General features: G+C 65.6%; 49 protein-coding genes and 1 pseudogene (1 of these 50 running past the window's edge). 28 read left to right on the forward strand and 22 right to left on the reverse strand.

Annotated elements, in window-relative coordinates; translation table 11 throughout:
* Positions 1-714: 714 nt before the first annotated feature.
* Complete coding sequence (gene tyrS / locus J7396_RS10425; protein ID WP_209261424.1) at positions 715-1926, reverse strand: tyrosine--tRNA ligase; 1212 nt, start codon at positions 1924-1926, stop codon at positions 715-717.
* Between the two features lie 170 nt (positions 1927-2096).
* Between tyrS and J7396_RS10430 the strand changes: the two genes are divergently transcribed.
* Together J7396_RS10430 and J7396_RS10435 are read left to right on the forward strand one after the other, a co-directional pair.
* The gene (locus J7396_RS10430; RefSeq protein ID WP_209261425.1) at positions 2097-3515 is read left to right on the forward strand and encodes a M23 family metallopeptidase; all 1419 of its coding nucleotides are present in this window, start codon (positions 2097-2099) and stop codon (positions 3513-3515) included.
* Between the two features lie 379 nt (positions 3516-3894).
* Entirely contained in the window at positions 3895-5028 is a 1134-nt protein-coding gene (locus tag J7396_RS10435; protein WP_029820812.1) for an anhydro-N-acetylmuramic acid kinase, read from the forward strand.
* Positions 5029-5069: 41 nt separating this feature from the next.
* Here J7396_RS10435 and J7396_RS10440 read toward each other — a convergent pair whose 3' ends face one another.
* The 3 genes from J7396_RS10440 to J7396_RS10450 form a co-directional block, all read right to left on the reverse strand.
* The gene (locus tag J7396_RS10440; protein WP_003489057.1) at positions 5070-5297 is read right to left on the reverse strand and encodes a hypothetical protein; all 228 of its coding nucleotides are present in this window, start codon (positions 5295-5297) and stop codon (positions 5070-5072) included.
* A gap of 58 nt (positions 5298-5355) precedes the next feature.
* A complete protein-coding gene (locus tag J7396_RS10445; protein ID WP_011348849.1) occupies positions 5356-6651 on the reverse strand; it encodes an MFS transporter in 1296 nt (431 codons plus the stop codon).
* Positions 6652-6970: 319 nt separating this feature from the next.
* A complete protein-coding gene (locus J7396_RS10450; RefSeq protein ID WP_014091280.1) occupies positions 6971-7771 on the reverse strand; it encodes an exodeoxyribonuclease III in 801 nt (266 codons plus the stop codon).
* A gap of 118 nt (positions 7772-7889) precedes the next feature.
* Between J7396_RS10450 and pyrE the strand changes: the two genes are divergently transcribed.
* From pyrE to J7396_RS10495, 9 genes are all read left to right on the forward strand, one after another.
* Positions 7890-8549: an orotate phosphoribosyltransferase gene (pyrE, locus tag J7396_RS10455; RefSeq protein ID WP_011348851.1), complete on the forward strand. Its 660-nt coding sequence runs from the start codon at positions 7890-7892 to the stop codon at positions 8547-8549.
* 49 nt (positions 8550-8598) lie between these two features.
* A complete protein-coding gene (locus tag J7396_RS10460; RefSeq protein ID WP_209261463.1) occupies positions 8599-9249 on the forward strand; it encodes a hypothetical protein in 651 nt (216 codons plus the stop codon).
* 113 nt (positions 9250-9362) lie between these two features.
* A complete protein-coding gene (locus J7396_RS10465) occupies positions 9363-10160 on the forward strand; it encodes an AAA family ATPase (RefSeq protein ID WP_008571190.1) in 798 nt (265 codons plus the stop codon).
* Positions 10160-11089 (forward strand): ParB/RepB/Spo0J family partition protein, encoded by a 930-nt coding sequence (locus tag J7396_RS10470; protein WP_029820814.1) that lies wholly within the window; start codon positions 10160-10162, stop codon positions 11087-11089. The genes J7396_RS10465 and J7396_RS10470 overlap by 1 nt, the downstream gene beginning before the upstream one ends.
* A 33-nt stretch (positions 11090-11122) precedes the next feature.
* Positions 11123-11431 carry a helix-hairpin-helix domain-containing protein gene (locus tag J7396_RS10475; RefSeq protein WP_008571192.1) on the forward strand — a complete coding sequence of 103 codons (309 nt, stop codon included), beginning with the start codon at positions 11123-11125 and terminating at the stop codon, positions 11429-11431.
* A 204-nt stretch (positions 11432-11635) separates the two neighbouring features.
* The gene (locus tag J7396_RS10480) at positions 11636-12601 is read left to right on the forward strand and encodes an SDR family NAD(P)-dependent oxidoreductase (protein WP_008571193.1); all 966 of its coding nucleotides are present in this window, start codon (positions 11636-11638) and stop codon (positions 12599-12601) included.
* Positions 12602-12953: 352 nt separating this feature from the next.
* Positions 12954-13676, forward strand: a complete 723-nt coding sequence (locus tag J7396_RS10485) for a glycosyltransferase family 2 protein (RefSeq protein WP_008571194.1) — start codon at positions 12954-12956, stop codon at positions 13674-13676.
* A complete protein-coding gene (locus J7396_RS10490) occupies positions 13676-14017 on the forward strand; it encodes a lipid-A-disaccharide synthase N-terminal domain-containing protein (protein ID WP_008571195.1) in 342 nt (113 codons plus the stop codon). The genes J7396_RS10485 and J7396_RS10490 overlap by 1 nt, the downstream gene beginning before the upstream one ends.
* A 379-nt stretch (positions 14018-14396) precedes the next feature.
* Positions 14397-14969 carry a hypothetical protein gene (locus J7396_RS10495; RefSeq protein WP_014091283.1) on the forward strand — a complete coding sequence of 191 codons (573 nt, stop codon included), beginning with the start codon at positions 14397-14399 and terminating at the stop codon, positions 14967-14969.
* A 106-nt stretch (positions 14970-15075) separates the two neighbouring features.
* Here J7396_RS10495 and J7396_RS10500 read toward each other — a convergent pair whose 3' ends face one another.
* From J7396_RS10500 to coaBC, 3 genes are read right to left on the reverse strand one after another with little or no spacing between them, the layout of a single operon-like run.
* Entirely contained in the window at positions 15076-17421 is a 2346-nt protein-coding gene (locus tag J7396_RS10500; RefSeq protein ID WP_029820817.1) for a phosphomannomutase/phosphoglucomutase, read from the reverse strand.
* Positions 17422-17434: 13 nt separating this feature from the next.
* Positions 17435-17902, reverse strand: coding sequence for a dUTP diphosphatase (gene dut / locus J7396_RS10505; protein ID WP_007964142.1), 468 nt, complete (start codon positions 17900-17902; stop codon positions 17435-17437).
* Positions 17899-19173 carry a bifunctional phosphopantothenoylcysteine decarboxylase/phosphopantothenate--cysteine ligase CoaBC gene (gene coaBC / locus J7396_RS10510; RefSeq protein ID WP_209261426.1) on the reverse strand — a complete coding sequence of 425 codons (1275 nt, stop codon included), beginning with the start codon at positions 19171-19173 and terminating at the stop codon, positions 17899-17901. The genes dut and coaBC overlap by 4 nt, the downstream gene beginning before the upstream one ends.
* A 60-nt stretch (positions 19174-19233) precedes the next feature.
* Between coaBC and radC the strand changes: the two genes are divergently transcribed.
* The 5 genes from radC to J7396_RS10535 all read left to right on the forward strand — a co-directional run bounded on the left by radC (position 19234) and on the right by J7396_RS10535 (position 24120).
* Complete coding sequence (gene radC, locus J7396_RS10515) at positions 19234-19947, forward strand: DNA repair protein RadC (protein WP_029820819.1); 714 nt, start codon at positions 19234-19236, stop codon at positions 19945-19947.
* 87 nt (positions 19948-20034) lie between these two features.
* A complete protein-coding gene (argS, locus tag J7396_RS10520; RefSeq protein ID WP_008576503.1) occupies positions 20035-21723 on the forward strand; it encodes an arginine--tRNA ligase in 1689 nt (562 codons plus the stop codon).
* Positions 21724-21902: 179 nt separating this feature from the next.
* Positions 21903-22787, forward strand: coding sequence for an SPOR domain-containing protein (locus J7396_RS10525; protein ID WP_011348859.1), 885 nt, complete (start codon positions 21903-21905; stop codon positions 22785-22787).
* Positions 22788-22793: 6 nt separating this feature from the next.
* A complete protein-coding gene (locus J7396_RS10530) occupies positions 22794-23327 on the forward strand; it encodes a hypothetical protein (protein ID WP_014091288.1) in 534 nt (177 codons plus the stop codon).
* A gap of 37 nt (positions 23328-23364) precedes the next feature.
* The gene (locus tag J7396_RS10535; RefSeq protein ID WP_209261427.1) at positions 23365-24120 is read left to right on the forward strand and encodes an SDR family NAD(P)-dependent oxidoreductase; all 756 of its coding nucleotides are present in this window, start codon (positions 23365-23367) and stop codon (positions 24118-24120) included.
* Between the two features lie 247 nt (positions 24121-24367).
* On the opposite strand, the gene J7396_RS10540 is transcribed toward J7396_RS10535, so the two are convergent.
* From J7396_RS10540 to speA, 5 genes and pseudogenes are all read right to left on the reverse strand, one after another.
* Positions 24368-25495 carry an acyltransferase gene (locus J7396_RS10540; protein ID WP_033478901.1) on the reverse strand — a complete coding sequence of 376 codons (1128 nt, stop codon included), beginning with the start codon at positions 25493-25495 and terminating at the stop codon, positions 24368-24370.
* 136 nt (positions 25496-25631) lie between these two features.
* Positions 25632-26963, reverse strand: coding sequence for a glycosyltransferase (locus tag J7396_RS10545; protein ID WP_071118586.1), 1332 nt, complete (start codon positions 26961-26963; stop codon positions 25632-25634).
* Positions 26956-30954, reverse strand: a pseudogene (locus J7396_RS10550) (amino acid adenylation domain-containing protein). The gene J7396_RS10545 and the pseudogene J7396_RS10550 overlap by 8 nt, the downstream one beginning before the upstream one ends.
* A gap of 563 nt (positions 30955-31517) precedes the next feature.
* A complete protein-coding gene (locus J7396_RS10555) occupies positions 31518-31688 on the reverse strand; it encodes a hypothetical protein (protein WP_008574856.1) in 171 nt (56 codons plus the stop codon).
* A gap of 137 nt (positions 31689-31825) precedes the next feature.
* Positions 31826-33712, reverse strand: coding sequence for an arginine decarboxylase (speA, locus tag J7396_RS10560; RefSeq protein WP_046936582.1), 1887 nt, complete (start codon positions 33710-33712; stop codon positions 31826-31828).
* Between the two features lie 237 nt (positions 33713-33949).
* Here speA and speE point away from each other — a divergent pair, with 237 nt between their 5' ends.
* On the forward strand, positions 33950-34807 hold the full coding sequence (gene speE, locus J7396_RS10565) for a polyamine aminopropyltransferase (RefSeq protein ID WP_029820829.1): 858 nt from the start codon (positions 33950-33952) through the stop codon (positions 34805-34807).
* A 367-nt stretch (positions 34808-35174) separates the two neighbouring features.
* Here the strand turns inward: speE and J7396_RS10570 are convergent, their stop codons facing one another.
* A complete protein-coding gene (locus J7396_RS10570; RefSeq protein ID WP_209261428.1) occupies positions 35175-35786 on the reverse strand; it encodes a PH domain-containing protein in 612 nt (203 codons plus the stop codon).
* A gap of 185 nt (positions 35787-35971) precedes the next feature.
* Positions 35972-36790 carry a hypothetical protein gene (locus tag J7396_RS10575; protein WP_209261429.1) on the reverse strand — a complete coding sequence of 273 codons (819 nt, stop codon included), beginning with the start codon at positions 36788-36790 and terminating at the stop codon, positions 35972-35974.
* Positions 36791-37334: 544 nt separating this feature from the next.
* Here J7396_RS10575 and J7396_RS10580 point away from each other — a divergent pair.
* Positions 37335-37991, forward strand: a complete 657-nt coding sequence (locus J7396_RS10580) for an RIO1 family regulatory kinase/ATPase (RefSeq protein ID WP_008574844.1) — start codon at positions 37335-37337, stop codon at positions 37989-37991.
* A 203-nt stretch (positions 37992-38194) separates the two neighbouring features.
* On the opposite strand, the gene J7396_RS10585 is transcribed toward J7396_RS10580, so the two are convergent.
* Both J7396_RS10585 and J7396_RS10590 read right to left on the reverse strand, forming a co-directional pair.
* Positions 38195-40180, reverse strand: coding sequence for a beta-N-acetylglucosaminidase domain-containing protein (locus J7396_RS10585; RefSeq protein WP_209261430.1), 1986 nt, complete (start codon positions 40178-40180; stop codon positions 38195-38197).
* A 477-nt stretch (positions 40181-40657) separates the two neighbouring features.
* Positions 40658-41032 (reverse strand): P-II family nitrogen regulator, encoded by a 375-nt coding sequence (locus J7396_RS10590; protein ID WP_008574841.1) that lies wholly within the window; start codon positions 41030-41032, stop codon positions 40658-40660.
* A 153-nt stretch (positions 41033-41185) separates the two neighbouring features.
* Here J7396_RS10590 and J7396_RS10595 point away from each other — a divergent pair, with 153 nt between their 5' ends.
* From J7396_RS10595 to J7396_RS10605, 3 genes are all read left to right on the forward strand, one after another.
* Positions 41186-41464, forward strand: coding sequence for an accessory factor UbiK family protein (locus J7396_RS10595; RefSeq protein ID WP_008574840.1), 279 nt, complete (start codon positions 41186-41188; stop codon positions 41462-41464).
* A gap of 15 nt (positions 41465-41479) precedes the next feature.
* Positions 41480-43000, forward strand: a complete 1521-nt coding sequence (locus J7396_RS10600) for a YifB family Mg chelatase-like AAA ATPase (RefSeq protein WP_209261431.1) — start codon at positions 41480-41482, stop codon at positions 42998-43000.
* 344 nt (positions 43001-43344) lie between these two features.
* Positions 43345-43854 (forward strand): lipocalin family protein, encoded by a 510-nt coding sequence (locus J7396_RS10605; protein WP_008574836.1) that lies wholly within the window; start codon positions 43345-43347, stop codon positions 43852-43854.
* Positions 43855-44077: 223 nt separating this feature from the next.
* Here J7396_RS10605 and J7396_RS10610 read toward each other — a convergent pair whose 3' ends face one another.
* Positions 44078-44254, reverse strand: coding sequence for a hypothetical protein (locus J7396_RS10610; protein WP_008574834.1), 177 nt, complete (start codon positions 44252-44254; stop codon positions 44078-44080).
* 379 nt (positions 44255-44633) lie between these two features.
* Here J7396_RS10610 and J7396_RS10615 point away from each other — a divergent pair, with 379 nt between their 5' ends.
* Entirely contained in the window at positions 44634-46196 is a 1563-nt protein-coding gene (locus tag J7396_RS10615; RefSeq protein ID WP_209261432.1) for an EAL domain-containing protein, read from the forward strand.
* A 64-nt stretch (positions 46197-46260) separates the two neighbouring features.
* On the opposite strand, the gene J7396_RS10620 is transcribed toward J7396_RS10615, so the two are convergent.
* Both J7396_RS10620 and J7396_RS10625 read right to left on the reverse strand, forming a co-directional pair.
* Complete coding sequence (locus J7396_RS10620; RefSeq protein WP_057681260.1) at positions 46261-47382, reverse strand: acyl-CoA desaturase; 1122 nt, start codon at positions 47380-47382, stop codon at positions 46261-46263.
* 9 nt (positions 47383-47391) lie between these two features.
* Positions 47392-48468, reverse strand: coding sequence for a ferredoxin reductase (locus J7396_RS10625; RefSeq protein WP_014091301.1), 1077 nt, complete (start codon positions 48466-48468; stop codon positions 47392-47394).
* 92 nt (positions 48469-48560) lie between these two features.
* Between J7396_RS10625 and fabR the strand changes: the two genes are divergently transcribed.
* The 4 genes from fabR to J7396_RS10645 all read left to right on the forward strand — a co-directional run bounded on the left by fabR (position 48561) and on the right by J7396_RS10645 (position 54280).
* Positions 48561-49208 carry an HTH-type transcriptional repressor FabR gene (gene fabR, locus J7396_RS10630; protein ID WP_008574825.1) on the forward strand — a complete coding sequence of 216 codons (648 nt, stop codon included), beginning with the start codon at positions 48561-48563 and terminating at the stop codon, positions 49206-49208.
* A 1663-nt stretch (positions 49209-50871) separates the two neighbouring features.
* Positions 50872-51996: a slipin family protein gene (locus J7396_RS10635; RefSeq protein ID WP_071118213.1), complete on the forward strand. Its 1125-nt coding sequence runs from the start codon at positions 50872-50874 to the stop codon at positions 51994-51996.
* Positions 51997-52050: 54 nt separating this feature from the next.
* Positions 52051-53274, forward strand: a complete 1224-nt coding sequence (locus J7396_RS10640; RefSeq protein ID WP_209261433.1) for an RtcB family protein — start codon at positions 52051-52053, stop codon at positions 53272-53274.
* 205 nt (positions 53275-53479) lie between these two features.
* Positions 53480-54280, forward strand: a complete 801-nt coding sequence (locus J7396_RS10645; RefSeq protein ID WP_008574817.1) for a hypothetical protein — start codon at positions 53480-53482, stop codon at positions 54278-54280.
* A 267-nt stretch (positions 54281-54547) separates the two neighbouring features.
* Here the strand turns inward: J7396_RS10645 and J7396_RS10650 are convergent, their stop codons facing one another.
* From J7396_RS10650 to J7396_RS10660, 3 genes are all read right to left on the reverse strand, one after another.
* Positions 54548-55417, reverse strand: coding sequence for an alpha/beta fold hydrolase (locus J7396_RS10650; RefSeq protein WP_011348881.1), 870 nt, complete (start codon positions 55415-55417; stop codon positions 54548-54550).
* On the reverse strand, positions 55417-56511 hold the full coding sequence (locus tag J7396_RS10655) for a DUF3182 family protein (RefSeq protein WP_011348882.1): 1095 nt from the start codon (positions 56509-56511) through the stop codon (positions 55417-55419). Before J7396_RS10655 ends, J7396_RS10650 begins: the two co-directional genes overlap by 1 nt.
* An 88-nt stretch (positions 56512-56599) precedes the next feature.
* Positions 56600-56764 (reverse strand): hypothetical protein, encoded by a 165-nt coding sequence (locus J7396_RS10660; protein WP_014091307.1) that lies wholly within the window; start codon positions 56762-56764, stop codon positions 56600-56602.
* 404 nt (positions 56765-57168) lie between these two features.
* Between J7396_RS10660 and J7396_RS10665 the strand changes: the two genes are divergently transcribed.
* On the forward strand, positions 57169-57450 hold the full coding sequence (locus J7396_RS10665; protein WP_003486531.1) for a hypothetical protein: 282 nt from the start codon (positions 57169-57171) through the stop codon (positions 57448-57450).
* A 43-nt stretch (positions 57451-57493) separates the two neighbouring features.
* Positions 57494-57671, forward strand: the 5' portion of a protein-coding gene (locus J7396_RS10670; RefSeq protein WP_008574808.1) for a hypothetical protein. 98 nt of this gene lie beyond the right edge of the window; the window shows 178 of its 276 coding nt (coding positions 1-178); the start codon lies at positions 57494-57496; its stop codon lies off the right edge, out of view.

The following is a 57671-nucleotide window of genomic DNA, read 5'->3' on the forward strand; positions in this document are numbered from 1 at the left end:
TACATGCCCGAAGGCAAATACTTTAGCTGCAGAAGTCCAACCACTGGCAACTTATCGCTTGCAAAGCAATTAATATGTTGCTTGATTAAACGTCTGCAAGATGGACAATCATCCTTCCTGCAGGCGTCCGCACAAATTACCTGCGCACACTGTCAAAGAACATGGGAAGTGGCCTCAGCGCCGTTCCCGTCAGCTTCGTCGTTTCCGTCGAAGCGAGCCGCCCATTATAGCGGACTTTTTCTTGCCGTCAACACCTCATTTCGAGGCGGTTGACGCTGCTTCGCTTGAACCCGAAGGTTTTCTGCGAAGCGAGCCGGCCATATTAGCAGGCTTTTCATCCTCGTCAACCCCTCGTGAAGAGGAAGTTGCCGCCGCTGCACCTCAATCTGCCGTAGCGTCTTTTCCGTGTAGCGAGCCGCCCATCATAGCCGGCTTTTTCGTTTCGTCAACACCTTATTTCAAGGCGTTTTCGAGCCCTTTCGCTCTGGTTCCGCGTTTGCGGAGGCCGTTGCGTCGGGGGAGGCGAACTATATGCCCACCGATCCGATTTGGGAAGCGTTTTGTGAAAAATTTTTCACGAAGTTGCCAAAACTTGCGCTATGCCCAGTCACGCCAGCAGAAAAGCTTTGAGGGCATTGGGACTGTCACTTCTATCCAACGTGTAAGACGCGTGAGATCACCGAGATTGCCGCCCTGCGGCAACCTTGGTGCGCTTTAGGCAGTGACGAGCAATACGCGGGCAAAATTACGCTTGCCTACCTGGATGACCCCTTCGAAGCCGTGCGTAAAGACGCGGCTGGGATCCTCCACTACTTCGCCGTCGATCCTGACCGCGCGTTCCTTGAGCTTGCGGGTGGCTTCGGAGTTGCTGGGCGTCAGGCCGGCGGCAGTCAGGAGCCCGGCAAGGCGCAGGCCCTCATCGGGAACCACCACTTCCTGCAGCGATAGCAGGCTGGTGTCGCCCTGCCCCGTTACCACCGCGTGCCAGCCGGCAATGGCCTGCTCTGCGGTTGCGGCATCGTGAAACCGGGTGGCCAGCTCGCGTGCCAGGCGCAATTTGACCTCGCGCGGATGCAGCTCTCCCGCAGCGACCTGCTCTTTCAGGCGCGCCGCTTCGGCCAGGCTGATATCGAAGGACAGCAAGTCGATCCAGCGCCAGGTCAGCTCGTCGCCGATCTTCATCGTCTTGGTGACGATGTCGATGGCCGGCTCGTTGATGCCGATGTAGTTGCCCAACGACTTGGACATCTTGGCTACGCCGTCCAGGCCTTCCAGCAGCGGCATGGTCAGCACGATTTGCGGCGCCTGACCGTAATGCTCCTGCAAGCCGCGCCCCATCAACAGGTTGAACTTCTGATCGGTGCCGCCCAGCTCGACGTCCGCCTTCAGGGCGACCGAATCGTAGCCTTGCACCAACGGGTAGAGGAATTCGTGGATGGCGATCGGCTGCTGGCTGCCGAAGCGCTTGGCGAAATCGTCGCGTTCGAGCATGCGCGCGACGGTGTGCTGGGCAGAGAGCTTGATCATGTCGGCCGCGCTCATCTGGCCGAACCATTCGGAGTTGAAGCGCACCTCGGTGCGTTCGCGGTCCAGGATCTTGAAGACCTGCTCTTCGTAGGTCCGTGCGTTGGCCAGCACATCCTCGCGGCTGAGCGGCTTGCGGGTGGCGTTCTTGCCGCTCGGGTCGCCGATCATTCCGGTGAAGTCGCCAATCAGGAAGATCACCTGATGGCCAAGCTGCTGGAACTGCCGCATCTTGTTGAGCAGCACGGTATGGCCCAGATGCAGATCCGGCGCGGTGGGATCGAAGCCGGCCTTCACCCGCAGCGGCTTACCGGTGGCGAGCCGCGCCTGCAGCTGATCGAGCTTGAGGACCTCTTCGGCACCACGGCCGATGAGTGCGAGGGATTCTTCGATAGTGGCCAACCACAGACTCCAGCGGCGCTTGCCGTCAAAAACGTGAATGATGTTAAACGCGGGTTAATTCCGCGCCAAGTGAAAATAATGAACAGGCTCAATGGTTTGACGCGCTGTTACAGGCTGTCTATGGTACCGGCGATTGGGCTCGCACTTCGAGCCAGCGAGGAATTTGAACGATGCAGAACTCAGAGCAGGGCCGTGCACGCAAGCGGCGCTTTCACGAACGCCTCCACGTCCTCCACGACACTGCACTGCATCGCAAGCTCAAGGCGCATCTGCCGGCGGCATTCAATGACCGCTGGACACGCCGTCACTGGATTCACGCCAGCCTGTTCGCCACCATCGGTGCGCTGGTCGCCACGATCGTGCCGGGTTTTTCCAACGCCATCGACGCACCGCTTTCCAGCCATTCCACGCTGGCATTGCCATTGCCGCCGCTGATTCCCAGCCGCAAGCAGCTGGCACCGAGCACCGATTGGGAAATTCTGCAGGTCAAGCCGGGCCAGACCCTGAGTACCTTGTTCAGCGAGCTGGGGATCCCGACCACGGTCATGTACCAGGTATTGGCGCACCCGGGGACCAAGGACGCGCTGACCAAGCTGCGTCCGGGTACCGAGATCGCCTTCGACATGCCGACGCCGGGGCAGCTGCGCGCACTGCGTTTTGATCGCGACGACAGTCATCGGGTGGAACTGCGCCTGCTGGGCGACGCCGTGCGCGAGAACGTGACCGAGCGGGCGACGACCACGCGCACGGTAGTGGCCAGCGGAGAGATCAGCAGTTCGTTGTATGCCTCGGCCGGCAAATCCGGACTGTCGCCGGCGGCGGTGGCGATCATGACCGACGAGATCTTCAAGTACGACATCGACTTCGACAAGGATCTGCAGCCCGGCGACCGGTTCAGCGTGGTCATGGATGAAACCTGGCGCGAAGGCGAGCGGATCAGCACCGGCGACATCCTGGCGGCGACGTTCACCACCGGCGGCAAGACCTATACGGGGTTCCGCTTCGAGCGCGCCGGCAAACCGGCCGAGTACTTCGACATCACTGGCCGCCCGCTCAAGAAGAGCTTCATCCGCATGCCGGTGGCCTATAGCCGGATCAGCTCCACCTTCGGTGCGCGCAAGCATCCGGTGCTGGGCACCATGCGCATGCACAAGGGTGTGGACTATGCGGCCGCCTCGGGCACGCCGATCATGGCAGCCGGCGATGCACGGGTGGTGTTTGTCGGGACCCAGCGCGGTTACGGCAACGTGGTGATCCTGGATCACGGCAAGAACTACAGCACGCTGTACGGGCACATGTCGCGCTTTGGCAAGATCAAGGCCGGGCAACGCATCAACCAGGGCACGGTGATCGGCTATGTCGGCATGACCGGCCTGGCGACCGGCCCGCATCTGCATTACGAATTCCGCGTGGGCGGGCAGCAGCGCAACCCGATGTCGGTGACGATGCCGCCGCCGGAGCCGCTGCAGGGCGCCGAACTGGCGGCGTTCCGCGCGCAGACGGCGCCGGCCATGGCCCGTATCGAGGGCATGGAGAAGCTGATCTACGCCGACGCCGGCAAGCCGGCCAAGGGCAAGTCGCGCAGTTAAGGCCTGCGGCTGGTCACTGCGTCAGCTGCGTTGCGGCTGCGCAGGTGGTGGCGGGCAGGTTCGGCGCTGCCTCCAGCCGTGTCGCCTGGTAGTTGCCGTACAGCTACGGGTTGCGGCGCACTGCAGGTGTTGAACGCTGCGATGTCCCCATGCGGCACCTGGTCTTGGCTGTCGACCGACAGCTTCTGAGGCGACTGCAGACCTTGACGATGCCTGAAGTGGGCGGGGAATCTCGAGGCGTGGGTCATTCTCGCGGCAGCGATTGCAGCACGTGGCCCGACGATGACGCGCCCACTGCACGGCTGCCACCGGGGTAAGACCGGTTGACGGACCCGGCCCGGCTGCACAAGCTGGCCGGCCGTGTCTTTCTGGCTTCGGCATGTCTGTCTTGGAACACGTTGACTCCCCCTTGTATCTGGGCCTGATGTCGGGAACCAGCGCCGATGGCATCGATGCCGCGCTGGTGCGCTTTGCTGATGCCACCCACCGCCGCTGCGAATTGGTGGCCGGGACGACGGTGGCGTGGGAGCCGCAACTGCGCGAGACCTTGGTGGCGCTCGGCCAGGGCGCCGAGACGGTGGCCATCGATGCGCTGGGCCAGCTGGACGCGCAGGTGGGGCTGGCATTCGCGGCGGCGGCCAATCGATTGATCGGCGACAGTGGCGTGGAGCGCCGGCAGATTCGTGCGATCGGCTCGCATGGGCAGACCATCCGCCACCGGCCCAACGCCAATCCAGCGTTCACCTGGCAGATCGGCGATGCCAGCCGGATTGCAGAGCACACCGGCATTACCACGGTGGCCGATTTCCGCCGCCGCGATGTGGCCGCCGGTGGCCAGGGCGCGCCACTGATGCCGGCCTTCCATCTGGCCATGCTGGGCGCAGGCGATGAAGACCGCGCGGTGCTCAATCTGGGCGGCATCGGCAACCTGACCTTGATTCCGCGCGATGGCGCGGTGCTGGGATTCGATACCGGCCCGGCCAACGCGTTGCTGGACAGCTGGTGCCAACGCCATCACGGCACGCCGTTCGATGCCGAGGGTGCGTTTGCCGCCAGTGGGCGCGTGGATGCGGTTTTGCTGCAGGCGCTGTTGGCCGATCCGTGGTTTGCATTGCCGCCGCCCAAGAGTACCGGCCGCGAGCAATTCCATCTGGACTGGGCCGTGCAGGCGATGGGCAGCGCGCGGTTGGATGCTGCCGATGTGCAGGCGACCTTGCTCGAACTCACCGCTGCCAGCGTGGCCGATGCCTTGTTGCGGCTGCAGCCAACCACGCGACGGGTCCTGGTCTGCGGCGGCGGCGTGCGCAACCCGGTGCTGTTGGCGCGACTGGCGGCGCGGCTGCCGGGCATGGTGGTGGAATCCAGCGCGCGATACGGACTGGACCCGGATTACCTGGAAGCGATGGGCTTTGCCTGGCTGGCAGCCGAGCTGCTGGCCGGACGCGCGGCCAACCTGCCCGCGGTGACCGGGGCGGCCGGGCCTCGGCTGTTGGGGGCGATCTATCCGGCGTGAGCCCGTGGGCCTGTGCTGGCCGGGATGAAGCTGCGGCAGCGCTAGGGATTATTTCCCGCCGGCAGCGCCTTGAGCGCGGCAATCGCCTCGGCCAGGGCATCGACCTCCGGGTGCTGCAGGCCGCCGGTGACTTCGTATTCGCTGGCGAACAGGCCTTGTTCGAGCAGATGCATGACGGTCTGGTGCTGGGTCCAGCCCCGTGCGACGGAAATGCGGCGAATACGGTCCACCAGCACCGGGTCGATGTCACGCAATACCAGATCGGTCATGCCCTGCCTCGTGCAATGCGCTGCTCCGCGCGCATCATCGGCAACCTTGGCGGACGTTTCAATCCGGCCGCCTGTCGTGCGCCAATAGCCGCGGCCATAGCCAGGCCAGCAGCATTAACGTGGGAATGACGGTCAGGGCGCTGAGGATGAAGAAGGTGCTGTAGGAGGTCGCCTGGACGACGAACCCGGACACGCCACCGGCAAACTTGCCCGGCAGGTTGGCCAGCGAGACCAGCAACGCATACTGGGTTGCGGTGAAGTTGCGGTCGGTCAGCGAGGACATGAAAGCCACCAGCACCGTGGCGGCGAACCCCTGGAAGAGATTATCGGCACTGAGCGCGGCATAGAACGCCCACAGCTTGCCGGGGTTGTGCGCCATCAGCAGGAACGCCAGGTTGGACAAGGCCACCCCCAGCGCGGCCACCAGCAACATGCGCCGGAACCCGAACGCGGCAATTGCCGCGCCGCCAGCGAAGGCGCCGACAATGCCCATCCAGACGCCGAACAGTTTGGAGACGGTGGCGATATCGGCCTTGGTGAAGCCCGAATCCAGATAGAACGGACCGGCCATGACGCCGATCACCTGGTCGGGAAACTTGTACAGGCCCACGAACAGCAGCAGCACGATGCCCAGCGCCAGCCCATTGCTGGAAAAGAAGCTGGAAATCGGTTGCCAGAACGCACCGGCGACGTCCACGCGGCGCACGACCGTCGCCTCGGGCCGGTCGGGCTCGCGGCATAGCAAGGTGGTGACGATCGGCACCAGCATCAGTGCGGCCATGCCGACGTACGCCCACGTCCAGCCGAGGTATTGGGCCATGTACAACGCACCGGCACCGCCCAGGATCAGGCCGATGCGGTAGCCCAGCGTGTAGGTCGCCGCCAACGCGGCCTGCGCGGCATCCGGAGCGATTTCGATGCGGTAGGCATCCACCACCGAGTCCTGGGTCGCGCCCCAGAACGAGGCGAACAACACCCAGCCGACCAACCCCGTAACGCTCAGGTCCGGGCGCGAAAATGCCAGCGCGAACAGGCCGATGGTGACGCCGATCTGCGCCACCAGCAGCCAGGAGCGACGGCGCCCCAGAAACGCGGTGAGCGGAAACGCATAGCGGTCGATCAGCGGCGCCCACAGGAACTTGAGCAGATAGAAGAAGCTGGCCAGGCTGATCAAGCCGATGCTGCCCAGGTCCAGCCCCACATCGCGCAAGCGGGTCGACAAGGTCTGCGAGGCGATCAGCAGGAACGGCAAGCCGCTGCCGAAGCCCAGCAGTGCCATGGTCGCCGCCGATGGCGTGGCGAAGGCGCGCTGGATACCACGCCAGCCCTTATAGCCCGGTGCAGACGTGGTCATGCGTCACTCCGGCGAGCACGAACGCCAGTGGTCGTGGCCGGCGCGGCCCACGGCACCGCTGCATGCAGCCCGCCGCGGAGGGCCGTCATGGCGTCACGCGTCCTGTCTTGAGCGGTCTGTGCAGGACCGTAACGACGCACTCCCGTGCCGAAGCAGAAGGTTGCGAAAGGCATCGGCCGACTGCGTAAGGGCCAATGAGAGCCGCCGCGCGTGCTGCAGTGGCCGAGCTGCCGCCGGATGGCGATGTTGCCGGCGAAGTCTTGGCCCCGTTCTGCAACATGCCGGCGCGCTATGACCGAAACCATAGCCTTGGCCTGCCTCACTGCGCGTAATCCACGATGTACGGCGCGTGGTCGGAGAAGCGCTCTTCGCGGTAGATCGAGCAGGCCTTCAAGGTGTCGCGCAGGCCGGGGGTGACCAGTTGGTAGTCGATGCGCCAACCGACATTGTTGGCGCGCGCCGCGCCACGGTTGCTCCACCAGGTGTAGTCCTGGCCCTGCGGATGCAGTACGCGGTAGCTGTCGACCCAGCCGCGGCCTTCGGCGGGGTTGGCGTCTTCTGGCGCGTCGGCGCACAGGCCGTTGAGCCAATCGCGCTCGGGCGGCAGGCAGCCGGAGTTCTTCTGGTTGGATTTCCAGTTCTTGATGTCCAGCGCCGTGCGCACGATGTTCCAGTCGCCGCACAGCACGTACTGGCGGCCACTGGCCAGCCACTGCTCCAGGATCGGCCGTAGCCATTGCATCACCTGGAACTTGTAGTCCTGGCGCAACTCGCCCGAGGAACCGGAGGGGATGTAGAAGGACACCACGCTGAGGTTGCCGAAGCGCGCTTCGATATAGCGCCCCTCTTCGTCGAACTCCGGCCAGCCCAGCGCGGTGCGCACCTCGTCGGGCTCGTGCCGGCTGTAGATCGCCACGCCGCTATAGCCCTTCTTGGTGCTGGCGTCGCGAAACCAGGCCTTGTAGCCGGTGGGCAGGAAGTCTGGCCCGGCCAGTTGATGCTCCTGGGCCTTGGTTTCCTGCACGCACAGCACGTCGGCGTCCTGGGCGGCGAACCACGCGAAGAAACCCTTGCTGGCGGCCGAGCGCAGGCCGTTGGCGTTGAAACTGATGATGCGCATAGGCCGGGAATGGGAAACGGGAATAGGGAATCGTAAAGCCTACCCCAGGCGCATGCGGAAGGCTGCCGGCGCATGATGCGTTTACCATTCCCGACTCCCCATTCCCCATTCCCGTCCAATGACCGACCACCGCACCCGTTTCCTGCAGCTAGCCCTGGACGCCGATGCCCTGCGCTTTGGCGAGTTCACGCTCAAGTCCGGGCGGCTCAGCCCGTACTTCTTCAATGCCGGGCGCTTCGATTCGGGAGCCAAGACCGCGCAGTTGGCGCAGTGCTATGCCGATGCGATCGATGCGGCCGGGCTGGACTTCGACCTGTTGTTCGGGCCGGCCTACAAGGGCATTCCGTTGGCAACCGCGCTGGCCTGCGCCTACGCGGGGCGCGGACGCGACCTGCCGCTGGCGTTCAACCGCAAGGAAGCCAAGGACCATGGCGAAGGCGGCACCCTGATCGGCGCGCCGCTGGCCGGCCGTAAGGTATTGATCGTCGATGACGTGATCACCGCCGGCACCGCGATCCGCGAGGCGCTGGCCATCATCCGTGCCGCCGGCGGCATGCCGTCGGGGATCGTGGTGGCGCTGGACCGGCAGGAGATCGCGTCCGATCAGGACCGCCGTTCCGCCGCCCAGGCGGTGGCGGCCGAGGCCGGCATCCCGGTGATCGCGGTGGCCAACCTGGGCGACCTGCTTGCTTTTGCGGCAGGAAACGCCGACCTTGTGGGCTTCCAGGAACCGCTGCTGGCCTATCGTGGCCGCTACGGGACCGACACCACAGGCTGACGGCAGGCGACAGGGGGCTGCGATGATGCCAATACACACACGTTCGGCATTGTTCGCCGTTGCGGCGGCTGTCGCTGCGACCTTGATCATGGCGGCGCCAGCCGGCGCGCAAGACAAGCCGGCCGGCAAGAAGCTGTATTGCTGGAACCAGAACGGCGCCCGCGTGTGCAGCGATACGCTGCCCCCGGAGGCGGTGAACCAGGCGCGCGACGAATTCAACGTCAAGAGCGGGATGCGCAGCGCCGAGGTGCAGCGCGCCATGAGCAGCGACGAGCGCGCTGCCGCTGCGGCCAGCGAGCAGCAACGCCAGGCCGATCTGGCCGCCGAGCAGATGCGCCAGCGCACCGACCAGGCGATGCTGATGTCCTATCAGAGCGAGGACGACCTGCGCCGGGTGTTCAAGGAGCGCATCGCCATCGTGGACAACAACATCCATACCGCGCGCTTCAACGTGACCAGCCTGCGCGAGGGGTTGGCCAGCCTGCTGCGCAGCGCCGGCGACCGCGAGCTGGCCGGCCAGGCAGTGGCTGACAAGCTGGCCGGCGACATCCAGCAGCGCCATCGCGATCTGATGGCGCAGTTGCGTCTGCAGATCAGCTTCGAGCAGCAACGGGTGGCGCTGGATGGCGAGATCGCCGACATCCTGCAGCGCTACCGGGCCATGAAGGAGCCACCCGCCGGCGCCCCGCCCGCCGGCTGACCGGCGCTGCGTCATCCCGGCCGTGCGGCGCACCGCCGCGGGCGGCATTTCCCGATCCGACGCCCTGCCCGCATAATGGCCGGTCTTACTCTTTGCCCACGAGGCTCTCCCGCATGGCCCGGATCATCGCCATTGCCAACCAGAAAGGCGGCGTCGGCAAGACCACGACCGCGGTCAATCTGGCGGCCGGCCTGGCGCGCGCGCCCAAGCGTGTGTTGCTGGTGGATCTGGACTCGCAGGGCAACGCCACCATGGGCAGCGGCATCGACAAGCGCGATGTGGCCGCCTCCACCTGCGACCTGTTGCTGGGCGAAAACACCGCCGCGCAGATCCGGGTGGCCGCGCCGGAAGGCTTCGACCTGCTGCCAGGCAACATCGACCTGACCGCTGCCGAGATCCAGCTGATGGACCAGGGCGAACGCGAACAGCGGCTCAAGCGCGCCCTGGCGCCGATCCGCGACGAGTACGACTTCATCCTGATCGATTGCCCGCCGGCATTGTCGCTGCTCACGCTCAATGCGCTGACCGCGGCCGATTCGATCATCGTGCCGATGCAGTGCGAGTACTACGCGCTGGAAGGGCTGACCGCGCTGCTGGAAACCATCGAAGCGTTGCGCGCCAACCTCAACCCGACGCTGGAAATCGAAGGCGTGCTGCGCACCATGTTCGACATCCGCAACAACCTGGCCAATGCGGTATCGGCCGAGCTGACCGAGCATTTCGGCGACAAGGTGTTTCGCACCATCGTGCCGCGCAACGTGCGCCTGGCCGAGGCGCCCAGCCATGGCCAGAGCATCGTCGGTTACGACCGCACCTCGCGCGGCGGGGTGGCCTACCTGGGCCTGGCCGGTGAGATCGTGCGCCGCCAGAACGACCGCAACAAGGCCGTCCGGCCCGTGGAGACCGTCTGATGAGCAAGCCGCCGCTGGCAAAGAAGCGTGGCCTGGGCCGTGGCCTGGAAGCGCTGCTGGGGCCCAAGGGCGCGGCCGCCGCCGCCGCACCGGCCGGTGCCGACGAACAGGCCTTGCAGCCCGGCGATACCCTGCGCACCTTGGCGGTGACCCAGCTGCAGCCGGGCAAGTATCAGCCGCGCCGGGAGATGGACGAGGTCAAGCTGGCCGAGCTGGCCGAGTCGATCAAGGCGCAAGGCGTGATCCAGCCCATCGTGGCGCGCGAGCTGGCGCCGGGGCAGTTCGAGATCGTGGCCGGCGAACGCCGCTGGCGCGCTTCGCAGCTGGCTGGGCTGACCGAAGTGCCGGTGGTGGTGCGCGAGCTGGACGACCGCACCGTCATCGCGATGGCGCTGATCGAAAACATCCAGCGCGAAGACCTCAACCCGCTGGAAGAAGCGCAGGCGTTGCAGCGGCTGATCGACGAATTTTCGCTGACCCATGCCGAGGCCGCCGGCGCGGTGGGACGCTCGCGTGCGTCGGTCTCCAATCTGCTGCGGTTGCTGGAATTGCCGGTGGCCATTCGCGTGTTGCTGGAAACCCGCCGGCTGGAAATGGGCCACGCGCGCGCGCTGCTCACCCTGGCGCCGGAGCTGGCCAGCAAGCTGGCGCAGGAAGCGGCCGACCAGGGCTGGTCGGTGCGCGAGGTCGAACACCGCGCGCAGCAGTTTGCCGCCGGCAAGGTGCCCGGCTCGCTGCGCAAGGGCAAGCCGGCGCCGGTGGCCCCACAGGCCGATATCGCCTCGCTGGAAACCGAACTGTCCGAGTCGCTGGGCACCAAGGTGGTGTTCAATCATGGCCGCGGCGGCAAGGGCAAGCTGGTGATCCATTACACCGATCTGGACACGCTGGACGGCGTGCTCGAACGCCTGCGCATGCAGCGCAGCTGATCGCTTGCACATCCAACAGGATCTTCGTCGGCCATGAATCCCGCCAAGGTGGACCGCCAGCACCTGCTGCAGCTGACCGACCTGCCCAACGTCGGGCCGGCCTGCGAAAAGGACCTGCGCCTGATCGGCATCCGCGTGCCTGCGCAGCTGCGCGGTCGCGATGCCTACGACATGCACGCACAGCTGTGCCTGCGCACCGGCGTGCTGCACGACCCCTGCGTAATCGATGTGTTCCTGTCGATCGTGCGCTTCATGGACGGCGAGGCGGCGCAGCCGTGGTGGAAGTTCAGCGCCGAGCGCAAGGCCAAGCTTGCCAGCGAAGCGCCGCTCGCGCTGCGGTGAACGAAGACGCGTGGCGCGCTGCAGCCTTTGTTTCGAGCGCCGCATGCGCTGCGACCGCGGCAAATCGCGCCTGGCACGCCGCGCACGGCAGGCGCGTTGGCAGCATAGAGATGCCGAACCCGCTCGCAGCGGCGCCTGCAATGCGCCGCGCATGCGCATCCGGAGCGCCAGCCTTTTGTTTCCGCATTTCCCAGGATCACAGCCATGACCATTCTCGTCACCGGCGCTGCCGGTTTCATCGGTGCCTATACCTGCCGCGCGCTGGCGGCCCGCGGCGAGACGGTGGTGGGGCTGGACAACTACAACAGCTACTACGACCCGCAGCTCAAGCACGACCGGGTGGCGGCGCTGTGCCCCGGCATCGATATCCGCACGCTGGACCTGACCGATCGCGAGGGTCTGGCCGCATTGTTCGATGAGATCCAGCCGACCCGCGTGGTGCATCTGGCTGCGCAGGCGGGCGTGCGGTATTCGCTGGAAAACCCCCACGCCTACGTGGACAGCAACCTGGTTGGCTTCGTCAACATGCTCGAGCTGTGCCGGCACCGCGGCGTGCAGCACCTGGTGTATGCCTCGAGCAGTTCGGTCTACGGCGATTCGGCCACCCCGCCGTTTTCCGAAGACCAGCGCGTGGACCAACCGCGTTCGTTGTATGCGGCAACCAAGGCCGCCAACGAATTGATGGGCTACACCTATGCGCAGCTGTATGGCCTGCGCGCGACCGGGCTACGCTTTTTCACGGTGTACGGGCCGTGGGGCCGGCCGGACATGGCGCCGCTGATCTTCAGCCGTGCGGTGCTGGCGGGGCGGCCGATCGAGGTGTTCAACCACGGCAAGATGCAGCGCGATTTCACTTTCGTCGACGATATCGTGGCCGGTGTGCTGGGCGCGCTGGACACGCCCAGCACCGCGCCGGTGCCGCACCGGGTGTTCAACCTGGGCAACCACACGCCGGTGGAGCTGGAGACCTTCATCGACGTGATTGCGCAGGCCGCCGGCCGTGCAGCCGAGAAGGTCTACCGGCCGATGCAGCCGGGCGACATGATCCGCACCATGGCCGATACGCAGCGTGCGCAGGCGGCCTTCGGGTTCGATCCGGCGACCCCGGTCGAGCGTGGTTTGCCGCAGGTCGTGGAGTGGTGCCGGCAGTATTTCGGCGAGCGCACCTAGCGCTTGGCGGGATTTACGGGGGGAGGTGCGAAGGCGTCGATGGGCGCACGGAGCGCGGAGGCTGCCATGCGAGCCAGATGCAGGGCCTACCTTCCAGCAGCCGCCCGGGCGTACGACCGCATGGCAGCCACGCAATGCATGGCGATGTGTGCCAGCTGATGCACCGGAAGAGGGCGCGTGATCGGCCCGCTGGCCCACGCCTTCGCAGCCTTGCCACCTCCCCACCGTACGCTACAGGCTGCTTCAACCGGTCCAATGCGCATAACGCGTGCATGCTTCATGCCTGACTCAGAGAGTCAGGGCACAATGCCCGATCTTTTTCGCTCAGCCTTCATCCGGCTACCCCGCATCCATGAGCCAACCTCAGCTGTCCGTCGTCGTCCCGGTATTCAACGAGCGCGATAACGTCGCCACGCTGGTGGGCGAAATCGTCCGCGCCCTGCGCGGCGTGGTGGCCTTCGAAATCGTGTATGTCGATGACCATTCGCGTGACGACACGCTCGCGGTGCTGCAAGACCTGAAGAGCACCACGCCGGAACTGCGCGTGCTGCATCATGTGACCCAGAGCGGCCAGAGCACGGCGGTGCGCAGCGGGGTGAAGGCCGCGCGCGCCAGCTGGATCGCCACGCTCGATGGCGACGGCCAGAACGACCCGGCCGACATCCCAAAGCTGCTCATCGCGCGCAGCCAGGCCGAGCCGCAGGTGAAGCTGTTCGCCGGCTGGCGGGTCAACCGCCAGGATTCCGGCTCCAAGCGCTGGGCCAGCAAATGGGCCAACGCGATCCGCTCGCGCATGCTCCGCGACAACACGCCCGACACCGGCTGCGGCATCAAGTTGTTCGAGCGCGAGGCGTTCCTGGACCTGCCGTACTTCGACCACATGCATCGCTATTTGCCGGCGTTGATGCAGCGCGCCGGCTGGCGCACGGTGAGCGTGCCGGTCAACCACCGCCACCGCACCGCCGGCGTGTCCAAGTACAACAATCTCAATCGCGCCCTGGTCGGCATCCGCGACCTGCGCGGCGTGGCCTGGCTGATCACCCGCAGCAAGCGCACCGTGGTGCAGGAACGCTGATGGACCCGTCCTTGCTCGACCAACAACTGACCTGGCTGTACTGGACCGGCATCCATGTGACCGGGTGGAAGCTGATCGGCTATGTCGGCGCACTGATGTTCGGTGGCCGCTGGCTGGTGCAGTTCGTTGCCTCCAAGCGCGCCGGCAAGCCGGTGATTCCGCGCCTGTTCTGGTACATGAGCGTGGTCGGCAGCCTGATGACGCTGAGCTATTTCGTGTTTTCGGCCAAGCAGGATTCGGTCGGTGTGCTGCAGAACCTGTTCCCGGCGTTTACCGCGTTTTACAGCCTGTATCTGGATGTGAAGCATCGCGGGTGGAAACGCGACCGGGCCGGTCATTGAGGCGGGGATTCGGGATTCGGGATTCGCATTGCCTGGTCCGGATGGTTGCTGGTGATCGAACGCCGTTGGTGAGCCGTGGCGGGTTGAGATGATCCCGGTGCGCTGCAAAGCGCGTTGCTGCATCCGATGTTCGGTGATCCATCGTGGTTGGCGATGCCTCAGCGTACGCAAGCGATACGGCTGCACTGCATCTCACTGACAAGGTTTTGGGGTGCGATGCAGCGTGATTGATGTGCGCCTACGCGCCTTGACGCCACCTGCGGCATCCACCCCATGCAGCGCAGCTTGCCGGAGGCGTGGCGATAGCGCTGACCGCTGATGCCCGCTTTTCGGACACGCCATTGCGCGCGCGGCCGACGCGATGATGGACTGCCCGCCGATGTTGCCGCTCTCGCGCCGCGGGCAACCTGTGACCATGTCCACTGCGCTCCGTCATCGCCTCCTGTCCACGCCGACGCTTGAAGCCACGTATTGGCATCTGCGGCTGCCCACGCATCAGCGCGTGCCGCTATTCGCCGATTGGCGCTGCGCTCGCGCCGCGGCGGCCAGCCTGGCGCTGCCACGCCATTGGCAAGGTGCGCAGTTGCTGTGCTGGGTGCTGTTGCCTGAGGCGTGGTGCGGGTTGCTGCAGGCACCGAGCAAGGCGGTGTTGCTGCAATTGGCGGAGACGGCGCGACTGAGGACCGCCGATGCAGTCAATCGCGCACGCGGGCGTGGTGGAACGGTGTGGCAGCCGCAGATGCAGGTCTCGGCGCTCCCGCAGCAAAGCGATCATCGACAGTTCGCGCGCACGCTGGTCGCATTGCCCCTGCGGGCGGGCCTGGCCGAGCAGGTGGGCGAGTATCCGTACTGGGACGCAGTCTGGCTATTGACGGACGGTCACGACGCCGCGTCGATCACCACGCACTGCGATCGTGCCGAGCCAACCGGAACAGGCGCAACACACGGTTGATCGCGTACACCGAAGCGAGCCGGATAACGGCCCGCCGCGTCGCCCGCCGGCCCAGCTGCGCTGCCCCTGCCCAGGCAACGCAGCGGACGGTCCGCGCATCCGGCGATCAAAACGCCAATGGATGCTCCGGCAACAACGTCTGCAGTTCGTTGCGGAACAGCGTGCGAATCCGCTGCAATGCGGCCTCGCTGTCGGCTTCGAACCGCAGCACCAGGATCGGCGTTGTATTGGAGGCGCGTACCAGCCCCCAGCCGTCGATGAAGTCCGCGCGCAGCCCGTCGATGGTCGACAGCCGCGCCGATTCGAACGGCGATTCTTCGCCGGTCTGCGCACGCGCGACAAAGCGCGCCACCAGCGCATGCGCATCGCCTTCCACCGGCACCTTGATCTCCGGCGTGGAGACGCTCTCGGGCAGGGCGTCCAGCACGTCGGACGGGGTTTCCTCGCGCTGGGCCAGGATTTCCAGCAGGCGTGCGGCGGCGTAGATGCCGTCGTCAAAGCCGTACCAGCGCTCCTTGAAGAAGAAGTGGCCGCTCATCTCGCCGGCCAGTTCGGCATCGGTCTCGCGCATCTTGGACTTGATCAGCGAATGCCCGGTCTTCCACATCAGCGGACTACCGCCGTTGCGCAACACGTAGTCGGACAGCTTGCCGGTGCACTTCACGTCGTAGATGACCAATGCGCCAGGATTGCGCTGCAGGACATCGGCAGCGAACAGCATCAGCAGGCGGTCGGGGAACACCATCGCGCCTTCCTTGGTCACCACGCCCAGGCGATCGGCATCGCCATCGAACGCCACGCCGATATCCGCATCGAAACGCTGCACCATCTTCACCAGATCGTTGAGGTTGTGCGGCTCGCTCGGATCAGGGTGATGGTTGGGGAAGGTGCCATCGATGTCGCAGTACAACGGCACCACTTCGGCGCCGATCGCTTCCAGCAGGCGCGGTGCGATCTCACCGGCCACGCCGTTGCCGGCGTCCACCACCACCTTGATCGGGCGATCGAGCTGGACGTCGTCGGCGATACGCTGGATGTAGGCATCGCTGATGTCGCGCTGTTCCAGTTCGCCAGGCGTGGCGGCGGTATGCAGGCGACCTTCGTTGATGCGCTGGTGCAGTTCGGCGATGGCGGCGCCGGACAAGGTCTCGCCGCCGATCACGATCTTGAAACCGTTGTAGTCCGGCGGATTGTGGCTGCCGGTGACCGCCACGCAGCTGCCGGCACGCAGCTCGTAGGCGCCGAAGTACACCACCGGCGTCGGTGCCAGGCCGATGTCGGTGACGTTGCAGCCGGCGCGGCGCAGGCCTTCGATCAGGCCGTTGCTCAGCTCCGGCCCGGACAGCCGGCCGTCGCGACCGACCACCACATCGCGCAGTCCCTGTGCCTGCATCACGCTGCCGATGGCCTGGCCGACCAAGGCGGCAACGCCGGGGTTGAGGTCCTTACCGACCACGCCGCGGATGTCGTAGGCACGGAACATCTCGGTGGCGACCTGCACCGCCGGCACCAGCGCTGGCGGTGCCGGCGGTGCCTCGGCGTCCAGCGCGCGTGCCTCGCTGGCAACGCTGGCGTCGTGCTGCAGGCTCTGACTGAAGGTGGGTTCATCGGCGCCGGATTGGTCGGCAACCCGGCGCCGTGGCAAGGCCACCTGACCCCGGCTGGCCAGCACCAGCAGTACCGCAATGATCAGCAGCAATGCCGCCACGATGGCGCAACCGACGGCGCCCAGGCCCAGTGGGCCGCTGTCGCCTTGCGGCACCGCCGCAGCCACGCGCAAGCCGCTGGTCCCAAGCGGCCTGGCCAGCGTTTCGGCCGCATCGGCCAGTGCCATATCGCCCTGCTGGGCCACGTTGTAGCTGCCCTGGCGCACGGCCAGGTAGGCGCTGTCCGGTGCCGCGATTGCATCCAGCGGGCCGGTCAGGCGCAGTAACGGCAACCGCGCATACGCCACCGCCGGCTGCCCGCCAAGGCGCACCGCGGCAGCCACGCCCAGGCGGACTTGTTTGGCCTCGCGTACCACCCGGACCTGCGCCCGGTCGGCCACCTGCGCCGATTCGAGCAGGCTCAGACGCGCGTAACCGAAATCCTTGGGGTTGGCATAGGCCGCGGCAAGGTCGCCAGGCAGCACCTGCACATCCTCGGCGCCCTTGAAGCGCTCGCGGATGGCCGATGCGGCCGCCAGCGCGTCGCCACCGGCCAACGCAGCGATGACCGGCGGCTGCTTGAGCACCGCGTCGAGCTGGCTGGCCTGGGTGGCCATGGCCTGGCCCACGTCCTGCACCGCGCGGTCGCGCGCCTGCTCCAGCCCTTGCGCCACCGCGTCCTGGCGCCATTGCGCATAACTGTTCCAGCCGAACCAGGCAGCCAGCAGCAGCAATATGCCTCCCAACACCGGACCACTCGTACGCACGCTGGACATCCCCTGCCTGCGCTCGTTCGCCTTGCTCATGTAATTTCCCCTGTCAGCGCACGCCGGTGTGGCCGAATCCACCCGCTCCCCGCGCGCTGTCGACGAAAGTATCCACCACTTGCAAGCCCATACGCACGATCGGCAGGATCACCAGCTGCGCGATGCGGTCGCCCGGCTCGATGGTGAAGGCCTCGCGGCCGCGATTCCAGGTGCTGATCAGCAGCGGCCCCTGGTAATCGGCATCGATCAAACCGGTGCCGTTGCCGAGCACGATGCCGTGGCGATGGCCCAACCCCGAGCGCGGCAGGATCACCGCGCACAGCTGCGGGTCGGCCAGATGGATCGCGATACCGCTGGGGATCAGCGCCGCATCGCCCGGCTGCAGCGTCATCGGCGCCTCCAGCGCGGCGCGCAGGTCCATGCCGGCGCTGGATTCGGTGGCGTAGGCCGGCAGCGGCCACAGATCGCCGAAGCGCGGGTCGAGCAACTTCACCTGCAAGGACTGGGTTGGGGGGCTCATGCCTGCAATCTCTCCGCGATCAGGGCCAGCAGTTGGTCTGCCAACTCGGTCTTGCTGCTGCTGGGGAACACACGCTCGCCGCCCTGCCAATAGGCCGTGGCTGCGTTGTTGTCGCTTTCGAATCCGCCGCCTTCGATCCCCACCTGGTTGGCGATGATCAGGTCCAGCCGCTTGGCCGCCAGCTTGCCACGGGCGTAATGCTCCACATCGTGCGTTTCGGCAGCAAAACCGACCACCAGTTTCAGCGCCCCGGTCTGCGCGGCGACCTCGGACAGGATGTCCGGGGTGCGTACCAGCTCCAGGGTCAACGTTTCGCCAGTCTTCTTGATCTTCTGCGACACCACCCGCTTGGGGGTGTAGTCGGCCACGGCGGCAGCGCCGATGTAGATGTCGGCCGGGAATGCACCCAGCACCGCGTCGCGCATCTGCGCGGCCGAGCGCACGTCGATGCGCTGCACGCCCTCCGGGGTGGTCTGATGCACCGGCCCGCTGACCAGCACCACATAGGCACCCTGCCTGGCAGCGGCGGCGGCCAGGGCGTAGCCCATCTTGCCGCTGCTGCGGTTGCCGACGTAGCGCACCGGGTCCAGGTCCTCGAAGGTGGGGCCGGCGCTGATCACGATGCGCAGGCCTTCCAGCTGGGTGCTGCTGGGGATGAACACGGGCGCGGCAACGCTCTTGGTGCCCTCCGGGGCTGCGCTGGCGACCGCCGCGCCGCCGGCCAGCGCCGCAAGGATCGCGGCCGGTTCGGCCAGCCGGCCGGGGCCGGATTCGCCCTCGGCCAGCGGGCCGTCGTCAGGGCCCACCACCGCCACCCCCCGCGCACGCAGGGTGGCGATGTTGGCCTGGGTGGCCGGATGCAGCCACATGCGGTGGTTCATGGCCGGCGCCACGGTCAGCGGCGCGGTCGTGGCCAGGCACAGCGTGGTGACCAGATCGTCGGCCAGACCATGCGCCAGACGCGCCAGCAGGTCGGCGGTCGCCGGGGCAACGATCACCCGGTCGGCCCAGCGCGCAAGTTCGATGTGGCCCATCGCCTGCTCGGCGGCGCTGTCCCACAGCGTGGTGCGGGTGGGCTGCCCGGACAATGCCTGGAAGCTCAGCGGGGTGACGAATTGTTGCGCACCGCCGGTCATGGCGACCTGCACCTGCGCACCGGCGTCGCGCAGGCGACGGACCAGTTCGAGCGATTTGTAAGCGGCGATGCCTCCGCCGACGCACAGCAGCAAACGCTGTCCGTCCAGGGGGCGGGCCTGAGTGGAGCCGATCACGTCGGGGTCGTCCTACGGTTACAAGGACAACTAGATTAGCCGATGCCTCCGCTTGGCCTGATGGGCGTCGGCGATGAGCACCGGCAATCTCGCCATATGCACATACACGACTGGCCCACCCACGAACGCCCGCGCGAGAAACTTCTGGCGCGCGGGGCCACCGCCTTGTCCGATGCCGAGCTGCTGGCGATCTTCGTCGGCTCCGGCCTGCGCGGCCAGGATGCGGTGCAGACCGCGCGCGATCTGCTGCACCGGCACGGCCCGCTGCGTCTGTTGCTGGACCGCCCGGCCAAGACGCTGGCGCGCCTGCCCGGGCTGGGCCCGGCCTCGGCCTGCAAGCTTGCCGCCGCGATGGAGCTGGCCCAGCGGCACCTGATGAGCGCGCTGGAGCGCGGCGAGGCGCTCAGCGACCCGCCCAGCGTGGGCCGCTATTTCTCGCAGCGGCTGCGCGCGCGGGCCTATGAAGTGTTCGCCGCGCTGTTCCTGGACAACCGCCACCGCGCCATCGCCTTCGAGGAACTGTTCACCGGCACCATCGACGGGGCCGACATCCACCCGCGCGAAGTGGTCCGGCGGGCGCTGCTGCACAACGCCGCGGCGGTGATCGTCGGGCATAACCACCCGTCGGGTAATCCGGAGCCCTCCGAGGCCGACCGCGCGGTCACCAAGCGGCTGCTGGACAGCCTGGAGCTGGTGGATATCCGCCTGCTGGACCATTTCGTCATCGGCGATGGTCGACCGGTGTCGTTCGCCGAGCGCGGCTGGCTGGAATGAGCAGTGGTGCGCTGACCTGAACCATCGGTCGGACCCTGCGCCGCGCGGTCGGGTAAAATCGCTGGTTTGGTTCCAAGCAGATCCCACGTGAAAGCCCTACTCCGCGCACTGATCGGCCAAGGCATTGAAGCCTTGCGCGCCAATGGCACCCTGCCCGCCGACACCCTGCCGCCGGATTTTGTGGTCGAGCGACCCAAGACCCGCGAGCACGGCGACTTCGCCACCAATGCCGCGATGCTGCTGGCCAAGGCTGCGCGCAGCAATCCGCGCGCACTGGCGCAGGCGCTGGTTGCCGCGCTGCCGGCCAGCGACGACGTAGCCAAGGTGGATATCGCCGGTCCGGGCTTCATCAATTTCCATCTGGCCCCCACCGCGTATCAGCGCGAAGTGGCGCATGTGATCAAGCAAGGCCACGACTACGGCCGCGGGCTGGCCGGCAACGGCCGTTCGGTGGGCGTGGAATACGTCTCGGCCAACCCGACCGGCCCGCTGCATGTCGGCCACGGCCGCGCCGCGGCGATCGGCGACAGCCTGGCGCGCGTGCTCGACGCCAACGGCTGGAACGTCAAGCGCGAGTTCTACTACAACGATGCCGGCGTGCAGATCGAGAACCTGGCGCTGTCGGTCCAGGCACGCGCGCAGGGGCTCACCCCCGACAGCGACGGCTGGCCGGAAAACGGCTACCGCGGCGACTACATCGCCGATGTGGCCAGTGCCTACCTGGCCGGCGACACCGTCGACCTGGAAGGCCATCTGGTCACCGGCACCAAGGACCCAGCCGATCTCGAATCGATCCGTCGCTTCGCGGTGGCGTACCTGCGTAACGAGCAAAACCACGACCTGGCCGCGTTCCGGGTCGATTTCGACATCTACTTCCTGGAAAGCTCGCTGTACAAGGACGGCAAGGTCGAAGAAGCGGTGCAGAAGCTGATCGCCTCCGGCCATACCTACGAAGAAGGCGGCGCGCTGTGGCTGAAGTCCACCGACTTCGGCGACGACAAGGACCGCGTCATGCGCAAGTCCGACGGCACCTACACCTACTTCGTGCCGGACGTGGCCTATCACCTGACCAAGTGGCAACGCGGCTACGAGCGCGCCATCACCGAACTGGGCGCCGACCACCACGGCTCGCTGACGCGCGTGCGCGCCGGCCTGCAGGCGATGGAACTGGGCATCCCGCAAGGCTGGCCGGAATACGTGCTGCACCAGATGGTCACGGTGATGCGCGGCGGCGAGGAAGTGAAGCTGTCCAAGCGCGCCGGCAGCTACGTCACCCTGCGCGACCTGATCGAAGAAACCAGCGCCGATGCGGTGCGCTGGTTCCTGATCGCGCGCAAGCCCGATTCGCAGCTGACCTTCGATATCGACCTGGCGCGCGCGCAAAGCAACGACAACCCCGTGTTCTACGTGCAGTACGCGCATGCGCGGGTGTGCAGCGTGCTGCGCCAGGCGCAGGAAAAGGGCTACAAGTACGACCAGGCCCACGGCCTGGCCGAGCTCGCATGCCTGGACGACGAACACTCGCTGGCGGTGATGCTGGAGCTGTCGCGTTACCCGGAAGTGGTGGAAATCGCCGGCCAGGCGCTGGAGCCGTACCAGATCGCGCAATACCTGCGTGAATTGGCGCACGCCTTCCACACGTGGTATCACAACAGCAAGGTGCTGGTGGACGATGCCGCCGAGCGCGACGCCAAGCTCACCCTGGCGGTCGCCACCCAACAGGTGCTGGCCAATGGCCTGGAACTGCTCGGCGTCAGCGCTCCGGAAAAGATGTAGAAAGGCGGCAGCTCCCGGGTGCCGGCGCAAGCAGCGGCGCAGCGCGTGGCACTGCGGCAGGCGCCGGCCTGCCACCTCGGGCGCCGATGGCGCTCACCGGGCAATCAGCGCAGCGGCGCGCATTGCCACAGCAAGCCGGGCCAGCGGGCCCGCAACGACACGATTCGGAGAAGTGGTAGATGGCAGCACGACGCGGTAAGAGTCAGGCCCGGCGCAACACCAGCAATGGCACCCCCGGTTGGGTGTGGCTGGTGGCTGGCGCCGCGATTGCGGCAGTGATCTTCCTGGCCGCACCCAACCTGTTCAAGAAGGACGGCGACGGTTTCCTGCGCGTGGGCCCGCGTGCCAATCCGGATGCGCAGCCCGAGCCGGTGGCCGATGCCGACGTGGACACGCCGGCCGAACTGCCCAAGCCCAGCGCGCAGCCGCCCAAGCCGCAGGCCAAACCCGGCGATGCGCAGACCCAGTACGACTTCTATACCTTGCTGCCCGGCAAGGAAGTGCAGATGTCCGATGCCGAACTGGCGGCCAGCGCACGCGCCGAAGAGGCCGCGCGTGCGCGTGCGGCGCTGGAAGGCAAACCCGTGCCCCCCGCACCCGGCGCCAGCGTGGCAGCCGCCACACCGGCGGCCAGCGTCCCGACGCCGTTGAAGGAAACCGCCGCCAGCGCACCCAAGCCGCTGCCGGAAACCGCACCGGCACGCCCGGCCGCCACGCCGGCTCCGGCCAGCACCGCCGCACTCACCACACCGGCCGCTGCCGCGCCCAAGCCCGCCGCAACCGCCGCCGCTGCAACAGCGCCCGCGGCTGCAGCGCCGGCGGTCGCCGACAACACCCGCTACATCCTGCAGGCCGGCTCGTTCGGCGCCTCCGGCGATGCCGAATCCACCAAGGCCAAGCTGGCGATGATGGGCCTGGCCGCCCGCGTGGAATCGGCCGACATCAGCGGCAAGACGGTCTACCGCGTGCGCATGGGGCCCTATGGCAGTGCCAGCGAGCTTGCCGAGGCCAAGCAGAAGCTCACCGGCAGTGGCCTGTCCGCCATCGCGATCAAGGCGCAGTAAACGCCCGTGTTGCGACGTATCGCTGGCGTGTTGCTGGGCGTGCTGGCGTGGGCCGGCCCGGCGCAGGCCACCGCTCAACTTCCCGACCTGATCCAGATCGACGGCCAGCAGGCGACGCTGCTGGCCGAACCCTTGTCCGGCCCACTGGACGACCCAGCCACCTGGAAGCGTTTTGTGGCGCACGCAGGCAGCGCGCTGGGCAGCTGCAGCGCCAACTGGCGCGGCTACCGCGCCCACTGGCGCCTGGACGGGCAACAGCTGGTGCTCGACCGCGTGGTCCTGGGCGCCTGTAACGACGCGCCGCCCACGCTGCCGCTGGATGTGCTGTTCCCCGGCCAGGCAGCGCCCGTGCCCGCCGTCTGGGTGGATGGCGAATTGCTCGTCGCGCTGCCCGCCACCGCGACGAGCGCTGCGCACGCACCGGCCCCGTACGTGGTGCTGCAGCTGCGGCGTGGCCAGGTCGTCGCACGCCAGACCCTGACCGAAGAGCGGCTGCGTGCGCGGCATGCGGCAACGGCGAAGCCGCGGCCTGCTCACTGAATCTGGTTCCCGCCCCCCTGTCCCCCTGGAGTTCCCCATGTCCAAGACCGTCCTGATCACTGGTGCCACCTCCGGATTCGGCAGCGCCGCCGTGCGCCGCTTCACTGCAGCCGGCTGGAAGGTCATCGCCACCGGCCGGCGCGCCGAACGCCTGCAGGCGCTGGCCGCTGAACTGCCGGCCGGGCAGGTCCACACCGCCGCGTTCGACATGCGCGATGCACACGCCTTGTCGGACGCGATCGACGCGCTGCCGCCGGCCTTCGCCGACATCGACGTACTGGTCAACAACGCCGGTCTGGCGCTGGGCACCGCGCCGGCGCAGCAGGCCGACCTGACGCAGTGGCAGCAGATGATCGACACCAATGTCACCGCGCTGGTGACGCTCACCCACCGCCTGCTGCCGGCGTTGATTGCGCGCCGCGGCGCCATCATCAACATCGCCTCGGTGGCGGCAACCTACCCATACACCGGCGGCAACGTCTACGGCGGTACCAAGGCCTTCGTGCAGCAGTTTTCGCTGGGCCTGCGCTCTGACCTGCACGGCACCGGCGTGCGCGTGACCTCGATCGAACCGGGCATGGCCGAGACCGAATTCACCCTGGTGCGCACCGGCGGCAACCAGGCCGCGTCCGACACGCTGTACCGTGGCGCCACCCCGATGACGGCCGAAGACATCGCCGAACAGATCTTCTATGTCGCCAGCCTGCCGGCGCATTTGAACATCAACCGCCTGGAAATCATGCCGGTGACGCAGTCTTTTGCGGGGTTCCAGGTGGCCCGCGACGCGCAGTGAGGCGTGCATCGAAGCAAGGGCTTAGGCGGTGGGCGTGCAGCGCGCCAGCCGCACCCCCCGCTGCGCCGCGCAAGCCCTACCGAGCATCGAACGAAGCATCGAAAAGCCGCGCATTGCGCGGCTTTTCGTTACATCAGCGCTGCATGGTCGCAGCAACTGCGCAGACCGGTTGCCTGACACCAGGTGCTGCAGCGGCGGCCGCCACGCCGCCACCCGTGCACGCTCGCCGTTCTCCGCAACCATCGCATCACGCACGTTCGGCATCGCGGCGCACGGCTGCGCGCCGCCGCAGCAACGCGCCGCGCAGCTGCAGGAACGGACGTTCCACCACGTAATGCAGCAGCGCACCCGCCGCCAGCGCCACCACGCCATACACTGCAAAGGCCAGGACACCACGGCCGTCCAGCGTGGCGCCGAGCCAGCCCTGGGTCACATGGAACATCGCCTTGTGGGTCAGATACACGCTGTAGGAAATGGCGGCCAACCAGGCGGCACCCGGCACGCGTAGCCGGCCCAGTGCGCTGTCGGTCGCGGTGCCTGCCAATACCAGCAAGGCCAGCCCCAGCGAAAGCACCGGCCAGCCCACCGCGTTGCCGATCAAACCGGTGCGCTCGCGGAACAACCACATCGCCAGTGCCAGCATGGCCACACCGGCCAGCGCCCAGGTGTTGCCGCGCTGCTGCAGCCATTGCCATGTGCGGGGGCGGAAGACCTTCGTCATTGCCAGCACGACACCGGCCAGCAAACCGTCCAGCCGGTTCCAGGTGGGGTAATAGAGATCTTCGACAAACCAGTTGCGCTGCTGGCCGCTGCCGATCTGATCCAGCGCCGTGTTGTGCAGCCACACGCTAGTGCGCAACGCGATGCCGGCGACCACCACCGCCACGCACACCGCGACCACGCGTGCCGCCGATGGACGCCGCAACAACAACGTGGCCAGCAACGGAAACACCAGATAGAAATGCTCTTCCACACAGAGCGACCATGCGTGCGAGAACGCCGCCTGCTCGGCGTAATCGACGAACAGATTCAAGGTGAAGGTGAGGAACATCCACCATGGCGCCAGCCCGGGCGATTCGCGAAAACCCGGCCATGCCATGTAGATCGCCAACACCACCAAAAACGCCGGCAGGATGCGGAATGCGCGGCGCAGGTAGAAATCGGCGAAGTCCAGTGGCTTGCCGCGCGACAGCGGGGTCAGCACCTGGGTGCCGATCAAAAAGCCGCTCAGTACGAAGAACAGGTCTACCCCCATCCAGCCGTAGCGCGACAGCCATTCCCAGTCCGGACCCAACCCGCCGACCACGAACGAATGGAACAGCATCACCCAGACGATGGCGATGCCACGCAACAGGTCCAAAGCGGGATAGCGCATGCGGGCCAGATCAACCGAGGGAGCCCGATTGTGCCGCATGCCGGCAGCGCGCAGGGCGTCGCCACCAACCACGCACTGCTCCACCGCGCCGCAGTGCGCGCATCAGCGCTGCGGCGGATGCGCAGCATCGCCATGCTTATGCGATGGCGTGCTGTGTGGTCCGTACGGCCGCCGCAGGCGTCACTGCCGCGGGTTCAAGCAATTGCCAGGCTTCCAGCTGATCGACCGCATTGCGGACGCCGTCTTCCTGGCCGATCCGTTGACCGAGTGCGCGCGCAGCCGCACGCATGGCCGGCGTGCCCGCCTGCCGGATGGCAGCGGCCAGGGCTTCGGGCTGCAGCCCGGCACGCGCCAGCGCTGGCGGCGCAACGCCGCGCTGGGCCAGGCAATGGGCCCAGAACGACTGGTCGTAGCCAAAGGGCAGCACCACCGAGGGAATGCCCGCCGCCAACGCGGCACCGCTGGTGCCGGCGCCACCGTGATGCACGGCCACCGCCACGCGCGGGAACAGCCAATCGTGCGGTGCCTGTTCCAGATGGAAGAAGCGCTCGGCATCATCGGCGACAGCGGCGTCCCCGGCCCCCAGACCGCCCCAGCCGCTGGCCAGCAACGCGCGCTGCCCGGTCAGTCGCACCGCTGCCTTGACCGTGGCAGTGAGCTGCACGACCGCGCTACTGGTCATGCTGCCGAAGCCGATATACAGCGGCGGCGGCCCGGCCTGCAAAAACGCCTGCAGCGCGGCCGGCGGTTGCCACTGCGACGGCGGCAGCTGCCAGAAGCCGCACACCTGCGCGCTCTCCGGCCAGTCCGGCGGGCGCGGACACACGTGCGCGCTATAGCCGTAGATCACGCGTAGTGCGCTGCGATCCGGACCGCTCCACGGATATCCCGGCAGCCCCAACGCCGGACGCACGATATCGTTGAAGGCCGGCCGCATCAGCTGCCAGCCGACAAAGCGCATCAGGCGATGCAATGCCACGTTGACACGTCCCGGCAGACGCAGGTTGGGCATCAGCATCAACGGCAGGTGGCGCGACTCGGTGAGCGGCTGCAACTGCGCAAACGCCACCGGCACGCCATACGCCTCGCCCAGGCTATGGACGAGGAAACTGGCACTGCCCACGCCCAGGATCAAGCCGGCATCGGCACACGCCGCGCGGCCCTGCGCGGGCCAATCGCGCGCCCACTCCAGCAACTTCTTGCGCAAGATGCCAGGGGCACCGCGCATCTCGGCAACGTCCGGATGGTCGTGCAACAGTTGCTGGAGATCGCCGCTGAGCGGGAAGAATTCCAGGCCGTGCGCACGGATCAACGACTCGAAGTTGGAACTGGTCAGCACCCGCGCCGGATAACCGCGCCGCTGCAGGCCAAGGGCCAGCGCAATGATCGGGCGCACGTCCCCATGCGTGCCAAGGGTGGCGATCACCACCGGGCGCTGGCGTGACGGATCGGCGCTGGACTCAGGCATATTCGGTCACTCCGTCGCCGGCGACCGCGCCACGGCCGGCCTGTCCCACCGGCCGCACAGCCCGGGTGGCCTCTGCGGTGGCCGCGTGCAGCAAGGTGCTGAGCGTGGCCGCATGCGTCGGCGAGAGCATTGAATGGTGGTCGCTGTCCAGAACGTGCAGCTGCAGGTTGCGCACGTACGGGTGCCACGCCTGGGGACGGTAATCCACCCACAGCGCATCGTCGCCGCCGGAGCTCATGCGCACGCTCGCTTCGACAAAGACCACATCCTGGTCCAGCTGCCTGGGCCGATGACGCCGCGCCAGCTGCAGGTGATGCTGGGTGAGGGCGCCCAGATCGTCCAGCAAGGTGGGACGTTGCTCCAGCAACTGGCGCACCGCAGGCAATTCGTTCAGCCCGTAGTGATCGCACAACAGGCTCGCCAGCTCGGCGACCGTGGTCGGCATCGACTGGCCCGGCGCCAGATGCAAGGCCAACGCGTGCACCGAGGCGCGCACGTTCTCCGATTCCGACAACGCTGCGGCCTGTTCCAGATGCGGGTAACTGTCGAGCATGGCCAACACCTCGACCTCTTCGCCCAGTGCATGCAATTCGGCGGTGATGGCGTGCGCGATCAAACCGCCCAGCGACCAGCCCAGCAGACGGTACGGCCCCCTCGGCTGCACGCTGCGCAGACGCGCCAGGTAATCGCGCGCGATCGCCTCGATGCTCTCCGGACGGTGCTGCGGGTCGCTCAAGCCCGGCGATTGCAGCGCATACACCGGCCACTGCGGATCCAGCTGACCCAGCAAGGTGAGATACGACCAGCCCAGACCGATGACCGGATGGATGCAGAACAACGGCGTGCTGCCGGCGGTGCCTGCACGCAGCGGCAGCAGCACGCTCAACGGGTCGTTGGGCGTGTGTGCGCTGCGCTTGATCACCTCGGCCAGGCCGGCGATCGTCGGCGCATGGAACAACGTGCCCAGCGGCAGTTCCACCCCGAACATCTGCGGGAAACGCGCGGCCATTTCCGCCGCACGCAGCGAATCGCCGCCAAGCTCGAAGAAATTGTCGTCCACGCCCACCACTTCGATGCCCAGCACCTCCTGCAGCATCGTTGCCAGCTAGCGTTCGAGCGCATCGCGCGGCGCCAGGTGCGCGCGTTGCGGCAATGCGCCAGGCGCCGGCAACGCACGCCGGTCCAGCTTGCCGTTGGGGGTCAGCGGCAACGCCTCCAGCGGCACCCACAGGGTAGGAATCATCGATGCCGGCAGGCGCTGCTGCAGATGCGCGCGCAACAACTCGATCGACGGCGCATTGCCGTGCTTGCCCACCACATAGGCCAGCAGTTGCAAGGCATGCTCGCCATCGCCGTGGCCCACCACCACCGCCTGCGCCACCTGCGAATGCAACAGCAGTGCGCTTTCGATTTCGGCCGGCTCCACTCGATGTCCGCGGATCTTCAGCTGCGCATCGGCGCGCCCGATGAATTCCAGCAGGCCATCGCTGCGTTGACGCACGCGGTCGCCGGTGCGGTACATGCTGCTGCCGTCGTCGGCGAACGGGTCGCGCATGAAGCGCTCGCTGGTCAGCTGGCGCTTGCCGCGATAGCCCTTGGCCACGCCTGCGCCACCGATATACAGCTCGCCGATCGCACCGGTCGGCAGCGGTTGCCGCTGCGCATCCAGCACATAGACGCGCGTATTGAGCAGCGGCCTGCCGATCGGCGGTGCGGCGGCATCGGTCAACTGCAACGGCATGATGGTCGACCAGATCGTGGTTTCGGTAGGCCCGTACAACTGGGTCAGGCGCCCCACCCGGCTGAGCAGTTGGGTGGCCAGTTCCGGCACCAACGCCTCGCCGCCGATCAACGCATGGATGCGATCCAGCACCAGATCCTCATTGGCCAGCAGGATGCGCCACAGCGATGGCGTGGCCTGCACCACGCTGATGTGTTCGTCGGCGATCAACCGCGACAGGCGGCGCGGGTCGTGGCTGATACCGGCCGGTGCAATGACCACGCGCGCCCCCACCAGCAACGGCAGGTACAACTCCAGCCCGGCGATATCGAAGGTGATGGTGGTGACGGCCAGCACACGGTCGCGCGGGCGCAATGCCAGCTCGTGCTCCATCGCATGCAGGAAATTGAACAGGTTGCGATGGCTGATCTCCACGCCCTTGGGCGCACCGGTGGAGCCGGAGGTGTACAGCACGTACGCGGTGCCGTCGGGCGTCGCCAGCGGTGCGATTGCCTCCGGCAACACGGCCGGGCGCGGATCCAGCCAGACCATGCCACCGAGCAGATAGCGCTCGCACAGCGCTGGCTCGCAGACCAGGCCAATGGCACCGGAATCGTTGAGCATCTGGCGGTTGCGTGCGGCCGGGCTCTCCGGATCCAGCGGCAGATACGCCGCCCCGCTCCACATCACCGCCAGCAACGCCACCAGCAATTGTTCGCTGCGCGGCAACGCCACCGCGACCACATCGCCAGGGCGCACGCCATCGGCCACCCATTGCGCAGCGATGCGCGAGGCAAGCTCGCACAGCGTGGCGTAGTCGAGCGTGCGGTTATCGTATTGCGCAACCACGGCCGCAGGCATCAACTCGGCGCGTTGCAGCATGCCGTGCAACAGCGTGGCCGGTTCCGGCAGCGGCGCTGCGGTGTTGTTCCAGGTATGCAGCAAACGCCGGCGCTCGCTATCGCCGAGCACATCGACCTGGCCCAGCGCGCATTCCGGATCGGCCAATACCGCGTCGGCCAGATGGGTCAGACGACGGCAGTGTTCGGCCAGCTCCTCGCTGTCGTACAGCGCCGGGTTGGCATCCAGATCGAAACGCAGCGCTGCCCCATCGCCGCGTTCGTAGCAGAAGATGGTGAGGTCGTCGGCCGGGCCGTTGGAAAGGTTATGCGGCACCGCGTACGCCTCGCCGAAGCGCAAGGTGTAGTCGAAGGCCTCGATGTTCACCGCCAGGCGTGCGAACTTCTGCTCCATCCCGAACATGCCCAGATCGCGGCGCACGTCCTCGAAGCGATATTGCTGATGGCGCAATGCATGCCGAACCACCGACGACACCTGCGCGAACAAGGTATGGATGGGCTGCTGCGGGTCCATCTTCAGGCGCAGCGAAATCACGTTGGCCACCAGGCCTGCGGTTTGCCGGTAGCGCGCATTGATGCGGCCGGTCACCGGCATCGCCAGCACCAGATCCTCGGCACCGGTGCAGCGGTAGTAGTACGCGGCAATCAGCGAAATCAGCATCTGCGGCAGGCTGGCGCCGTACTCCTTGCCCAGCGCGCGCAGACGCACCACCTGCTGCGGCGAGAACTGCCCGGTGCCGCGCAACAACCCGGTGGACAGCTGATTGCCCGGCCGCGCCAGCGTCGCCGGCGGCGGCAGATCGGCCAACTGCTGCATCCAGTACTCGCGATCGCGCTGGAACCGATCGGAGTTGCGATAGTGCTGTTCCATTTCGAGCAGCGACAGTGCACTGCCGTACTGCGCAGGCGCAGGCTCCACGTCGGCCAGGTAGGCGTTATAGAGCACGGCCATGCGCTGCATCATGATCGACGCGCAATAGCCGTCCATCACCAGATGACTCACGCATTGCACCCACAAATGATGATCCTCGCCAAGACGGAACACCGCGCAATGCCATAGCGGCCCGTTCTGCAGGTCTTCCGGCTTGCGGATTTCTTCGTCGATCCAATGTTCGGCGGCATTACGCGGAGCAGGATCTGAGCTGACGTCGAAGTATGGAATCGTGCCGTTGTACGCGGGCAAGACCACCTGCGAAGGCACGCCCTCGCGCTCGACGATACACAGGCGCAGCGTATCGAACTCGTGCGTCAGCTGCATGCTGGCGCGGATCAGCACCTGGGGATTGAGCGGGCCGAACATTTCCAATACTTCGGCCAACATCAAGGTGTTGTCGGTATGCAACTTGTTGGCCACCCAAAGGCCACGTTGCGCCTTGGTCAGGGGAAAAACGGGAGAGGCGTCAGCGTGCATTGCGTGCATCCTTCTGGTGTGGCGCGCAGTCCGTCGACACCCCTCAACCGTCATACGGTCGATGGACGCCGAATCAGCACCTGGCCTAAGAAAACGAGGGGTAAGAAACACCGCCGACCACCGACAATTGCCGGTAATACGCGATGGAAACGCATGATGAAGACGCACAGCACAGCGAATCGCACAATCGAACAACGGTGTGCGGGTGACTCGTTGAAGCACTTGTATCCCGACAAGTTAAACGAACACTAACAATTCGCGCGGGGCCGAAACCGTGCAAAAAATCACGGAAATCGCGTGATACCTAAAATTTTTTCACTGAAGTGTGATTTGAACTAGTGTTCTGCATGCATACATCCGATCAATTTCCGCGCCGCATCCGGCGTAGGGCATGGCCGACGATACGCATGGGCTTCAAGGCGAATATGCGCGCACCACGGCAGATAAAAAGCCGCATTGAATAAGACCAATTCCAAATCAGCGTTGCCGGAATTAGGGTATTCGGCAAATCACTTCAGGAGAAAAAAGACGCGTTCAACGCGTCTGCCTCGACAAGCGCACGATCACGCGATGGTCGCCTGATTGTCATCGGCATGCAGCACAAACGCGCGAAAAGCGTGAGTCGAACCGATCGACGGCGTCGCGCAAGGTAAGCGCAGGCGCTCTTGCTCGATGCGACGAAGCAGGTCGACTTGAAGTGCGAGATCGCACCCGACGTCGGCGCGATGGCGCATCGACGCGTTGCAGAACCTGCAGCGTCCATGTCGGTGATGTCCCTGCTGCTGCAAGCGGCGCTCGCGGCACGAGCGCGTGCAAGATGGGCCATGTCGCGCACAGCCAGCGCTGCGGCCCAGCCGCAGCGTACTGCGGATCAGCCCAGCGGCTCGTCGGACAGATAGGTGTAGCCGGTCAGCCCCGCTTCCAACGCAGCGCCGAGTTCCTGCGCCCGCTCGGGCGACAGATTTGCGGCAGCAATGCGCTCGGCATAGGTGGCACGCAGCGTGTCCAGCTGATAGCCCACGTAGTCCAGCATCACGTCGGTGGTATCGCCGCGGCGCTGCTGTGCGATGCGATAGCCATCGCGATTCACCACGACTTCCACCGCATCGGTATCGCCGAATAGGTTATGGATATCACCCAGGATTTCCTGGTAGGCGCCCACCAGGAAGAAACCGATGCGATAGCTCTCGCCGGCATTCAAACCATGCAGCGGCAGCGAGCTGTCCAGGCTTTCGTTCTCGACATAGGTCTTGACCATGCCGTCGGAATCGCAGGTCATGTCGGCGATGATGCCGCGCCGCTGCGGCGCTTCGTTCAAGCGCTCGATCGGCACGATCGGGAACACCTGATCGATCGCCCACACGTCCGGGATCGATTCGAACACGCTGAAGTTGACGAAGTACTTGTCCACCAGCCGCTCGTTGAGCTCATCCAGCACCGGGCGATGGCTCTTTTCATCGAAGCTCAGGCGTGCGCGCACGCCATGTGCGATGGCGTAGAACAGATCGTCGATGCGCGCGCGCTGCGGCAGGTCGATCTGGCCCAGCGCATACGCGCTCAAACCTTCGGCATGGAAATGCTGGGCTTCCTGGAACAGCTCCACCGCCGGGCGCACATCGAGCTCGTCATGGATCTCGCGCAGATGGCGGATCGCGGCCGGCTCATCGTCGTGCGCATCCGGCACGCGGCCTTCCGGCGCCTGCTCCACTTCCGACACGTTGGCGATCAGCACCGCATGGTGCGCCGTCATTGCGCGCCCGCACTCGGTGACGATGCGCGGCGGGGCCAGGCCATGCTCTTCGCAGGCGCTGGCTAACGGCTGCACGATGTTGCTGGCGTACGAGTGCAGGCCGTAGTTGATCGAGCAATAGCTGCGCGAGCGCGTGCCTTCGTAATCGATGCCCAGGCCGCCGCCCACGTCCACATGGCTGATCTTTGCGCCCAGGCGCGAGAGCTCCACGAAATAGCGCGTGGCCTCGCGCATGCCGTTGGCGATGTCGCGCACGTTGGAAATCTGCGAGCCCATATGGAAATGCAGCAGGTTCAGGCTGTCGGCGTACTCGGTGTCGCGCAGCGTCTTCCACAGGTCCAGCACCTGGCGCGGCGAGAGACCGAACTTGGCCTTGTCGCCACCGCTGTTCTGCCACTTGCCCGCGCCCAGCGAGGCCAGGCGCATGCGCACGCCCAGGCCGGGCTTGACGTCCAGCGCGCGTGCTTCTTCCAGCACCAGGGTCAGTTCGGAGGGCTTTTCGATGACGATGAAGGTCTGCAGGCCGAGTTTGCGGCCGATCAGCGCCAGGCGGATGTATTCGCGGTCCTTGTAGCCGTTGCACACGATCAGCCCGCCCGGACGCGACAGCGCCAGCACCGCCATCAGCTCGGGCTTGCTGCCCGCTTCCAGCCCGAAGCCCTCACCGTGGTGACCGGCCAGGGTGCCGGCCACGCCACGATGCTGGTTGACCTTGATCGGATACACCGCCGTATAGCCGCCGGCGTAGTCCCACTCCGACTGCGCCTGCGCAAACGCTGCCTGCAGCTTGCCCAGGCGCTGGCCCAGGATGTCCGGGAAGCGCACCAGTAGCGGCAGCTTGGCACCGGCTGCGCGCGCGGCATCCACCACCTCGGGCAGCGACACCGCCGGGCCATCGGCGGTCGGGGTGACCACCACGTGTCCGGCAGCGTTCACATCGAAATACCCGTCGGCCCAATGCGGGATCGAATAGGTCTTGCGGGCTTGGTCGAGGGACCAATCGCTCATTTCGCTGTCTCGGCTGGAATAAAAAAGGGCGTGAAGTGTAACGCCTGGCATGCGCAGGGTCCGTTACAATCCGCGCCGACTTCACGCCCCGCTCCTGGTTGGAGCGGGGCCGAGCAAGGGTCAGCCGCCGTGCAGTTTGACTGCACGGGGCTGCACCCGACCCTCATCCGGCGCTTTGCGCCACCTTCTCCCGCCGGGAGAAGGAACTGCCCGCTTCTTTTCGATTAGGACGTCCGCATGAGCACCAACGACAACTGGTACATCGAACACTTCCAGCCGACCGGCTCGGCGATCGGCTTCCGCGTCAGCGGCAAGCTGGACGAGGTGCAGTCCCCGTTCCAGAAGATCGAGATCTACCAGACCACCGATTGGGGCAAGCTGATGCTGATCGATGGCGCGGTGATGCTCACCAGCCGCGACAATTTCTTCTACCACGAGATGATCAGCCACCCGGCACTGTTCACCCACCCTGCGCCCAAGCGCGTGGTGATCATCGGCGGCGGCGACTGCGGCACGCTGCGCGAGGTGCTCAAGCACCCGGGCGTGGAAAGCGCCACCCAATGCGATATCGATGAGCAGGTCACCCGCATGTCGGAGAAGTATTTCCCCGAGCTGTGCGATGCCAACCACGACACGCGCGCCGAACTGCTGTTCGACGACGGCGTGGCCTATATGGCCAATTGCCCGGCCGGCAGCGTGGACATCGTGATCGTCGATTCCACCGACCCGGTCGGCCCAGCCGAGGGCCTGTTCAACAAGGCCTTCTACGAAAGCTGCTTCAAGGCCTTGAAGGACGACGGCATCCTGGTGCAGCAGTCCGAATCGCCGCTGGCGCTGCTGGACCTGATCAACGAAATGCGCACCGAAATGGGCAAGGCCGGCTTCCAGTCGTTCAAGACCCTGCCGTTCCCGCAGCCGTGCTACCCCACCGGCTGGTGGAGCGTGACCATGGCCAGCAAGCAGGCCAACGCCGATTTCGCCTTCCGCCAAGCGGACGCGCAGGCCAAGGGCTTCGACACCTTGTACTACACCGCCCACTTGCACACCGGCGTGCTGGTTGCCCCGCCGTTCGTGGCCAAGGCGCTGGGCGAGTAATCGCGGTTGGCCGAGCATCGCCGGCAAAAAGCGCAGACGACATTCGTTGAATCGTGGCGCTTGGATGGACGTGGCGGGTTACGGCAGCCGGCCGCGCCCGCTTGGCGATAAGCCCGGCCGGTTTGCTGGTTTTTTCGCGTGACATGGCCTGCGTGCTTACAGCGCGCGGGCTGATGCATTCGCACCGATCAGGCTGCCGTGGTCGCGCGGCGCTGCTGGAGCGTGAGGCCAGTGCGCGGCCAGCAGCCTTCTGGCGCGGCGATCCACCGACAGCGCCGCCGTGCGATGGACGCGTCAGTTGCTGCGTCACTGCGATCCATGGGCCGACGTAGTGGAAGCCGACCGATGCGCGGATGTCCTGCGCACGCTATAAGCGCGCCAGCACCTCTGTCTTCTTGGCGTCGAATTCGTCCCGCGTGATCAGCCCCGCATCCAGCAATTGCTTGAGCTTGCTCAGCACCTGCACCGGATCGTCGATTGCAGGAACGGCACTGGCTTGCAAGGGCACTGCTGCGCCGTGCGCACCAGGCGCATGCACCACCACGCCACCGGCCGACGCGCGCAACTTGTCGAATTCCAGCTGCTGGCGTTTTTCATAGGCGGATTCTTCCACCTGCTGCGCATAGGCGTACACGCGCCGCGCCTGCTTTTTTGGCAGGCTATCGATGGATGCGTACGCGCCCTGCGTGGTGCGGCACATGATGGTGGCCCCGAGCATCTGTTCGCTCATGTGCACATCGAGCACCTCGCGCCAGGGGAAATCGCGAAACGTCATGCCGAACAGTTTCGGGTAGACCACGATGAACCTGCGGTTGGTCAGCACCACCGCGTCAGGTGACAGGTTCATCACCATCTTCTTCTGCACGGCGATGTACTCGACCTGCTCGTCGCGAGTCAGCAACTCGGTGACCTTGGGCAGGATCCTGCCCACTGCCGTCGGGTCCTGCTCGTCCGTCAAAAACTGCGCCAATGCGTCCATCTGCCCTCGCCCATGGCTGAATCAGTGCGTTGACCAAGACACTACAGCAAGCCGCATGGATGGCTGTGCAATGCCGATGACCGTTTGCGGTGCAGCTTCAAATGGATTGCCGTCCGCGGCATCGCGCTGCATGCCGCGTGACCCAGAAGGGCGAGCGCTGCTGCCCGCCCTTCGACCATCGCTAGTTAAAAGCGGACTTCCACTACTGCGTTCAGTACCTCTGCACGGTTGATGGTGGTGTCTTGGGCATAGTCGTAGTAGTCATTGGCGTAGACGTAGTTGGTGTACATCGCGCTCACGCTCGCATGCTTGCCGATATCGACGCCCAGGCCGAGGCTTGCGTAACCACCAAAGATTTCGTCGCTCATGTCTGCGACCTCGGCATACCATGAGCCGAGGCGGACTACCGCGAACAGCGGAGTGTCACCAAAATTGAAACGTGCCGTACCCCCGATGCCGCCAAATTTCACTGCGGGGATAAAGACATCGTCGGTTGTATCGCCGCGTTCCAGGCGTCCAATCGATCCCTCAAGTCCGATCAACGTGACCGAGCCAGCACGCCAGCGATAGCCGGCGCTGAGGCCAAGCATGTCTTGCTTATAGCCACTGAAAACCTCACCTCGACCACGCTGCACGCCGATGAACGCGCCCCTTTCAATGCGCGATTCCTCCACCCGTGTGTAGCGCGCTGCGGAGACAGGCGCTGCAGGGTAAGCAGCGGCAGGCTGAACTGCCACCGCCTCAGTCTGCTCGGTCACCGTAGTGAACCCGCCGGACGCACCAGGTTGGCTGCCGCTTCCACCGACAGCGGCCGGCGCTCCGCCAACGCCCGCTTGCGCCGGGCGCGAGGATGGCGCTGCAGGCGCGGTGGCGCGCTGGGTGCCGGTCTGCTGCTTTTGCTGTTGACGGTAGCTGTCCCAGCCGCGCGACAACGACTGCGCCGAGGCCTGAGCCGTGACGCCGAACGCCGTGCAAGCCAACAGCACTGTTGCGGTCCTTTTCATTGCATCCCCAATGAGTCGTACTCCATCGTTTCCGCATCCTTGCGCACGCAGGTGGCACCTGACGGCGTCTGGAAGTGGCGCAGTTGCGGTCGCATTCGGAGGCGCACCCGGCATCACCGGATGTCGTACGACATCGATGCAGGCGATGCTCAAAGAGCGTGCCCGTGTTAACGCGTGCTGCAGCCCCCTGACCGCAGCCGGCACAGTGTCTGGAGTCTCAATCGCTGTCAAGAAGCGGCGTGACCGCCACCACACGCCGGGTTGCGCTGACAGCGCCTATCTTGAAGCAGGACGCAACGCTGGCGGGACGACACCATGGCCTGGGGTGGCAGGTTTGCATGCATTCGCTGGCACATGCCGATCCTGATGGGGTCCGCCAAACACCTGATTCCAAAAGCCGTTCCACTCCCGGAACATTTCATTTGTTAAATAAATATAATTTCCATACTCACAAGTTCTAAAATTGGGCAGACCGATCCTCGCGATCACCGTGAACCTGCGCAACGCGTGACAGCTCCGCGCCGCCAAGGTCTGGAGAACTGCCATGCACTACCAGCCGCTGGACGTGTCCAGCCTGCACCTCGTCACTCCCGTTCTGCTCAAGCAAGGCACCCGGCTGCTCGAGCCGGACGTCTACCGCACCCATGTGAACGGGCAACCGGCAGTGGTCAAGGACTACGGCCGCTATCGCCGCACGCTGTTGTCGCCGATCGCCCGGCTCATGGTGCGCCACGAGGCCAGGATGCTGCGGCAGTTGCAGGGTTGGCGGCATGCACCGGCCTTGCTCGGCACGCTGGGCGGGCTGGCGCTGGGCATGGAATTCATTCCAGGCGACACGCTCAGCGCCAGCACCGTCGTGGGCCAGGAGGTCTTCCAGCAATTGCAGCAGGCGCTGCGCAGGCTGCATGCGTTCGGCATCACCCATAACGATCTGCACGGCACCAATGTGGTGGTCAGTGCCGGCGTGCCGGTGCTGATCGATTTCACCTCCGCGTGGCGATTTCCGCGCTGGCTGCGGCGCGGCACGCTGGCGCGTCAGCTGCAGCGCAGCGACGTGGCCAATTTTCAGAAAATGCGCCAGCGCCTTGCCGGCATCGCACCGACTGCCGACGAATCGGCCCGCAGTGCCGAACCGCGCTGGGTGCATGCGATTCGCAGCGGCTGGAAGCGGCTATATCGGCGTTTGAAAGGCAAGGCGTGATCAGCGCTGCTGGCTCACGGCGGCTGGGCACACCGTTACGCCCAGCTACTGCGCTGATGTCTTCGGTTTGATCTGCAGCACAGACGTCCTTCCAGCGCGCCATGCCGGGTGCTGCGATGCAGTGGCAATGGCGCTCCCGCATTTGCAGGCACAGCGACGCGAGCAATTCCCGATGCGCGTCGCTGTGTTATTGCACTCCCCCATCACTTTGCTGCTGCCGAGTCGGCAACCGCCGGCACGCGATAGGCGATCAAGCGCGACGCTTGCGCGATGAAGCGGTCGAGCACGCCGTCAGCGAGCTTGACCGGGCCGCCGAAGCGCGTGGCGCCGGGAATCGTTGGGATCTGGCTTGCGACGGCGGCGATCGCAGCCGCCTCGGCAAACAAGGCCGGCGCCTGCGTGTGGCCGCGATTTGCCGCATCCAGCCCGGCTGCCGTCTTCTGCAGGGCCTGGCCCCAATCCTCCATTGCCTCCAGCCAGGGACGCGATTGCTCGGCGAAGCCCTTGTCGGCGACGCCGTCGCGGATGATCTGCGGTGCCGCAGCCAGTTCGTCGGCAGCGCGTGCCAGTTCGGCAATCGCCTCCGTGCGCGTTGCCGCATCGCCAAGCGCGATTGCCTCACGCACATGATCGAGCACGGCCTTCAAGCGTGGAGCCTGTTCCTGCCACGGCTGGCTGCCAAAGGTTGGCGCCAGATGCTGGGTGTCGAAGAAGGTCAGCAAGGCCGCAGCCACGCGCGCATCGCCGCCGGCCAGATCGCGCGCCGCCGCATGCCAGGTGCGTTGCGCGTCGTAGTCTTTGTCGTTCCAGGCGAACGCGGTCACACCCATCACCGCGACGCGGCTGGGCGCTTCCTGGTTCATCGGGTTGGAGACGATGCCCGACAACTCGGCCGACAGACCCGCCTCGCGCCGCGCATACGGCGCCATCAGCAGGCGCCCGGCCGACGTTTCGAAATCGTTGACCGGGTAGTTGTCCCACAACAGCGTCTTGCGACCGAACGCCTTGGTGGCCGCGCGCGCATCGGGAATGGAAATAGCCGGCGGCACCACATCGGTGCCGGTCCACTGCACCACGATCTTCGGGTCAAGATGCTTGCGCAAGGCTTCCTTGTACGGGCTCTCTTTGGCGTCGTAGTACTCGGTCGGCACCATGATGAGTTCAGCGGCCGCATCGTGGCGCGCCACCAGATCGGCCTGCACCAGATTGAGCAGATGCGACTGCGCGATACCGGCCGCCTGCGCGCCGGACTCGCCAAAGGTGGTCTTGTCGCGTTCGCAATTCCACTTGGTGTATTCGATATCGTCCAGCGCCACGTAGAAGCTGCGCACGCCCAGCGCGCGGAACGCATCGAACTTGCGCAACAAGGCCTTGGCATCGGCCGGATCGGAGAAGCACACGGTGGGGCCAGGCGAAATCGCATAGACGAAATCGACGTGATTGCGCTTGGCGGTAGCGGCCAGCTGGCCAAGCGCCTTCAAGGTCGCCCTCGGGTACGGCTCGCGCCAGCGATCGCGCGCGTAAGGGTCGTCCTTGGGGCTATAGATGAAGGTGTTGGCCTTGGTACGGGCGAGGAAATCGATGTGCTTGCTGCGATCGCTCATCGACCACGGCGCGCCGTAGAAGCCTTCGATGGTGCCGCGGATCGGCATGGCCGGGTAGTCCTGGATCGTCAGCGTCGGGATGGCCGGCCGCTCGACCAGCTGCCGCAGCGTCTGCGCCGCATGGAACAGGCCATCGTCGTCGTGGCCGGCCAGCGTGATCAGGCTGCCGCGATCGAGCGCAACGCTGGCCAACGTGTAGCCTTCCTTATGGGTGTCCTGGGTCGCCTTGCTGCGCGTCAGCGCATCGCGCACCACTGCCGCATCGCCGGTGCCGAGCACGATGTGCGGGCGGTCCAGCGCGGCAGGCAGGCGTGTGGCGGTCGCAATCTTGGTGACGCCGGCGCTGTCGAGAATGCGGCGCACCAGCGCCACCGTGGCCTTGTCCGCGCCAGGGGCGACCACCAGCACCACCGAGCGGCCCAAGGTCACGGTTGCGCCATCCAGCGTGATCGAGACCGGCGTCGGATAGATCGCCGGCTGGGTGACCGGTTCGGTCACGGCCTGTGCCAACGCCGGAGCAGCCAGGCCCAACGCTACCAATACCGAAAGCAGGCGCACGCCCGGCGTACTGTTGCGTGGCTTCATCTCGAACTCCGGTATTGGAATGGTATTACGCCCTAGAGTAGGCAAGTCGGGCGGCGGCGACAAGCGCGGCCGGGATTTCCATCCTGGCCAGCGCTAGGCTGCCGCGCGGTGACTTCAGCCTGTTTCTGGATCGCAATCCAGAAAGGTGCGGCAGCGATACATGGCGGTATTGAAATGGTATGGAAAGTGGGGCGTTTGCGCCTGAGAGCGGCCTGGCGCGGATGCACCCAGCCGTGCATCAGCCGCGGTGATGCGCGCCACAGCCGACGCAGTCAGCGCACGTGGCGCGCCGCAGGGCTTGGGCGGTCGGGTTCCTGTGAGCCGTGCAATGCCTGCAATGCGCCTGATCCAGCGCCACTAGCTGCGGTGCTGGCTCAGCAATACGTGGCCCGGGCATCGTCGTTGCGCCGGCAGAGGGCAGCAAACCCCTCACCACCCACCGCGCATCCGGCAAGCAGCGGGCGCCGCGTTGCGAACCTACAGCGCGTCGCTATCCAGCTCGCCGGTACGGATGCGTACCACCGTGCCCAGGTCGTACACGAACACCTTGCCGTCGCCGATCTTGCCGGTACCGGCCGCCGCGACGATCGCCTCGACCACACGCTCGGCCTGGTCGTCGGTCACCGCCACTTCGATCTTCACCTTGGGCAGGAAATCGACTACGTATTCGGCGCCGCGATAGAGCTCGGTATGGCCTTTCTGCCGGCCGAAGCCTTTGACCTCGGTCACCGTGATGCCCGCCACCCCGCAGCCGGCGAGCGCTTCGCGCACATCGTCGAGCTTGAACGGTTTGACGATGGCCATGATCATTTTCATCGGTGCAGGTCCCAGGGCATGACGGCCGCGCAGCATACCGTGGACGGGCGCAACACTCATCCAACCGCGCGCCGCCATCACCGCGGACGACAGCCGAATGGGACTATCCTTACCGCCTGCCGACTGCCTTGCCGATGTCCCGCGTGTCCCGGCCTGCACTAGGCTTCCTACGGACCTGCGGAGAACACCATGATCGATTTCAACCAGCTCGACGACCTCGCCCGCCGCCTCAGCGACCTGGTGCCGCCGGGCCTGCGCCAATCGCGCGAAGAACTGCAAAGCACCTTCAAGGGCGCGCTGCAGGCCGGCCTGGGCAAGCTGGACCTGGTCACCCGCGAAGAGTTCGACGTGCAGCGCGCGGTCTTGCTGCGCACCCGCGAAAAACTCGACGCGCTGGAGCAGACCGTCGCCGCACTGGAGGCGCGCGCGCCCGGCACGCCACCCGCTGCACCGCCCACCATCCCCTGAGCGAAGGCCACCACCATGAGTCTGGCGCTGGTGCACAGCCGTGCCCGCGTGGGAGTGCATGCGCCTGAGGTTCGGGTGGAAGTGCATCTCTCCGGCGGTCTTCCTTCCACCCAGATCGTGGGCCTGCCCGAAGCGGCAGTGCGCGAATCGCGCGAACGCGTGCGTGCCGCCCTGCTGTGCGCACAGTTCGAATTTCCCGCCCGGCGCATCACCATCAACCTGGCACCGGCCGATTTACCGAAAGAAGGCGGCCGGTTCGATCTGCCGATCGCCCTCGGTATCCTGGCTGCCAGCGGGCAAATCGACCGCCAGGCCCTGGCCGATTACGAATTCCTCGGCGAGCTTGCGCTGACCGGCGAGCTGCGCGGCGTCGACGGCGTGCTGCCCGCGGCGCTGGCGGCCGCGCAGGCCGGGCGACGGCTGATCGTCCCGCTCGCCAACGGTGCCGAAGCGGCCATCGCTGGACACGTCGAAGCCTTCACCGCGCGTACCCTGCTGGATGTCTGCGCCACGCTCAACGGCAGCCAGAAAGCGCCCGCCGCCGAGCTGGCAGTGCAGGCGCTCGGCGCCCGCGCCCTGCCCGACATGGCCGACGTGCGCGGGCAACCGCACGCCCGCCGCGCGCTGGAGATCGCCGCTGCCGGTGGGCACCACCTGTTGCTGGTCGGCAGCCCTGGCTGCGGCAAGACCCTGCTGGCCTCGCGCCTGCCCGGTCTATTGCCCGAAGCCAGCGAAGCAGAAGCACTGGAAACCGCTGCGATCACCTCGATCAGCGGCCGTGGGCTGGATCTGGCCCGCTGGCGGCAACGCCCCTACCGCGCCCCGCACCACACCGCCAGCGCAGTGGCCCTGGTCGGCGGCGGCACGCACCCGCGCCCCGGCGAGATCTCGCTGTCTCACAACGGCGTGCTGTTCCTGGACGAATTGCCCGAGTGGCAACGGCAAACCCTGGAAGTGTTGCGCGAGCCCTTGGAGTCGGGCGTGGTCACGATCGCGCGCGCGGCACGCAGCGTGGATTTCCCGGCGCGCTTTCAATTGGTCGCCGCCATGAATCCCTGCCCGTGCGGCTGGGCAGGCGATGGCAGCGGGCGCTGCCGCTGCAGCAGCGACAGCATCCGTCGCTACCGCAGCCGCATCTCCGGCCCGTTGCTGGACCGTATCGATCTGCATGTCGAAGTGCCGCGCCTCCCTCCGCAGGCGCTGCGCAGCGGCAACCTCGGTGAAGACAGCGCCAGCGTGCGTGCCCGCGTGGTCGCCGCGCGACAGCGACAGCTTGCACGCGGTGCGCTGCCCAATGCGCAACTGGACCAGGCCGACACCGACCGCCATTGCCGCCTGCAACACGACGATCAGGTGCTGCTGGAGCGCGCCATCGAACACCTGCAGCTGTCCGCACGCTCGATGCATCGCATCCTGCGCGTTGCGCGCACCATCGCCGATCTCGACGACAGCCCGGACATCGCCACACGCCATCTCACCGAAGCGATCGGCTACCGCAAACTGGATCGTGCGCTTGGCGCCGCCAGCGCGGCGTAGCGTGCTCGGCCGGTCGACAGGCGCGCGCGATTCGCACGCCATCCGCTGGCGTGACACCTTGGTACCGCAAAGCGCCTGCGTTGTCAGGGCATCGTTTCGGTTTCGGTGCCGGTTTCGATGTCGGTGCGCAACCTCATTCGCCGCCATGGAGTTCATCGAATGCAGCCAATTGATCGCTCGCGCGGCATCGGCCCACGAGCGGCATGTGCCAACCGGCCGTGCGCACCGAGCCGGTGCCCTCGCGGACGCCCGCCCTTGCTGCACGACCGCTGGCGCCACATCCCAACATGCATTTCATGGCGCTACACGTACAACAGGCGCCACTCCATTGTGCAGAGGCCTGTATGAGCCACCATCCCGAACTCGCTACGGTCCCTTCGCTGGATCTGAATCGCTACCTGGGCACGTGGTACGAAATCGCCCGCCTGCCGACCCGCTTCGAGGATGCCGACTGCACCGATGTGTCGGCGCACTACACCCTGGAAGAGGACGGCAGCGTGCGCGTCCAAAATCGCTGCTTCACCGCGGAAGGCGAGCTGGAAGAAGCGATCGGCCAGGCGCGCGCCATCGACGACACGCACAGCCGGCTGGAAGTGACCTTCTTGCCCGAAGGTCTGCGCTGGATCCCTTTCACCAAGGGTGACTATTGGGTGATGCGCATCGATGCCGATTACACCGCTGCACTGGTCGGCAGCCCGGATCGCAAGTACCTATGGCTACTGGCACGCTTGCCGCAGCTGGACGAAAACATCGCCCAGGCCTATCTGGCGCATGCGCGCGAACAGGGCTTCGACCTGGCGCCACTGATCCACACCCCGCATACCGGGCGGCTGACCGAGCAACCGCTTCCGTAGGCGACCCCGGCTGGTTGGGGAACTGGTCAAACCGGCAACGACAGCACCGTCGCGCCTGCAACCCCGGTCGCATCGAGGCACCGACCAAGGGACGACAGGCACGCGATGCTCTCAACGACCAGCCAGACGACAGTCGCCCACCGACGCAATCGCCATGTCCACGGCCATGGCGACCCAGCGCACTGGCCTAGCCGTTCCATCGCGCAGGCCAGCGCTCGTCCTCTCAATCGTCGAGCGTGCCGAGATCCCTGGCAGCGGCCTGTGCACCTTCCAGGCTGTCGAAGGCCACGCCGGTATCGCCGACCACGTACTTGGTCAGCTCGCCGTCGCGTGTTGTTTCCTGCATCTTGAAGATCGGCACCGCGTCGGTGCCGCCGACGCGTTCTTTCTGCGTTGTCATGCGTGATTCCTCCAGTGAAAGCGCCTTGCGTGGGACCGTTGTCCCGCCGCTCCCGGGCGGGAGCGCAGACGATCCGACGGTAGCGCGGTAGTGCGTGCAGTGGCGTGAATCCGCAGGCGGCCCCGACTGCCAGGATGCGACGCAGGACGATCGGAAAAAAATCACAGCCGCTTCGCTCCGCAAACGCGCGCAATGCACGCGTGTGTCGTACATTCGCGACGTGCAGCCTCATCAATCAATGCCGTGCGTCACCAATCGCTACGTGCGCCGTTCGCGCGTACCCGGTTGGCGTGCACCTTCCATCTGCCCAAGCCTGCGCTGGCGGCACTTCTCCCGGGGCCATGCGTGAACCGGCAGCACAGCCGTCGCAGGTGGTGAGGTGAAGCGCCAACGCATCATCAGTGTCACCGTGCTGCTGGTGTTGCTGAGCGCAACGCTGCCGATCGGCCTGTCCTACTACCTGGCCTGGCGGCTGGCCTTGGCGCGCGAAGAGGGCAGGCTGAGCCAGCTGGCTGCGCTGTCGATCCGGCGTACTGAAACCGCCTTCGACGAAGCGCATGGCGCATTGTTGAGCATGGCTGCCTCGCGGTTGCCACCGTGCTCGCCTGCGCATCTGGCACAGATGCGCGCCCTGGTGCTGACCAGCCACTACATCGTCGAGCTGGGACGGTTTCAACAAGGTCGCCTCAGCTGCACCTCATGGGGCCAACTGCGCAATACCATTCCGCAGCGCACCGCCGATTTCGTGGTCAAGCGCGGCATCGCGGTGACCACGCGGCTGCTGCCGTTGGCCAATCCGCAGCGTCCGCTGATGGCGCTGCAACTGGGCGACTACAACGCCCTGATCAACCCCGACACGCTGGCCGACATCAATATTCCGCCTGGCCTGCAACTGGCGATCGGCACGCCGGACGGGCAGATCCTCAGCAGCACCGGTACCGCCGCCGAACGCTTGCTGACCGACCCCACCGCCACGCGTGAGCCGGGCGACCTCTTGCTGTCGCAGGTGTTGTTCGGGCGCGACCGTCGTGGCGACTGGGCCGCGGTGGTCACCGAACCGGTGGCCTATCTGCGCGGGCCGCTGGCGGCGGCACGGTTGCAGCTGGTACCGGTCGGCATTGCAGTGGCGCTGCTGCTGGTCGGTACAGTGCTGTGGGTCTCGCGGCGGCGGCTGTCGCCACTGGCGCGGCTGGAGATCGCCGTGCAGCGTGGCGAGTTCATCGTGCACTACCAACCGATCATCGCGCTCGACAGCGGTGCCTGCGTCGGTGCCGAAGCGCTGGTGCGCTGGCAGCAGCCCGACGGCGTGCTGGTGCCGCCGGACGCCTTCATCCCGCTGGCCGAACAAAGCGGCCTGATCCTGCCGATCACCGATCTGGTGGTGGCCGAAGTCATCCGCGAACTCGGCCCCACCCTGGCCGCCGATCCAGCGCTGCACGTGGCCATCAATGTCTCCGCCGACGACATCAAGAGCGGCCGCGTGCAGGGCGTGCTGGCGCAAGCGTTGCGGGGCACCGGCGTGGACAGCGGCCAGCTGTGGGTGGAGGCCACCGAACGCAGCCTGATGGACATTGATGCGGCACGCACCACCATCACCCATCTGCGCGGTGCCGGCCACACGGTCTCCATCGACGATTTCGGCACCGGCTATTCGAGCCTGCAGTATCTGCAGGGCCTGCCGCTGGACGCGTTGAAGATCGACAAGTCGTTCGTGGATACCATCGGCACCCACTCGGCCACCAGCGCCGTGACCGCGCACATCATCGAGATGGCCAAGACACTGCGGCTGCGCACCATCGCCGAAGGGGTCGAGCGGCAGGAACAGCTCGATTATCTGCGCGCCCATGGCGTGGATCTGGCGCAGGGCTGGCTGTTCTCGCGCGCGTTGCCGGCCACTGGTTTCATCGCCTACTACGCACAGGCACGCAGCGCGACGCAGTGAACCGGCAAAAAAAAAGGCCGCCATTGGCGGCCTTTCGATGTCGATCATGCGTTGCGCAATCCGATCACGCGCCCTGCAATGCAGCGCTGCTCTGCCGCACCGGCTTGGGCCGGCTCGGGAAGGCATGGCGCACGATTCGCCACATCACCTGGCCGAACTGGCGCGGCAGCGAGCCGGTGTTGTAGTGCTGGCCGTAGCGCGCACAGACCTGCTTCACTTCGACGGCGATCTGCGCATAGCGGTTAGCCGGCAGGTCCGGATAGAAGTGATGCTCGATCTGGTGGCTCAGGTTACCCGACAGCACGTTCATCAGCTTGCCGCCGGTCAGGTTGGACGAACCACGCAGCTGACGCAGATACCAGTGGCCACGCGATTCGTTGCGGATGGATTCCTTCGGAAACACTTCCGCATCGGCAGTGAAGTGGCCGCAGAAGATGATCACGAAGGTCCAGATGCTACGCAGCACGTTGGCCGCCAGGTTGCCCAGCAACACCGTCAGGAAGAACGGGCCGGCCAGCAGCGGAAATACGATGTAGTCCTTGAGCATCTGGCGGCCCATCTTGCGGCCGACCGGCAGGAACGAGGCACGCAGTTCGGCCGCCTTCATCTTGCCGGCGAACCAACGGCCCAGGCGCAGGTCCTGGATCGCCACGCCCCATTCGAACAGCAGCGCGAACACCACCGCGATGAAGGGCTGCAGCAGATAGAACGGGCGCCAGCGCTGCTCGGGGAAGATGCGCAGCAGGCCATAGCCGATGTCGTCGTCCATGCCGCGCACGTTGGTGTAGGTGTGGTGCTTGAAGTTGTGCGTCTTGCGCCAGTTGTCGCCGGTGGCAACGATGTCCCACTCGTAGGTGTTGCCGTTGAGCTGCGGGTCGCCCATCCAGTCGTACTGGCCGTGCATGACGTTATGGCCCAGCTCCATGTTCTCCAGGATCTTGGACAACGCCAGCAGCAGCACGCCGGCGATCCATGCCGGAACCAGCACGCTGTGCACGAACGCACCCAGGAACAGCAGCGCACGACCGGCCACGCCGGTCCAGCGCACGGCGGCCACGATGCGGCGGATGTAGCGCGCATCGGCGGCGCCCACCTGGCTCAGCACGCGCGCGCGGATGGCATCGAGTTCGTCGCCGAAAGACTGCAGTTCGGCAGCGGACAGGGCACGGTTATGGACTCGGCTCATGAAGATTCCTTACAGATCCAGGATCAGGTCAGTGCTTGGCGCACTGATGCACAGGCGCACCTGTGCGGTGGGTTCGTTACTGCGTTCACCGGTGAGCAGGTGCCGGGTGGTGCCGGATTGGCGCGGGCAGGCGCAGGTGTTGCAGATGCCCATGCGGCAGCCATGTTTGGGCCGCAGGCCTTGCGCTTCCAGCCCTTCCAGCAGCGACTGGCCGCGCGGCAGGGTCAGGGTACGGCCGCTGCGTGACAGTTGGACCTGCACCTGGCCGGTCTCGGCCTGGTCCAGTGCCGGCACGCTGAAGGCTTCGGCCTGAAATGCAGCCACGCGTCCCTGCAGCCGTTCGCGCGCGGCCTGCACAAAACCACCCGGCCCGCAGGCCATCACATGGCGCTGCTCCAGCGCGGCAATGTGGTCCAACGAATAGGTGTCCACGCGTTCTGCAGGAGTCTCGCCTTCGCGGGTGGTCAGCAGTTGCACACGCAGGCGCGGATGCGCCGCGGCCAGCGCGGCGAATTCGTCGACGAAGCAGGCTTCGTCGCGCTGGCGCACCCAATACAGCAGGTCCACGTCCATCGGCATGCCGGCTTGCGCGGCGGCCTGCAGCAACGCACGCATCGGCGTGATGCCGGAGCCGGCGGCCAGCAGCAGGAGCGGGGTAGGCGTGGTCGGCAGCAGCATGTCGCCGAAGGCCGGGGCCAGCGAGACCACCGTGCCCAAGGCCGCATCGTGCGCCAGGAAGCGGCTCACCAGCCCACCCTCGATCGCCTTGACGGTGATCGCCAGCCGGCCGTCGGCCTGCACCGTGGGGCTGTAGCTACGCAACAGCCGGCGGCCGTCGATCTCCACGCCCAGGCTCACGTGCTGGCCGGCCTGCAGGCCGCGCCAGTGGCCGTTGGGCTGCAACACCAGGGTCACCGCGTCCCGGCTGGCCGGGGTGCGCTGGACCAGCCGCGCCATCGGCTGTTCCAGCGTCCACAACGGGTTGAGCCGGGTTGCCCAGAAATCGAACAGTTGCGGCGACACCAGTCGGCGCGCCAGGCGTGCCGGCAGCGGGGACTTGGACTTACGAGGAGATGCCAGGTTCATGGGTCGCACTATACGCATGCATGCACAGCCGTGTATACACTTGTATATTGCCAGAGGGGCTATGATTCAGGCCCACGCCCGGCTGCAGCCCCATGACCTCTATCGCCCTGCCTTCCCACGACGCGCCGCCGTCCCGCAAGCCGGCGATTTCACGGGAGGATCTCATCGCTGCAGCGCTGTCCTTGATTGGCCCGCACCGCAGCCTGTCCACGCTGAGCCTGCGCGAAGTGGCACGCGAGGCAGGCATCGCGCCGAACAGCTTCTATCGCCAGTTCCGCGACATGGACGAGCTCGCCGTGGCCTTGATCGATCGGGCCGGGCGTTCGCTGCGCACCATCATCGGCCAGGCGCGCCAGCGCGCGACCTCCACCGACCGCAGCGTCATCCGTGTCTCGGTCGAAGCCTTCATGGAACAGCTGCGCGCCGACGACAAGCTGCTGCACGTGCTGCTGCGCGAAGGCGCGGTGGGCTCGGACGCCTTCAAGCAAGCGGTGGAGCGCGAACTCACCTATTTCGAAGACGAGCTGCGCGTGGACCTGATTCGCCTGGCCGCGGCCGACAACGCCAAGCTGCACGCGCCTGCCCTGGTGTCCAAGGCGATCACCCGGCTGGTATTTGCGATGGGCGCGGTGGCAATGGATTCGCCACCGGAAAAAGATCCCGAGCTGATCGAGCAGATCTCGCAGATGCTGCGCATGATCCTGACCGGCGCGCGCACGCTGGGCACCCACGCAGGCTGATTGTCTGCACTGACGTTGGCGCGCGCGCTGGCGTGCGGGCGGAAGGAGCACCGCAGGCGGTCAGCGTCGTGCCGAATCACGGATCTTCAAAGACGTGGCGGGCGCGGCATCGCTCTTGCGAGCCACTCTGATCCAACACTTCAGGCCATCCTGCGTGACTGGCGACATGCGGGCGCACACAACGCGCGGTGACGTGTCGTCCCTCTGTCATCGGCACAGAGGCGAAACGGCCCGCAGCATCGATGCGCGACGAGCGATGCCTCGCCCAATGCGACGCATGCGGCATCTGGGCAAAAACTCTAGCTGCCGCCCCATTCTCTCGAAGCGATGGAAGCGCTGCAGGCGAAGGCTTACATGGCCTACAAATCCACAAGGCTGCAGGCCGCGTGAGCGCGTCCAGTGTCCGCGTGGACATGGGGCGCGGGCTGCACCGGCCAACAGCGCGCCGCTTGAATTGCATGTCGATTGCTCGCCGCGCGCCGCGTCGGCTCGCCTGGTCCTGAATTTCGAAATCGTGGCATCGCTTGTGTCGACCATCCCACGCAATGGCTCTCGCCTGCTGCCGCGACGCGATTTTGATTCTGTTTCCGACGACCGACTCCGACCACCAGAGAGATAATCCAGAACATAATTGCATAAAGTGCTTGCATCGCTAAAAAGACACGGGTAATGTTCGCGCCCTCGGCAGCCGCGTCTGCACTTTTACCCAATCGGCCTCATGTCCCTGCTCAACTCCGCCACACTCAACCGACTGCCCAGCGCCCACCGCGCGGCATCGTGTGTGCGCACGAAGAAAGCAGACGTGCGCATCACCCTCTTCGACTGATGTCCTGACAAGGAGATCGGTCACCCGATCTCCGAGGCAAGCGAACGCCCTCGGATGCAGCATCCGGGGGCGTTTTCGTATGCGTTCGCACCGACTCTTGTGGATGACCCTCCAGGTACCCGGGCATGGATTTCCCGACAACACGGACGTTGCACGCGAACAGGCGTCAAAGCGCTATGTGCCGGGCACGGGTGGCGCGTGGTCATGCGCATACAAGAATTGCCGTTTGAATAAAACGGTAATCAGAAACTTTGCGAAAGATATTCAGCGGCCTGGAATTTATTCCAGCTGGTGCGCGCGGCAATGCCGTGGCGTATACCGAACTCTTTTTCATGTTTCTCGTTACGGGTATCGGCTCCTGGTGGAGCGGCGGCGCAAGCCGTAGGCCTGGTTCAATTCCGGAATACCCACCACTGGATAGCTCAATTGGTAGAGCAGCAGATTTGTAATCTGTTAGTCGCGGGTTCGAATCCCGCTCCATGCATGACCTTTTCGGTCATTCCTCGGGACGCAAGTCCCTTTACGGAAACGCCCATGCCGCAGGCAAACAGGCAAGCCATCGCCTGACTGCCTGCAGCAGCGGCGCCCCTGCCGGGCCTTTGTCCTGAACGCGCGTGCTGCGCCGTTCGCTGCCGTTGTGCAAGACATCGCACCGCATCAGCCACGCACCTGCAGGCGCCAACAGCGCATTGCGCCCCGCACGGCCGCCGTCACGGGCGTTTCCACCCTTCAACGCCGCGTTGCATCGGCACACGTTCCGCCAGCAGTCCGATCCGGGCGGCGGAACGCTTGCATTCCCGGATCGGACCACCAGAGCCAAACCTAAGGAGAAGTGCCATGTTCTGGACCAAGAGGGTCGTGATCGGTGACGGCGAGCGCGGCCTGGTGTATCGCAATCGTCGGTTCGAGCGGGTGCTCGTCCCCGGCGTCTATCGCCTGTTCGACCCGTTGGGTCGCAGCGAGGTCATCGTCCACGCCATCACGCAAGGCGCCTATATGGGCCGCGATGCGGAGATGCTGATCGATACGCTCGGCAGCACCCTGCCGCAACACTTCGTGCTGGCCGACATCGGCACCGCGCAGGTCGGCTTGCTGATCCGCAACGGCAAGCTCGAGGACGTGCTGCCACCGGGCACACGCACGCTGTACTGGCGTGGTCCGGCGGCAATCGAGGTGCAGACCCTGCCATTGGGCGATGGGCTGCAGGTGCCCACCGATGTGCAGCGCAGGCTGCGTCAGCTCGGCACGCTGTCGCGTGTGGCGGTCTGCATGGACGTGCCAGCCGAGTCGCAAGGGCTGGTGTTCGTCGACGGCAAGCTGTTTGCACCGTTCGGGCCGGGGGCGTATGCGTTCTGGAATTTCCAGAAGAACATCACCACCGACGTGATCGATCTGCGCGTGCAGTCGGTCGAAGTGTCCGGGCAGGAGCTGTTGACGCGCGACAAGGTGTCGTTGCGCGTCAATTTGGCCGCCAGCATGCGCGTCACCGATGCGGTGGCAATGCGCACGCGCGTGGCCAAGGCCGGCGATTACCTGTATCGCGAGTTGCAGTACGGCTTGCGGCGCGCGGTCTCGTCCAAGACGCTGGACGAGTTGTTGGGCGACAAGGCCTGCCTGGATGCGGATATCTTCGGGTATGTGCGCGGCAGCGTGAGCGGCTTCGGCATCGAGGTGCTGGGCGTCGGCGTCAAGGACGTGATCCTGCCGGGCGAGATGCGCGAGATCCTCAACGCGGTCGTGCAGGCGGAGAAGCAGGCGCAAGCCAACGTCATCCGCCGGCGCGAAGAGGCCAATGCCACGCGCTCGTTGCTCAACACCGCCAAGTTGATCGAAGACAGCCCGGTGCTGATGCGTTTGAAGGAACTGGAGGCGCTGGAAAAGGTCACCGAAAAGATCGACAAGCTCACCGTGTTCGGCGGCCTGGATGGCGTGCTGAAGCAATTGGTGACGATCAGGCAATGAAGGCTGCGCGTGGCGGAAGGATCTGCCACGCACTGCCGCAAGGCAATGACAACAATGAGTACATCACAACACTTTGAATTTCTGCATGCCGAGGGCAGCACCACCCCGATCAAGGGCTGGGTGCGCGGCGTGCCCCTGGAAGAGCAGGCGCATGCGCAGCTGCGCAATATCGCGGCGGTACCGTTTGTCGGTCCGTGGGTAGCGGTGATGCCCGACGTACACCTGGGTAAAGGCGCAACCGTGGGCTCGGTCATTCCAACCCGTGGCGCCATCATCCCGGCGGCGGTCGGCGTGGATATCGGCTGCGGCATGGCTGCGGTGCGCACCACGCTGCGCGCCAACGACCTGCCCGACAATCTGGCGCAATTGCGCTGCAGCATCGAGCGTAGCGTGCCGGTGGGCAATGGACGTGGCGGCGAGCATCGCAAGCTGCCGGTTAGCATCGAGACCCGCATTGCGCAGTCCGGGCTGGTGCAGCGTCTGGATGCGATCAAGCAGCAGCACAAGCGCATCCGTACCGACAAGCTGGACTGCCAGATCGGCACGCTGGGCGGCGGCAACCACTTCATCGAGATCTGCCTGGACGAAACCGATGCGGTATGGGTGATGCTGCACAGCGGTTCGCGCGGCACCGGCAACCTGATCGGCACGTACTTCATCGAGCGCGCGCGCGAACAACTGGCGCATCGCGTGTTGGGTTTCCATCTGCCCGACAAGGACCTGGCCTTCTTCATGCAGGGCGAGCCGTTGTTCGACGAGTACGTCGAAGCGGTGTCGTGGGCGCAGGATTACGCCCGCGAAAATCGCGAGGCGATGATGGCGCGCGTGCTGGCCGAGATGCGTCACCGCTTGCCCAAATTCCAGCTGGAAAAGCTCGCAGTCAATTGCCACCACAACTACGTGCAGAAGGAAACGCACGCTGGTGAGGAATTGTTGATCACCCGCAAGGGCGCAGTGAGCGCTCGTGTCGGCGAGCTGGGCATCATTCCGGGCAGCATGGGCACGCGCAGCTACATCGTGCGTGGGTTGGGCAACGCCGACAGTTTCCACAGCTGCAGCCACGGCGCGGGGCGTGTGATGAGCAGGACCGCTGCACGCGCGCAGATCACCCTGGCACAGCATCGTCAGGCCACCGCACATGTGGAATGCCGCAAGGACGCGGCGGTGCTCGACGAGTCGCCTGCAGCGTACAAGTCCATCGATGCAGTGATGGCGGCGCAGCAGGACCTGGTCGAGGTGCTGCACACCTTGCGCCAGGTGGTGTGCATCAAGGGATAGAAAAGGGCCGCGCCAGCGGCCCTTTTCGCTACAGACACGTTGCAAGTGCGAGTGAGCAACCTCATCCGCAATGCAATGCACAGTTCAGTCATGTCGCGATCGCGCTCACATCAAAGCACGCACGTTTCACTCTTGCGACGCCATCGTTGCGCCTCGTTCGCGGTCTGATCTACAGGGCGCATCCATCAGATAATCCGGAGGCGGTATGAGCAATCTCGACAAGCAGGAACGCAAGGAAGAAGCAAAGGACTTGAACCGCGACCCGATCTCCGGTGCGCCTGGTTCGCATCCAGTTGGCGTCGGTGTGGGCGGCATCGCCGGCGGTGCGGCGGCAGGGGCGCTTGCAGGCACGGTGTTCGGGCCGCTCGGCACCTTGATTGGTGCAGCGGCCGGCGTGGTTGCTGGCGCAGCGGCTGGCAAGGGCGTGGCCGAACGGCTCGACCCCACTGTGGAGACCGAATACTGGCGCCAGGAGCATCGCAACCGCCCCTACTACAAGGAAGGCACCGACTACGATCGCGACTACGCCACCGTCTACGGATTCGGTTTGCAGGCACGCGAAACCCGCCCGACCAGCACCTGGGAAGAAACCGAAGCCACGCTGGCCGGCGAATGGCCGCGTAACCGCGGGCAATCGCGCCTGGAATGGGATGAAGCCCGGCTTGCAGCACGCGATGCATGGGAGCGTGCGGACCGTACCCACACTGTCTATCGCGACAGCGACACGCATTACGCAGGCCGCTTCGACAGCGCCAGCTACCGCGATGTCGACTATTCGTACGACGACTATCGCCCGGCCTATCGCTATGGCATGCAGGCACGGCAGCAGCACGCCGGCCGCCAGTGGGACGACCACCTGGAACGCGATCTGGGCGATGGCTGGGACCGCTTCAAGGCCAATTCGCGCCTGAGCTGGGAAAAGGCCAAGCATGCGGTACGTGAGGCATTCGACTCGGATCATCACGATGCAGCGGCGCGCCGTCACCCGACCGACCCGCGCGTCTAACGCGTGATCGCAGCGGCGCGGTCACAAGTGCCGCGGCCAGCGCACGACGTTGAACCAGAACGGGCCCACTCGGGCCCGTTCTGCGTTATGGAGTAATGCGGGTTCCTGCTCACTCGGCGGCGCTCAGAAAAAAAGCAGTACCGAGTTGATCTCAGGCTGACGAATCCACAAGGCAATCCGCGGGCCCACCGGGTCTTCAACACGCAGAAAGAAAAGAGCGACGCGTGCGCGACCCCATGGCTTTGCACGCCACGTTTTCCCGGATCACTACCCTGCGGTCTTCTCCACCGCACGGATGTCGCCGCGAAATACCGCAGTGGTCTGTTCCGACGGGGCCGCAGCAGCGCCCTGTTGATCTTTGAGCAACTGCTTGCGCGTGGCCACCACCTCCTTGGCCAATGCAATGCGCCGGCCGACGACCATTTCGGTCAGCCAGTCGATCAGGGCACGCGTGTATTGCTGCTGGTGTTCCTTGATGCTGAGCGCATGGTCCGCGCCAGCGATGACACGCGATGTGAGCGAACGCGCCTGCACGAACGCGTGCGCATAGTTGTGCAGCACCGGCTGCGGCACGATCGCATCGTGCTCGGCTTCCACCAACAGCACATCGCCCTTGTACTCGGCGCAGGCGGCCAAGGCGATGTTGTCTGCCGGACGCAGGCGCTGCTGGCGGTACGCCATCAGGTCCGGGTCGGCGTTGAGGCTGACCTTGGGTTGATCCCAGTGGGCATCCTTGTAGAGCGCAGGCGAACGCAACGCCAGCCATTCCACCGAGCGCTCGCGCGTCAGCAATGCGGATAGATACCCACCGTAGCTCAGGCCGACCACCGCGATCGACTGCGCATCCACGTAGGGCAGACCTGCCAGTTGATCGTACGCAGCCTTGATGTCGTCCAGGTTCTGCGCGCGTGTCACGGTCTGGCGCATCGATGCGTAACCCTCATGCCCACGCAGATCGAAGGTCATGCAGATGCAGCCCAGGCCTGCTGCCTCGCGCGCACGTACCAGGCTGTGGTGCTGGCTGCCGCCCCAGCCGTGCACGAACAACACTGCAGGCATGCCTGAGGGCGTGAGCAAGGTGCCGCTGAGTGCGTCCTGGCCGACCGGAATGTCGATGCTGGAAAGTTTGGCTTCCATTACGTCGCAGAGATCCTCCTGTATTTGTAGCGCGGCCCTGGACCGGATTGGGTTGCGCGATAGTAGACCTGCGCATCGGCCGGCGGCTGGCCCTGATAGATTTCGTGTGTGGACGCCCTTACCCACTGCAATGCGGGATCTTGCTGAAAGGCGGCGATTGCAGCGAGTTCTGCCGGGGTTGCACCACCGATTCGCCAGGATTGTTCCAGCACGCCGCATACCGGGACATCGCCAGCATCCTGACCGCTGACCACATCGTAGTTGCGGCGGGAAATCTGCAGCTCAGGATAAGCGGCGGTGACGCATCGATCGTACCTGCACGCCTGCTCGACCACCCGTCGCTCCAGCGATGGCAAAGCTGTGGCCATCAGTGCCTCCAACGACCCGCGGTACACGCACAGCGACGAGCCGCCATACACATCGCTGCCGTCCGCATCGGGCACGCTGCATTGCGTGCCGTAATACGCAATCTGGACGCCGGCAAGACACAACTCGCCTACGCTGTGCGTCGTTGGCTGCAAGATATTGCGTTCAAGCACGCCGCCATGCGTGCCTAGATAGGTATCGGGCAGGCTATCCAGTACCTGCGCCAGCTGCGATGCGTCGGCAATGCGCCATTGGTCGTTGCCGCCCACGCCGGTGGGCAGCTTCAGGCGCACGTCTCCACCATCAGACAGCGCCTCGAACGCATGCATCGCATCCGGGCGAGAAAACGCGGTGTAGCCCGGCAGCGTGGCGGGAATCAGCGACATGGCCAGCGCCTGGTCCCAGCCCGCAGTGCTTGCCGCGTCGTCAGAAACCAGTGGGTGACCGATGACCTTGGTGGCCAGAAACGCATGCGGCACGATACCGCCGAGCAAGTCACCGACGCCGTGGATGCCCAGCCCGCGCGCTTGCGCGGTAGTGAGCGTGTCATCGGGTACGTGGAATGTTCCAACTTCGATCACGCCATCGCCAGCGACGCCGGCATCGGGCACGCCCAGCAAATGCGCGACCTCGCGACAGACCCATGCGTGCGTTGCACGCTCATGACCATGCTCGGGCACCACGCGCGTGGCATGCCCAAGCACCTGCCGATAGTGTGTCTGTGCCATGACATCTCCCCTGCGGCGTGATCGCGCGTCGTTGCTGGCCTCGGTCGCAGCTGAGGGACGAGTCGTGGCAGTGGGTATCGCCGGAGCCTTACTTCAGTGCCAGATACAAGCCAAGCACAATCAGGAACACCACGATCAAACTGATGGCAATACGCCCGCCGCGCAACTCCAACAAGGCATGCCACCACACGCGCGCTTCAGGTGTGCCGCTTGCATGATGCGGCTTACGGCTACGGGTCTCGCTGTCCTGCATCCTGGGTACTCTCGCTCCATTACGTCGCCGCTTACCTTAATGATCAGACGTTACACAGGTGTGGAGCGGTTCAGAATCTTCCGTGAAATGCGGCATTGCGAAAGCGATTTTGCCTGATCGGCGATCACCTGCCTGGTGTGATCAGGCCACGTTGCAGTCGTGACATCGAAACGCATGCGAGACCAACGCGTCGCTTCGACCACACGGGTTCAAACGCGTCACTTGGTACGCATTGACCACATGCACGCACCTGCATGCATTGCGTGTAGATGCACTCGAACAATCTGACCAGTTAAGCGTGCAATGCACCGAAGTGCTGCAATGGTCGGGTTCGATGATCAATCGTTGACATACCCGCAGTTACTCTGCAGGTCAAGTTTGTTTATACCGGAACACCCCAAGTCATGAGCAGAGATCCATCCGTCATCGATGTACAGGCCGAAATCGCGCATTGGCAGGCGCGGCATGCCCAGGGCAACCTCGGCGCAGGCAAGTTCAGCGAGTTGTCCCCGGTGGTGAAAATGGCCTGCGATATCTACCTGCAAGCCCCGCGTTCGAGCGACCAGGAACGTCTGCGCCTATTTCGGGACCGCTTGGAGCACCACTTCATTTCATCCAGCACGCAGTCCAACTACGAACAGTTGGCAACCGATTGCTGGCAGCGCTTGGGCGCGCGCAATAGTTGAGTCCGCAGTATCGAGCAACATCTGTTTTTCATTGGAGATCGTCATGAAAACCCCGTATCAAGTGCAGCAGGAGCTGGAACGACTGGAGCGATTGGTACCGCACATCGTCAGCGACCAGGGCGACCGCGCGGAGGAAATCCTTGGCTTCCATGTGGCCAGTCTGTTGGGTAGCGCGCCGATCAGCGAACATGCGCTGATTCGCGAACGCACCGCTCGCATGG

Origin of the sequence: Xanthomonas sp. A1809, from assembly GCF_017746015.1 — a bacterium.
Taxonomy (GTDB): Bacteria; Pseudomonadota; Gammaproteobacteria; order Xanthomonadales; family Xanthomonadaceae; genus Xanthomonas; species Xanthomonas euvesicatoria.

Coding starts and splice junctions, on each gene's coding strand:
- J7396_RS10430 (WP_209261425.1), top strand. CDS start 2,097: ATGCAGAACTCAGAGCAGGGCCGTGCACGCAAGCGGCGCTTTCACGAA.
- J7396_RS10435 (WP_029820812.1), top strand. CDS start 3,895: ATGTCTGTCTTGGAACACGTTGACTCCCCCTTGTATCTGGGCCTGATG.
- J7396_RS10440 (WP_003489057.1), bottom strand. CDS start 5,297: ATGACCGATCTGGTATTGCGTGACATCGACCCGGTGCTGGTGGACCGT.
- J7396_RS10445 (WP_011348849.1), bottom strand. CDS start 6,651: ATGACCACGTCTGCACCGGGCTATAAGGGCTGGCGTGGTATCCAGCGC.
- J7396_RS10450 (WP_014091280.1), bottom strand. CDS start 7,771: ATGCGCATCATCAGTTTCAACGCCAACGGCCTGCGCTCGGCCGCCAGC.
- pyrE (WP_011348851.1), top strand. CDS start 7,890: ATGACCGACCACCGCACCCGTTTCCTGCAGCTAGCCCTGGACGCCGAT.
- J7396_RS10465 (WP_008571190.1), top strand. CDS start 9,363: ATGGCCCGGATCATCGCCATTGCCAACCAGAAAGGCGGCGTCGGCAAG.
- J7396_RS10470 (WP_029820814.1), top strand. CDS start 10,160: ATGAGCAAGCCGCCGCTGGCAAAGAAGCGTGGCCTGGGCCGTGGCCTG.
- J7396_RS10475 (WP_008571192.1), top strand. CDS start 11,123: ATGAATCCCGCCAAGGTGGACCGCCAGCACCTGCTGCAGCTGACCGAC.
- J7396_RS10480 (WP_008571193.1), top strand. CDS start 11,636: ATGACCATTCTCGTCACCGGCGCTGCCGGTTTCATCGGTGCCTATACC.
- J7396_RS10485 (WP_008571194.1), top strand. CDS start 12,954: ATGAGCCAACCTCAGCTGTCCGTCGTCGTCCCGGTATTCAACGAGCGC.
- J7396_RS10490 (WP_008571195.1), top strand. CDS start 13,676: ATGGACCCGTCCTTGCTCGACCAACAACTGACCTGGCTGTACTGGACC.
- J7396_RS10495 (WP_014091283.1), top strand. CDS start 14,397: ATGTTGCCGCTCTCGCGCCGCGGGCAACCTGTGACCATGTCCACTGCG.
- J7396_RS10500 (WP_029820817.1), bottom strand. CDS start 17,421: ATGAGCAAGGCGAACGAGCGCAGGCAGGGGATGTCCAGCGTGCGTACG.
- dut (WP_007964142.1), bottom strand. CDS start 17,902: ATGAGCCCCCCAACCCAGTCCTTGCAGGTGAAGTTGCTCGACCCGCGC.
- radC (WP_029820819.1), top strand. CDS start 19,234: ATGGGCGTCGGCGATGAGCACCGGCAATCTCGCCATATGCACATACAC.
- J7396_RS10525 (WP_011348859.1), top strand. CDS start 21,903: ATGGCAGCACGACGCGGTAAGAGTCAGGCCCGGCGCAACACCAGCAAT.
- J7396_RS10535 (WP_209261427.1), top strand. CDS start 23,365: ATGTCCAAGACCGTCCTGATCACTGGTGCCACCTCCGGATTCGGCAGC.
- J7396_RS10540 (WP_033478901.1), bottom strand. CDS start 25,495: ATGCGCTATCCCGCTTTGGACCTGTTGCGTGGCATCGCCATCGTCTGG.
- J7396_RS10545 (WP_071118586.1), bottom strand. CDS start 26,963: ATGCCTGAGTCCAGCGCCGATCCGTCACGCCAGCGCCCGGTGGTGATC.
- J7396_RS10555 (WP_008574856.1), bottom strand. CDS start 31,688: ATGCGCCATCGCGCCGACGTCGGGTGCGATCTCGCACTTCAAGTCGAC.
- speA (WP_046936582.1), bottom strand. CDS start 33,712: ATGAGCGATTGGTCCCTCGACCAAGCCCGCAAGACCTATTCGATCCCG.
- speE (WP_029820829.1), top strand. CDS start 33,950: ATGAGCACCAACGACAACTGGTACATCGAACACTTCCAGCCGACCGGC.
- J7396_RS10570 (WP_209261428.1), bottom strand. CDS start 35,786: ATGGACGCATTGGCGCAGTTTTTGACGGACGAGCAGGACCCGACGGCA.
- J7396_RS10575 (WP_209261429.1), bottom strand. CDS start 36,790: ATGAAAAGGACCGCAACAGTGCTGTTGGCTTGCACGGCGTTCGGCGTC.
- J7396_RS10580 (WP_008574844.1), top strand. CDS start 37,335: ATGCACTACCAGCCGCTGGACGTGTCCAGCCTGCACCTCGTCACTCCC.
- J7396_RS10585 (WP_209261430.1), bottom strand. CDS start 40,180: ATGAAGCCACGCAACAGTACGCCGGGCGTGCGCCTGCTTTCGGTATTG.
- J7396_RS10590 (WP_008574841.1), bottom strand. CDS start 41,032: ATGCTGCGCGGCCGTCATGCCCTGGGACCTGCACCGATGAAAATGATC.
- J7396_RS10595 (WP_008574840.1), top strand. CDS start 41,186: ATGATCGATTTCAACCAGCTCGACGACCTCGCCCGCCGCCTCAGCGAC.
- J7396_RS10600 (WP_209261431.1), top strand. CDS start 41,480: ATGAGTCTGGCGCTGGTGCACAGCCGTGCCCGCGTGGGAGTGCATGCG.
- J7396_RS10605 (WP_008574836.1), top strand. CDS start 43,345: ATGAGCCACCATCCCGAACTCGCTACGGTCCCTTCGCTGGATCTGAAT.
- J7396_RS10610 (WP_008574834.1), bottom strand. CDS start 44,254: ATGACAACGCAGAAAGAACGCGTCGGCGGCACCGACGCGGTGCCGATC.
- J7396_RS10620 (WP_057681260.1), bottom strand. CDS start 47,382: ATGAGCCGAGTCCATAACCGTGCCCTGTCCGCTGCCGAACTGCAGTCT.
- J7396_RS10625 (WP_014091301.1), bottom strand. CDS start 48,468: ATGAACCTGGCATCTCCTCGTAAGTCCAAGTCCCCGCTGCCGGCACGC.
- fabR (WP_008574825.1), top strand. CDS start 48,561: ATGACCTCTATCGCCCTGCCTTCCCACGACGCGCCGCCGTCCCGCAAG.
- J7396_RS10635 (WP_071118213.1), top strand. CDS start 50,872: ATGTTCTGGACCAAGAGGGTCGTGATCGGTGACGGCGAGCGCGGCCTG.
- J7396_RS10640 (WP_209261433.1), top strand. CDS start 52,051: ATGAGTACATCACAACACTTTGAATTTCTGCATGCCGAGGGCAGCACC.
- J7396_RS10645 (WP_008574817.1), top strand. CDS start 53,480: ATGAGCAATCTCGACAAGCAGGAACGCAAGGAAGAAGCAAAGGACTTG.
- J7396_RS10650 (WP_011348881.1), bottom strand. CDS start 55,417: ATGGAAGCCAAACTTTCCAGCATCGACATTCCGGTCGGCCAGGACGCA.
- J7396_RS10655 (WP_011348882.1), bottom strand. CDS start 56,511: ATGGCACAGACACACTATCGGCAGGTGCTTGGGCATGCCACGCGCGTG.
- J7396_RS10660 (WP_014091307.1), bottom strand. CDS start 56,764: ATGCAGGACAGCGAGACCCGTAGCCGTAAGCCGCATCATGCAAGCGGC.
- J7396_RS10665 (WP_003486531.1), top strand. CDS start 57,169: ATGAGCAGAGATCCATCCGTCATCGATGTACAGGCCGAAATCGCGCAT.